At 53.5% G+C, this 57,671-nt stretch carries 60 protein-coding genes, 1 tRNA gene and 1 riboswitch (2 of these 62 running past the window's edge); of the genes, 59 read left to right on the top strand and 2 right to left on the bottom strand.

Annotated elements, in window-relative coordinates; translation table 11 throughout:
* From holB to rsmI, 5 genes are all read left to right on the top strand, one after another.
* Positions 1-457, top strand: partial view of a DNA polymerase III subunit delta' gene (gene holB / locus MYS68_RS28870; RefSeq protein WP_248929117.1) — the end only. The gene continues 521 nt to the left of window position 1, outside the view; 457 of the gene's 978 nt are visible here — the last part of the coding sequence; its start codon lies beyond the left edge, outside the window; it ends in the stop codon at positions 455-457.
* 2 nt (positions 458-459) lie between these two features.
* The gene (locus tag MYS68_RS28865; protein ID WP_248929116.1) at positions 460-1,260 is read left to right on the top strand and encodes a PSP1 domain-containing protein; all 801 of its coding nucleotides are present in this window, start codon (positions 460-462) and stop codon (positions 1,258-1,260) included.
* Positions 1,261-1,291: 31 nt separating this feature from the next.
* Positions 1,292-1,645 (top strand): DNA replication initiation control protein YabA, encoded by a 354-nt coding sequence (yabA, locus tag MYS68_RS28860; RefSeq protein WP_248929115.1) that lies wholly within the window; start codon positions 1,292-1,294, stop codon positions 1,643-1,645.
* 63 nt (positions 1,646-1,708) lie between these two features.
* Positions 1,709-2,479 carry a tRNA1(Val) (adenine(37)-N6)-methyltransferase gene (locus MYS68_RS28855; protein ID WP_248931042.1) on the top strand — a complete coding sequence of 257 codons (771 nt, stop codon included), beginning with the start codon at positions 1,709-1,711 and terminating at the stop codon, positions 2,477-2,479.
* Positions 2,480-2,490: 11 nt separating this feature from the next.
* A complete protein-coding gene (gene rsmI / locus MYS68_RS28850) occupies positions 2,491-3,363 on the top strand; it encodes a 16S rRNA (cytidine(1402)-2'-O)-methyltransferase (protein ID WP_248929114.1) in 873 nt (290 codons plus the stop codon).
* A 141-nt stretch (positions 3,364-3,504) separates the two neighbouring features.
* Here the strand turns inward: rsmI and MYS68_RS28845 are convergent, their stop codons facing one another.
* Positions 3,505-3,759: an AbrB/MazE/SpoVT family DNA-binding domain-containing protein gene (locus MYS68_RS28845; RefSeq protein ID WP_248929113.1), complete on the bottom strand. Its 255-nt coding sequence runs from the start codon at positions 3,757-3,759 to the stop codon at positions 3,505-3,507.
* 474 nt (positions 3,760-4,233) lie between these two features.
* On the opposite strand from MYS68_RS28845, the gene MYS68_RS28840 reads away from it, so the two are divergent.
* The 16 genes from MYS68_RS28840 (at position 4,234) to MYS68_RS28765 (ending at position 19,069) form a co-directional block, all read left to right on the top strand.
* A complete protein-coding gene (locus MYS68_RS28840) occupies positions 4,234-5,517 on the top strand; it encodes an HD domain-containing protein (RefSeq protein WP_248929112.1) in 1,284 nt (427 codons plus the stop codon).
* A 68-nt stretch (positions 5,518-5,585) separates the two neighbouring features.
* Positions 5,586-6,353, top strand: a complete 768-nt coding sequence (locus tag MYS68_RS28835) for a TatD family hydrolase (RefSeq protein ID WP_248929111.1) — start codon at positions 5,586-5,588, stop codon at positions 6,351-6,353.
* 230 nt (positions 6,354-6,583) lie between these two features.
* Positions 6,584-6,748: riboswitch (cyclic di-AMP (ydaO/yuaA leader) on the top strand.
* A 339-nt stretch (positions 6,749-7,087) separates the two neighbouring features.
* Positions 7,088-8,173, top strand: a complete 1,086-nt coding sequence (locus MYS68_RS28830; protein ID WP_248931041.1) for a 3D domain-containing protein — start codon at positions 7,088-7,090, stop codon at positions 8,171-8,173.
* Positions 8,174-8,278: 105 nt separating this feature from the next.
* Positions 8,279-8,824, top strand: coding sequence for a ribonuclease M5 (rnmV, locus tag MYS68_RS28825; protein ID WP_248929110.1), 546 nt, complete (start codon positions 8,279-8,281; stop codon positions 8,822-8,824).
* Between the two features lie 27 nt (positions 8,825-8,851).
* Positions 8,852-9,733, top strand: a complete 882-nt coding sequence (gene rsmA, locus MYS68_RS28820; RefSeq protein WP_338043679.1) for a 16S rRNA (adenine(1518)-N(6)/adenine(1519)-N(6))-dimethyltransferase RsmA — start codon at positions 8,852-8,854, stop codon at positions 9,731-9,733.
* A 75-nt stretch (positions 9,734-9,808) separates the two neighbouring features.
* Positions 9,809-10,669, top strand: coding sequence for a sporulation peptidase YabG (gene yabG, locus MYS68_RS28815; protein WP_248929108.1), 861 nt, complete (start codon positions 9,809-9,811; stop codon positions 10,667-10,669).
* 223 nt (positions 10,670-10,892) lie between these two features.
* Positions 10,893-11,168 (top strand): biofilm formation stimulator Veg, encoded by a 276-nt coding sequence (veg, locus tag MYS68_RS28810; protein ID WP_248929107.1) that lies wholly within the window; start codon positions 10,893-10,895, stop codon positions 11,166-11,168.
* A gap of 131 nt (positions 11,169-11,299) precedes the next feature.
* A complete protein-coding gene (locus tag MYS68_RS38670) occupies positions 11,300-11,662 on the top strand; it encodes a small, acid-soluble spore protein, alpha/beta type (RefSeq protein WP_275983540.1) in 363 nt (120 codons plus the stop codon).
* A 348-nt stretch (positions 11,663-12,010) separates the two neighbouring features.
* Positions 12,011-12,865 (top strand): 4-(cytidine 5'-diphospho)-2-C-methyl-D-erythritol kinase, encoded by an 855-nt coding sequence (gene ispE / locus MYS68_RS28800; protein ID WP_248929106.1) that lies wholly within the window; start codon positions 12,011-12,013, stop codon positions 12,863-12,865.
* A 132-nt stretch (positions 12,866-12,997) separates the two neighbouring features.
* Positions 12,998-13,825: a pur operon repressor gene (purR, locus tag MYS68_RS28795; RefSeq protein WP_248929105.1), complete on the top strand. Its 828-nt coding sequence runs from the start codon at positions 12,998-13,000 to the stop codon at positions 13,823-13,825.
* A gap of 5 nt (positions 13,826-13,830) precedes the next feature.
* On the top strand, positions 13,831-14,223 hold the full coding sequence (locus MYS68_RS28790) for a RidA family protein (protein WP_248929104.1): 393 nt from the start codon (positions 13,831-13,833) through the stop codon (positions 14,221-14,223).
* Positions 14,224-14,339: 116 nt separating this feature from the next.
* Positions 14,340-14,624 carry a septation regulator SpoVG gene (gene spoVG / locus MYS68_RS28785; RefSeq protein ID WP_127610130.1) on the top strand — a complete coding sequence of 95 codons (285 nt, stop codon included), beginning with the start codon at positions 14,340-14,342 and terminating at the stop codon, positions 14,622-14,624.
* 135 nt (positions 14,625-14,759) lie between these two features.
* The gene (gene glmU / locus MYS68_RS28780; RefSeq protein ID WP_275983539.1) at positions 14,760-16,160 is read left to right on the top strand and encodes a bifunctional UDP-N-acetylglucosamine diphosphorylase/glucosamine-1-phosphate N-acetyltransferase GlmU; all 1,401 of its coding nucleotides are present in this window, start codon (positions 14,760-14,762) and stop codon (positions 16,158-16,160) included.
* Between the two features lie 917 nt (positions 16,161-17,077).
* Positions 17,078-17,593: a hypothetical protein gene (locus MYS68_RS28775; protein WP_248929102.1), complete on the top strand. Its 516-nt coding sequence runs from the start codon at positions 17,078-17,080 to the stop codon at positions 17,591-17,593.
* 38 nt (positions 17,594-17,631) lie between these two features.
* Positions 17,632-17,907 (top strand): hypothetical protein, encoded by a 276-nt coding sequence (locus tag MYS68_RS28770; protein ID WP_248929101.1) that lies wholly within the window; start codon positions 17,632-17,634, stop codon positions 17,905-17,907.
* Between the two features lie 499 nt (positions 17,908-18,406).
* On the top strand, positions 18,407-19,069 hold the full coding sequence (locus MYS68_RS28765; RefSeq protein WP_248929100.1) for a 50S ribosomal protein L25: 663 nt from the start codon (positions 18,407-18,409) through the stop codon (positions 19,067-19,069).
* 501 nt (positions 19,070-19,570) lie between these two features.
* On the opposite strand, the gene MYS68_RS28760 is transcribed toward MYS68_RS28765, so the two are convergent.
* Positions 19,571-19,771 (bottom strand): hypothetical protein, encoded by a 201-nt coding sequence (locus MYS68_RS28760; RefSeq protein WP_248929099.1) that lies wholly within the window; start codon positions 19,769-19,771, stop codon positions 19,571-19,573.
* A gap of 258 nt (positions 19,772-20,029) precedes the next feature.
* Here MYS68_RS28760 and pth point away from each other — a divergent pair, with 258 nt between their 5' ends.
* From pth to lysS, 38 genes are all read left to right on the top strand, one after another.
* Positions 20,030-20,590: an aminoacyl-tRNA hydrolase gene (gene pth / locus MYS68_RS28755; protein WP_248929098.1), complete on the top strand. Its 561-nt coding sequence runs from the start codon at positions 20,030-20,032 to the stop codon at positions 20,588-20,590.
* Between the two features lie 109 nt (positions 20,591-20,699).
* A complete protein-coding gene (locus MYS68_RS28750) occupies positions 20,700-20,930 on the top strand; it encodes an anti-sigma-F factor Fin (protein WP_248929097.1) in 231 nt (76 codons plus the stop codon).
* 82 nt (positions 20,931-21,012) lie between these two features.
* Positions 21,013-24,534: a transcription-repair coupling factor gene (mfd, locus tag MYS68_RS28745; protein ID WP_248929096.1), complete on the top strand. Its 3,522-nt coding sequence runs from the start codon at positions 21,013-21,015 to the stop codon at positions 24,532-24,534.
* A complete protein-coding gene (locus tag MYS68_RS28740) occupies positions 24,521-25,588 on the top strand; it encodes a peptidylprolyl isomerase (RefSeq protein ID WP_248929095.1) in 1,068 nt (355 codons plus the stop codon). The genes mfd and MYS68_RS28740 overlap by 14 nt, the downstream gene beginning before the upstream one ends.
* 244 nt (positions 25,589-25,832) lie before the next feature.
* On the top strand, positions 25,833-26,375 hold the full coding sequence (gene spoVT / locus MYS68_RS28735; protein WP_248929094.1) for a stage V sporulation protein T: 543 nt from the start codon (positions 25,833-25,835) through the stop codon (positions 26,373-26,375).
* A gap of 196 nt (positions 26,376-26,571) precedes the next feature.
* The gene (locus tag MYS68_RS28730) at positions 26,572-28,377 is read left to right on the top strand and encodes a putative polysaccharide biosynthesis protein (protein WP_248929093.1); all 1,806 of its coding nucleotides are present in this window, start codon (positions 26,572-26,574) and stop codon (positions 28,375-28,377) included.
* Between the two features lie 82 nt (positions 28,378-28,459).
* Positions 28,460-29,959, top strand: coding sequence for a bifunctional methyltransferase/pyrophosphohydrolase YabN (yabN, locus tag MYS68_RS28725; RefSeq protein ID WP_248929092.1), 1,500 nt, complete (start codon positions 28,460-28,462; stop codon positions 29,957-29,959).
* 107 nt (positions 29,960-30,066) lie between these two features.
* On the top strand, positions 30,067-30,339 hold the full coding sequence (locus MYS68_RS28720) for an HU family DNA-binding protein (RefSeq protein ID WP_248929091.1): 273 nt from the start codon (positions 30,067-30,069) through the stop codon (positions 30,337-30,339).
* Positions 30,339-30,611 carry an RNA-binding S4 domain-containing protein gene (locus MYS68_RS28715; protein ID WP_248929090.1) on the top strand — a complete coding sequence of 91 codons (273 nt, stop codon included), beginning with the start codon at positions 30,339-30,341 and terminating at the stop codon, positions 30,609-30,611. Before MYS68_RS28720 ends, MYS68_RS28715 begins: the two co-directional genes overlap by 1 nt.
* A gap of 768 nt (positions 30,612-31,379) precedes the next feature.
* A complete protein-coding gene (yabP, locus tag MYS68_RS28710) occupies positions 31,380-31,664 on the top strand; it encodes a sporulation protein YabP (RefSeq protein ID WP_248929089.1) in 285 nt (94 codons plus the stop codon).
* The gene (yabQ, locus tag MYS68_RS28705; RefSeq protein WP_248929088.1) at positions 31,661-32,248 is read left to right on the top strand and encodes a spore cortex biosynthesis protein YabQ; all 588 of its coding nucleotides are present in this window, start codon (positions 31,661-31,663) and stop codon (positions 32,246-32,248) included. Before yabP ends, yabQ begins: the two co-directional genes overlap by 4 nt.
* A gap of 130 nt (positions 32,249-32,378) precedes the next feature.
* The gene (locus tag MYS68_RS28700) at positions 32,379-32,711 is read left to right on the top strand and encodes an FtsB family cell division protein (protein WP_248929087.1); all 333 of its coding nucleotides are present in this window, start codon (positions 32,379-32,381) and stop codon (positions 32,709-32,711) included.
* Between the two features lie 116 nt (positions 32,712-32,827).
* Entirely contained in the window at positions 32,828-33,298 is a 471-nt protein-coding gene (locus tag MYS68_RS28695; protein WP_248929086.1) for a S1 domain-containing RNA-binding protein, read from the top strand.
* Positions 33,299-33,483: 185 nt separating this feature from the next.
* Positions 33,484-33,557: transfer RNA gene (locus MYS68_RS28690), tRNA-Met, on the top strand.
* Positions 33,558-34,001: 444 nt separating this feature from the next.
* On the top strand, positions 34,002-36,449 hold the full coding sequence (gene spoIIE, locus MYS68_RS28685) for a stage II sporulation protein E (protein ID WP_248931040.1): 2,448 nt from the start codon (positions 34,002-34,004) through the stop codon (positions 36,447-36,449).
* Between the two features lie 211 nt (positions 36,450-36,660).
* Positions 36,661-37,419, top strand: a complete 759-nt coding sequence (locus MYS68_RS28680) for a vWA domain-containing protein (protein WP_248929085.1) — start codon at positions 36,661-36,663, stop codon at positions 37,417-37,419.
* Positions 37,403-38,317: a protein kinase domain-containing protein gene (locus MYS68_RS28675; RefSeq protein ID WP_248929084.1), complete on the top strand. Its 915-nt coding sequence runs from the start codon at positions 37,403-37,405 to the stop codon at positions 38,315-38,317. The genes MYS68_RS28680 and MYS68_RS28675 overlap by 17 nt, the downstream gene beginning before the upstream one ends.
* A gap of 28 nt (positions 38,318-38,345) precedes the next feature.
* The gene (gene tilS, locus MYS68_RS28670) at positions 38,346-39,761 is read left to right on the top strand and encodes a tRNA lysidine(34) synthetase TilS (protein ID WP_248929083.1); all 1,416 of its coding nucleotides are present in this window, start codon (positions 38,346-38,348) and stop codon (positions 39,759-39,761) included.
* Between the two features lie 18 nt (positions 39,762-39,779).
* The gene (gene hpt / locus MYS68_RS28665; protein ID WP_248929082.1) at positions 39,780-40,319 is read left to right on the top strand and encodes a hypoxanthine phosphoribosyltransferase; all 540 of its coding nucleotides are present in this window, start codon (positions 39,780-39,782) and stop codon (positions 40,317-40,319) included.
* Between the two features lie 70 nt (positions 40,320-40,389).
* Entirely contained in the window at positions 40,390-42,336 is a 1,947-nt protein-coding gene (ftsH, locus tag MYS68_RS28660) for an ATP-dependent zinc metalloprotease FtsH (RefSeq protein ID WP_248929081.1), read from the top strand.
* Positions 42,337-42,549: 213 nt separating this feature from the next.
* Positions 42,550-42,849 carry a hypothetical protein gene (locus MYS68_RS28655; RefSeq protein WP_248929080.1) on the top strand — a complete coding sequence of 100 codons (300 nt, stop codon included), beginning with the start codon at positions 42,550-42,552 and terminating at the stop codon, positions 42,847-42,849.
* 313 nt (positions 42,850-43,162) lie between these two features.
* The gene (gene nadA / locus MYS68_RS28650) at positions 43,163-44,101 is read left to right on the top strand and encodes a quinolinate synthase NadA (protein ID WP_248929079.1); all 939 of its coding nucleotides are present in this window, start codon (positions 43,163-43,165) and stop codon (positions 44,099-44,101) included.
* 35 nt (positions 44,102-44,136) lie between these two features.
* Positions 44,137-45,750 carry an L-aspartate oxidase gene (gene nadB / locus MYS68_RS28645; RefSeq protein ID WP_248929078.1) on the top strand — a complete coding sequence of 538 codons (1,614 nt, stop codon included), beginning with the start codon at positions 44,137-44,139 and terminating at the stop codon, positions 45,748-45,750.
* Positions 45,743-46,612, top strand: a complete 870-nt coding sequence (gene nadC, locus MYS68_RS28640) for a carboxylating nicotinate-nucleotide diphosphorylase (protein ID WP_248929077.1) — start codon at positions 45,743-45,745, stop codon at positions 46,610-46,612. The genes nadB and nadC overlap by 8 nt, the downstream gene beginning before the upstream one ends.
* The gene (locus MYS68_RS28635; protein ID WP_248929076.1) at positions 46,609-47,373 is read left to right on the top strand and encodes a type III pantothenate kinase; all 765 of its coding nucleotides are present in this window, start codon (positions 46,609-46,611) and stop codon (positions 47,371-47,373) included. The genes nadC and MYS68_RS28635 overlap by 4 nt, the downstream gene beginning before the upstream one ends.
* Before the next feature lie 14 nt (positions 47,374-47,387).
* A complete protein-coding gene (gene hslO, locus MYS68_RS28630) occupies positions 47,388-48,257 on the top strand; it encodes an Hsp33 family molecular chaperone HslO (protein ID WP_248929075.1) in 870 nt (289 codons plus the stop codon).
* A 45-nt stretch (positions 48,258-48,302) separates the two neighbouring features.
* Positions 48,303-49,250 carry a peptidyl-prolyl cis-trans isomerase gene (locus MYS68_RS28625; protein WP_248929074.1) on the top strand — a complete coding sequence of 316 codons (948 nt, stop codon included), beginning with the start codon at positions 48,303-48,305 and terminating at the stop codon, positions 49,248-49,250.
* A 117-nt stretch (positions 49,251-49,367) separates the two neighbouring features.
* Positions 49,368-50,306, top strand: coding sequence for a cysteine synthase A (gene cysK / locus MYS68_RS28620; RefSeq protein ID WP_248929073.1), 939 nt, complete (start codon positions 49,368-49,370; stop codon positions 50,304-50,306).
* 117 nt (positions 50,307-50,423) lie between these two features.
* Entirely contained in the window at positions 50,424-51,992 is a 1,569-nt protein-coding gene (locus MYS68_RS28615) for an anthranilate synthase component I family protein (protein WP_248929072.1), read from the top strand.
* Positions 51,967-52,548, top strand: coding sequence for an aminodeoxychorismate/anthranilate synthase component II (pabA, locus tag MYS68_RS28610; protein WP_248929071.1), 582 nt, complete (start codon positions 51,967-51,969; stop codon positions 52,546-52,548). The genes MYS68_RS28615 and pabA overlap by 26 nt, the downstream gene beginning before the upstream one ends.
* Complete coding sequence (pabC, locus tag MYS68_RS28605; protein WP_248929070.1) at positions 52,545-53,468, top strand: aminodeoxychorismate lyase; 924 nt, start codon at positions 52,545-52,547, stop codon at positions 53,466-53,468. The genes pabA and pabC overlap by 4 nt, the downstream gene beginning before the upstream one ends.
* Entirely contained in the window at positions 53,465-54,313 is an 849-nt protein-coding gene (gene folP, locus MYS68_RS28600; RefSeq protein WP_248929069.1) for a dihydropteroate synthase, read from the top strand. The genes pabC and folP overlap by 4 nt, the downstream gene beginning before the upstream one ends.
* A gap of 13 nt (positions 54,314-54,326) precedes the next feature.
* Positions 54,327-54,689: a dihydroneopterin aldolase gene (folB, locus tag MYS68_RS28595; RefSeq protein WP_248929068.1), complete on the top strand. Its 363-nt coding sequence runs from the start codon at positions 54,327-54,329 to the stop codon at positions 54,687-54,689.
* 7 nt (positions 54,690-54,696) lie between these two features.
* On the top strand, positions 54,697-55,212 hold the full coding sequence (folK, locus tag MYS68_RS28590; RefSeq protein WP_248929067.1) for a 2-amino-4-hydroxy-6-hydroxymethyldihydropteridine diphosphokinase: 516 nt from the start codon (positions 54,697-54,699) through the stop codon (positions 55,210-55,212).
* On the top strand, positions 55,194-55,403 hold the full coding sequence (locus MYS68_RS28585; protein ID WP_248929066.1) for a helix-turn-helix domain-containing protein: 210 nt from the start codon (positions 55,194-55,196) through the stop codon (positions 55,401-55,403). Before folK ends, MYS68_RS28585 begins: the two co-directional genes overlap by 19 nt.
* A gap of 15 nt (positions 55,404-55,418) precedes the next feature.
* Positions 55,419-56,438, top strand: coding sequence for a tRNA dihydrouridine synthase DusB (gene dusB / locus MYS68_RS28580; RefSeq protein ID WP_248929065.1), 1,020 nt, complete (start codon positions 55,419-55,421; stop codon positions 56,436-56,438).
* 181 nt (positions 56,439-56,619) lie between these two features.
* Positions 56,620-57,099, top strand: a complete 480-nt coding sequence (gene greA / locus MYS68_RS28575; protein WP_248929064.1) for a transcription elongation factor GreA — start codon at positions 56,620-56,622, stop codon at positions 57,097-57,099.
* A gap of 88 nt (positions 57,100-57,187) precedes the next feature.
* Positions 57,188-57,671, top strand: partial view of a lysine--tRNA ligase gene (lysS, locus tag MYS68_RS28570; RefSeq protein WP_248929063.1) — the 5' portion only. The gene runs 1,013 nt beyond the window's last position; only the first 484 of its 1,497 coding nucleotides appear in the window; its start codon is at positions 57,188-57,190; its stop codon lies beyond the right edge, outside the window.

Here is a 57,671-nt window from a genome sequence, read left to right as displayed (position 1 = left end):
GCTGCTATCCGAAGGGCATCCTGCTCCGCTAGTCCACTGCGCGGTTCATTTGGCTGCCGGACCCGATGCAGCTAGAGAACTTATCCAAGGAAATTGGTTTGCAGAAATCCGAAGCTTAGGTGTACAATTAGCAAGGGAGAGCTTGACCCGATTGCCGGCAGCAATGCTGCTTGCGCAGCAAAAGTTAGGCAAATCCGAACTTGCGGACCATCTTCCCGTGCTGCTGGATCTGCTCATTTTGTGGCTCAAGGATATGGTGCAGCTTCATTTGGGAAATAAACGGAACCTTATATATATAGACCAGGTTGATTGGATGACGGGACAAGCTTTGTCAAAAGAATTGAACCATTGGGTCAGCGGAATGGACCGGGCGCTGGAACTGCAAAAGCGGCTTCGCGCCCATGCCAACCCGCAGCTCGTTATGGAAAGCATGTTATTGCAATTGAAGGGGGTGTGAGCTTGTATTCCGTCGTAGGAGTCCGTTTTAAAAAAGCGGGGAAAATCTATTATTTCGATCCGATCGAACTGCCGGTAGAGCGCGATAACGCGGTGATCGTGGAAACCGCCCGCGGTATCGAGTACGGCAAGGTGGTCATCGGGAGAAAAACGGTCAAGGAAGACGATGTCGTCCTGCCGCTTAAGAAGGTCATTCGCATCGCCGATCAGACCGACGCCAAGCTGGTGGAAGATAATAAGGCCGCGGCGAAAGAGGCGTTTGTAACCTGTCAGAATAAAATTAAGGACCATCAGCTGAAAATGAAGCTGGTGGACGTTGAGTATACATTTGACCGCAACAAGATCATTTTTTATTTTACCGCGGAGGGCCGCGTTGATTTCCGGGAGCTCGTGAAAGATTTGGCGAGCATTTTCCGTACGCGGATCGAGCTGCGCCAAATCGGAGTCAGGGATGAAGCGAAGATGCTGGGAGGGATCGGCCCGTGCGGACGCATATTATGCTGCTCCTCGTTTTTGGGCGATTTCGAGCCGGTTTCGATCAAAATGGCCAAAGATCAAAATCTTTCGCTGAATCCGACGAAAATATCGGGACTTTGCGGCAGGTTGATGTGCTGTCTGAAATATGAGCACGATAACTACGAAAGTGCTAAAGACGACGTGCCGCGCGTAGGGCGCGAAGTTGTGACTTCGTACGGCAACGGGCGGGTTGTCGCGCTGAACATGAACGAAAGAACGGCGAAGGTGCAGCTCTTTGATCTCGGCAAGGTGATGGATTTGCCTTTCGACGATGTGGTAGAGCAGTAAACCGGCCGCGTAAATCGAGGCGGGTGGCAGAGTGGACAAGAGAGATATTTTTGTACAAATCGATGTCATGGAAGAACAGGTCGGCACCATGTTCGCCGAACTGGGCCAGCTGAAGCAAAAAATCGTCGAGCTGCTGGAGGAAAACAAACGTCTTTCCATAGAGAACGGGCAGCTTCGCAAGCTCCTTAAGAAGGAGTCCGGCGGCGGTACCGTACAGGAACAGGTTTATCCGGCCCCGCAGGAGCCCCCTGCGGCGGCGATTGGCGAAGGCTACGACAACCTGGCGAGACTGTACCACGAGGGATTCCACATTTGCAACGTGTATTACGGCCATTTGCGAACGGAAGGCGACTGCTTATTCTGCCTGTCGTTTTTTAATAAATAATAATCAAAAACCGTGGAGCGGCTTGCAAGCTCTACGGTTTTTTTGGAATGAAAGGAATTGGATATGGTTTCCGTCCCCATACATAGCTCCGAAAGAGTGGACGATTTGCTGACAAACGATTTAAAAATCATACAAAGCGACGAAGTGTTCAGCTTCTCGCTGGATGCGGTATTGCTCGCGCGTTTTTGCTCCGTGCCGGTTCGCGGCCATATCGCCGACTTATGCACCGGCAACGGAGTGATCCCGCTTTTGCTGACGACCCGTACCAAATCGGGGATCACCGGCGTGGAAATTCAGGACCGGCTGGCGGACATGGCGCTGCGAAACGTGCAGCTGAACGGGCTTGACGAGCAGATCCGGATCGTGCATGGCGATATCAAGGATGCGGTGGAGCGGCTTGGGCACGGGTCCTTTGACCTCGTCACCGTAAATCCGCCGTATTTGCCGGTGCCAAGCGGCGAACAAAACGTAAACAGCCATTTCGCCGCTGCTCGCCATGAAGTATACTGTACGCTGGAGGATGTGGTCAGGATCAGCAGCCGGCTCGTGCGAAGCGGCGGCAAAGTGGCGATGGTGCACCGGCCGCAGCGGCTTGTCGAAATTTTTTGCACGATGCGGCAGTACCGGCTGGAGCCGAAGCGCATCCGGTTAGTCCACCCGCGGCTCGGCGACGAAGCGAATATGGTGCTGATCGAGGCGCTGCGCGACGGGAAGCCGGAGGTGCGCATGCTGCCGCCGCTGATCGTCTATAATGAAGATAACGAATACTGCCGGGAATTGATGGACGTCTATTACGGCCGTCAAACGACTCTCGGCGAAAAAGAGAAAGAATGAGGAGCCGCAACGTGCATATTCAAAAAAGCTTTCGAGAATCCGAAACGGGCAAGCTTTATCTGGTCGCCACCCCGATCGGCAATCTGGAAGACATGACGTTCCGGGCGGTGCGCACGCTGAAGGAAGTCCAGTGGATCGCCGCCGAAGATACGCGGCAGACGCGCAAGCTGCTGACGCATTTCGAAATCCAGACGAGGCTGGTCAGCTATCACGAGCATAACAAGGCAAGCAGCGGGCCGGAGTTGATACGCATCCTGGAGTCCGGCGACTCCGTCGCTTTAGTCAGCGATGCCGGGATGCCGGCGATTTCCGATCCGGGATATGACCTTGTTCGGCTGGCGATAGAACATGATATCGACGTCATTCCGATTCCCGGGGCGAACGCGGCCTTATCGGCGCTGGTCATCTCCGGCATGCCGACAGACCGGTTTACGTTTGTCGGCTTTCTGCCGCGCGACCGGAAGGCGATGCGCAGCGAGCTGGAGCAGCTCGGGCCAGCCAATGGGACGCTGATGTTTTACGAGTCGCCGCACCGCGTGGACAAGACGCTCGCCGTGATGGCGGAGGTGTTCGGCGAGGACCATCCCGTATGCCTGGTGCGTGAGCTGACCAAGCGGTACGAGGAGGCGGCGCGCGGGACGATCGGGCAGTGCATTCTTCACTTGGAGGCTCACCCGCCTCAAGGGGAATACTGCATCGTCGCCCAAAAACCGCCCGTGCCCCCGGCCTCTACCGATGCCGCTTGGTGGGAGCCGCTAAGCCTGGAGGAGCACGTCGCCCGTTACGAGGAGCAGCTCGGCAATCGCAAAGAGGCTATCAAGCAAGCGGCGGCGGACCGCGGTATGCCGAAGCGGGAGCTGTACAACCGGCTTCATCAGACATAAGCACAAGGGAGTTTTATGCCGGGCAACCTGCACAAAAAAAATCCCTGATGTCGGGTTGCCCGGCATCAGGGAATAGAGGAGATATGAAAAAGGTTAGAATTACCGTAGTTGTGGTGATGTCTCTATTATAACCTATTTTTCTTATTTTGTCACAGGTATTGGCATTTCGGTCAAACAATCTTGGCAAACAATTTTTCCCTTGAAATAAGTGACATTTTCAGCGTTGCCGCAAAAAATACAAGCCGGCTCGTATTTTTTAAGCATGATGCGCTCGCCGTCAACATAAATTTCCAGGGCGTCCTTCTCGCCGATACCGAGTGTTCTGCGCAGCTCGATCGGAATAACGACCCGACCCAACTCGTCAACTTTTCTTACGATGCCTGTGGATTTCATCATATATAAATCCCCTCTCCAATAATTAAATGACTTGAAATAAAATCGTCAACATTCGACATATTTCTCATTCCTTATGATACCAACCATTCCCAAATGTGTCAACCTACTTTTCAAGCATTTCTATAAAAATTTTCAAAATCGAGGAGAAGATTGACAGCGGCGGTTCTTTGGAATATTTTCGAGAACCCTTGTCCCGCAAGGCAACTGCCAAAAGCGCCTTTGCTTTTATTCTAAAGTAGACGAACCGCAATTGCAAATGCAACTATTCTAGATATAGCACAATTGGAAGAGTAGAGCAAGATAATTCGACAAAAATATCATCGACAGACAAAGGCGAATTTGTCGAAATGCCACGATAATCCGGGATAGGGCTCGGATATGGGTTTCGTTTCCGATAAATTTAGCGTATGCTTAGTAAAAAGAGACAAGATCTGCTAATTCGCTGGCAATCCAGCTGGACGAGGTGATCGAACCGTGACTTTGCTCAAGGAAGAAAAAGTGTTTAAAGACCCTGTGCATAAATACATTTATGTGCAGGACGAAACGATCTGGGATCTCATCAATACGAAAGAGTTTCAAAGGCTTCGCCGCATCCGCCAGCTCGGCACTTGCTTTCTTACTTTCCATGGAGCGGAGCACAGCCGGTTTTCCCATTCGCTCGGCGTATATGAAGTAACGAGAAAAATCATCTCCCAGTTCGAAAGAAACCAATATGAAGACTGGCCGAAGGAAGAGCGGCTGCTCTGCTTGTGCGCGGCGCTTCTTCACGATGTCGGGCACGGTCCGTTTTCCCATTCCATTGAACGCACGTTCGGTACCCACCACGAGGAATGGTCCTGCCGGATCGTTCTCGGGGATACCGAAGTGAACGAAGTGCTCAAGCGGGTATCGCCGACGTTCCCGCAGCAGGTAGCCGGAGTGATAGCGAAAACGTACCGGCAGGAAATCGTCGTCAGCCTTGTCTCAAGCCAACTGGATGCGGACCGTATGGATTATTTGCTGAGAGATGCCTATTTTACCGGCGTCAATTACGGCACCTTTGATCTTGAGCGCATTTTGCGAGTTCTGCGCCCTTACAAGGGACACATCGTCGTCAAGGAAAGCGGCATGCATGCGGTTGAGGACTACCTGATGTCCAGATATCAAATGTACTGGCAGGTGTATTTTCATCCGGTAACGCGCAGCGCCGAAATTATATTGAACAAAATTTTCCAAAGAGCCAAACAGCTGTATGAAGAAGGGTACAGATTTCAATTTATGGTGCGGCCTCTGCTTTGCCTGTTCCAGGGTGCGCTTACCTTGCAGGATTATATTTTGCTGGATGAAGCGCTGATGCAGACTGTCCTGATGCAATGGACCCTCGAAGATGACGGCGTGCTGGCGGACCTGAGCCGGCGCTTTCTGGAGCGCGACCTGTTCAAATATGTGACGATGGACCGGGTTGACACCGGGCTGATGGAGCAGCTTCGGACAAACATGCAGGAACACGGCATAGATCCGGCGTTTTACCTGGAAATTGATTTTCCTTCCGACATGTCGTATGATGTGTACCGTCCCGGCGAAAATGACGAAAAATTGCCGATACTGCTGCTCGATCAACGCGACGTTCTGACGGAAATTTCCCGCAAGTCGGAAATTGTCCGGTCCATCAGCGGCATTCAACTGGGCAAATATCATTTGTACTATCCGGCCGAGCTGGCGGAGCGGCACACCGATCTGATTCCCCGCGAATTGCATAAGCTGTTCGATCCGGAATGAGACTTCGTTTAAGTAAAGGAGAACCAAATTAGCGCTAAACATTATAATAGAAAAAAAAGGAGAACCGCATGCTCATCGACACGCATACACATCTGAACGCCCGCCAATTCGATGAAGATCGACAAGAGGTCATCGAGCGGGCGATTCAGAACGGAATAAGTCGAATCGTTAATGTCGGATTTAATCGGGAAACGATCCCTTCCTCCATTCAGCTCGCCGAACAATACGAATTCATCTATTCGACCGTCGGGTGGCACCCGACCGATGCGGTCGATATGACGGAGGAAGATCTTGCCTGGATCGAATCGCTTTGCAGCCATCCCAAGGTGGTGGCGATCGGCGAGATCGGTCTTGATTATTATTGGGACACGTCTCCCAAAGACGTACAGCATCGGGTGTTTCGCGAACAAATTCGGCTTGCCCGCAAGGTAGGCAAGCCGATCGTCATACATAACCGGGACGCTCATCAGGACATCGTAAAAATCCTGCAGGAAGAGAAGGCCTCCGAAGTCGGAGGAGTGATGCACTGCTTCTCGGGCAGTTGGGAAACGGCCAAGCAATGCCTCGATATGAACTTCTACATTTCGTTCGGCGGGCCGATTACATACAAAAATGCCAAACAGCCAAAAGAAGTGCTCGCCCAGGTGCCGATGGACCGATTGCTCATCGAGACGGATGCCCCGTATTTGACTCCGCATCCTTTTCGAGGAAAGCGCAACGAGACCGGTTATGTGCGTTTGGTTGCCGAAGCCGCTGCCGAAATTAAGGGCATTCCGCTGGAAAATTTGGCTCACGTTACCACGGTAAACGCCATTACATTATTCGGGATTCGTTAAGTTTTTGTGTGGGTAAAGGGTGCCCTTTTTTGTTCGCAATTGAGATATACGGAGAAATAATGAGTATTTGTGGGGTTAACGCCAGAAAAAAGTGGATTATATTCGATCAATTGGCTGAAAATGATCTAATTTTCCAAAAATACGCCTTGATTTGCCGAGTTTGTATGCTTTACAGTTCCGGCGATACGGCGTAAACTACACAATAACAAAACCAAATTACCATTTACCATTTTTCCAGAACGCTGAGTTTCCAAGTGGGAAACGGGGGAACCAATCGGCGGCAAGCCGGTTCATTTTTTTGGGGTGAATCCTGAGCATTCCTCAATGCTTTGGGTAGGGCGACTCTCACGCCCGAATCCGTCAGCTAACCTCGTAAGCGTAACGAGAGAGGTAACGATTGTCGTGTCTGTTTGAATTTGCTTGCAATTTCAAAGTCACGGGAAGAGTCCTCTTTCCTGTGGCTTTTTTGTTGCCATTTTTGGCTATACGATTGAGAGGGTATTTTGTCCATGCCTTTCTAAAGGGCGGACGCCAAGGAGGTGGCGGCTGCAGTTATCCCAAGCGTACACGAGTTGCTGCGGGAAATTCAGTTAAATTATTCACAAAATGCAAAACAAATTTCCATAGTCGCGTCAGATGAAATCATGCGTTACACTCGGGTGGCGGGGCTTTGAAGGAGGACCGAACAAGTGGGCTCAATCCAAACGGAAACCCATGTAAGACGATCATCCAGCATGTCCTTCGCATTGCGATGGAAGCATGAAAACATGAGATCGATTCTCATTGTAGCGGCATTTTCGATCGCTATGACTTTCATGTTCATGATGTTGTTATACGGGACCGCAATCAAGCGGGTTACCGTGGTTGTTAACGGCCAAGAATCCGTTGTCCAGACAAGACAATGGGAACTGAGCCGGCTGCTGGATGAACAAAATATCCAGGTCGGGGAACACGACCGCATTTCCGTTCCGCTTACGGCAAGTCTCAAAAACGGAGACCGGATCGTCATCGACCATACGAAGCCCGTTCAGCTTACGGCGGATGGGGAAACGAAGACGGTATATACGACGGGGCAAACGGTAGAGAGCGCGCTGAAGGATTTGAATATTTCCGTTGGGGAGCTGGATAAAGTGATTCCTGCCGCCGACACCGCGCTTGCGGACAATGCAGCCATTCAAGTGGTGCGTGTGAAGAAAGAAACCGAGGATTTTACCGAAACGATCCCTTACGAAGTGGTTAAAAAGAATGATGCCCAACTGCTCAAGGGCAAAGAGCAGACCGTTCAGGAAGGCCAGGAAGGCGTCGTCCTGAAGACGAAAGAAAAGGTGTACGAAGACGGCAAACTTGTTTCCGAGGAAATTGTCAAAGAAGAAGTACAATCCGAAAGCGTCAATAAAGTGGTGGCCGTCGGCACGAAAAATCCGGTTATTGCCTTATCCGCTTCTTCTCCCAATATGGACGAAGTGACGAAAAGCGGGGTTACATTTGGATATAAGCAAATTGTCAAAAACATGACGTTGACCGCCTACACGGCAAGTGCAGGTGGCAAAAGTGCCAATCATCCGCAATACGGGCTCACCTCGACGGGGACCCGCGTGACGGAAGGGCGTACTATCGCCGTAGACCCGAAGGTCATTCCTCTTGGATGGTGGGTGTATATCGAAGGTCTCGGTTTCCGCAGAGCAGAAGATATCGGCAGCGCAGTAAAGGGGAACATCATCGACGTTTACTTCGATAGCGCCGATTACGCGACAAAATTTGGAACTAAACGCGGATATACCGTGTATATCATCGGTCCGAAGAAGCCGACCGCAGATTAACGGCTGCCGGATTTGGGGTATACTGATGCATATAGATAACGAGAAGTCGGGAAGAGGCTGAGCGCCTCTTCTTTTTCGCTTTGCAGGAGAGGACGAGCATGGGTTATGATCAAGGAAATCATTGTTGTGGAGGGTAAGGACGATACGGCGGCCATTCGGCGGGCCGTGGAGGCGGAAACGATCGAAACCGGCGGATCGGCGATCAATAAGGACGTCATCCAAAGGATTCGGCTGGCTCAGCAGCGCAGGGGAGTCATCGTGTTTACAGACCCGGATCATGCGGGCGAACGGATCCGCAAGATCATAACGGCCAAGGTGCCGGGATGCAAGCATGCTTTCCTGCCGCAGGAGCAGGCGGAGAAGAACGGCGACATCGGGGTGGAAAACGCCTCGCCTGAAGCGATCCGGTATGCCCTCTCGCACGTACGGACCGATTATGAAGCGGGCGGCACGGAAATCAGCTGGAGCGACCTGATCGACGCGGGGCTGATCGTTCACCCCCAGGCGGCGGCCAGAAGGCTGGAAGCCGGCAAGCTGCTCGGCATCGGGTACTGCAACGGGAAGCAGTTTTTCAAACGGTGCCGGATGTTCCAGATTACGAAAGAAGAGTTTGCGGACGCGATGCGCCGGGTATTGGACCAATTTGAGTAAAGAGGGTTACGGATGGAGACGACAAAGCTGAGCGGCGACGAGCTGATCGCTACGCCGAAACGTACGCAGGATTTGATTCGCAAGCATGGGCTTACCTTGAAGAAAAGCTTGGGGCAAAACTTTTTGATCGACCAAAACACACTGCAAAAAATTGTCGGCGCCGCGGAGCTGGACGCTTCGAAGGGAGCTCTGGAGATCGGGCCGGGTATAGGCGCGTTAACCCAGCACTTGGCGGTGAGGGCCGGAAAGGTCGTTGCCGTGGAGATTGACCAGCGGCTTATTCCCATTCTGCAGGAGACGCTGGAGCCTTACCCGAATGCGACGGTAGTTCACGGAGACGTGCTTGAGACGGACCTTGCGAAGCTGTTTGCCGAGAATTTTCAGGGGGTATCCCGGGTCAGCGTGGTTGCCAACCTTCCCTATTACGTGACGACGCCGATCATCATGAAGCTTCTGGAGGACAAGCTGCCGCTGGAGAACATCGTCGTCATGATCCAGAAGGAAGTGGCGGAACGCATGGCGGCCAGACCCGGGAAAAAGGATTACGGAAGCTTGAGCATTGCGGTTCAGTATTACTGCGAGCCGGAGCTTGTCGCCGTCGTGCCGCATACGGTGTTTATCCCGCAGCCGAATGTGGACTCGGCCGTGATTAAACTGAAGGTGCGGGACCGCCCTCCGGTGGAGGTGGCCGATGAGGCGTTTTTCTTCGAGGTCGTTCAAGCGGCTTTCACTCAGCGCCGAAAAACGATATACAATAACCTGGGCAGCCGCTTTTTCACCAAAGAGACTAAAACGGAGCTGGAGAAGCTTTTGCAGCAGCTGGACATAGATCCTTCCCGCCGGGGGGAAACGCTCAGCATCGAGGAATATGCGCGTCTGAGCGGCGCCCTCCGGCAATTTCTCGGGTAAACCCGGGATATAGGAGTAATTTCCCTCACCAAACGCCCACCCTCGCCATAAGATAGACGAGGAGGCGATATGGCCATGAAGCAAGGAGATCTTGTCATCCGAAAGTCTTACGGCGGGGATGTGCTGTTTAAAATACAGGAGTTCCGCTCTACCCATGCGATCCTGAGAGGCGTCGATTACCGGCTTCTCGCCGATTCGCCGGTTGCCGATCTGGAGGTAGCCTCGGGACAGGAGCTCATCCCTTATTATTTATCCAATCATCCGGAGATGAACAAAGCGATGCAGCGGCTTAAATCGCAAATCGCGGAGGTAAACCGGGAAGTCCCAAACCCCGGAGCGATCAGTCAAGGGAGCGTGCCGTCTTACTTCGAGCTCCCCGGGAAGGTGCTTCATTTGGACGGGGATCCGATGTATTTGCGGAAGAGCTTGAGCCTGTACGGCGAGCTCAAGGTTCCGGCGGAAGGATATTATGTGCCCGAAGCGGGTATGGCCGAGGCGCTGTACCGTCTGCTCCCGCAAACGAATCCCGATATCGTCGTCATTACAGGACATGACGGCATTCTCAAGCACCGCAGAAACGATGTGGGCAATCTGAGCAGCTACAAAAACTCCCACAACTTCGTCAATGCGGTGAAAGTGGCCCGCCAATATGAGAAAAACCGCGACACGCTGACGGTCGTCGCAGGCGCCTGCCAATCGCATTTTGAAGCGCTGCTTCAAGCGGGCGCCAACTTTGCCAGCTCTCCCGCCAGAGTGCTCATTCATGCGCTGGATCCGCTATGTATAGCCGCGAAAGTTGCGTATACGTCGGTAAAAGAAACGGTTAACATCAGGGACGTTATCAGCCTCACCAGCAGCGGCCTGGAAGGGCTGGGCGGCATCGAATCGAGAGGAAGCCACCGAATCGGCTTGCCCAAAAGTCCGTATTATGCGTAATTTTCAAACGCCGTAAAGGCGTTTTTCTTTTGTGAAAAATAAGCGATTTTGAATTTTGTGAATTTTTTGTGAACGAAAATAAGGGGTGTTGATGAAAAATAGCGCCATTATAGGCAAAAAGGGCATTGACATCCAGTTTGTCATGCTGCTATAATATTTGTCTTTGTTTGACATACTACCTCTATTGGGTTATAATTAACAAGGAAAGAGGTGGTAGTGGACAATGGCAAAAAATGCGCTGTTGGAAATCAAACGCAGTTTGGAACCTCATGTCGGACAGAAGATTATGTTGCGAGCGAATGGTGGTCGCCGAAAGACGATCGAACGTTCCGGTGTTTTGGAGGAAACCTACCCTTCGGTTTTTATTGTAAAGCTGGATCAAGAGCAAAACGCGTTCAAGCGAGTCTCTTACAGCTATGCTGACATTTTGACGGAATCCGTGGAAGTTACCGTAGTGAATGACGACGGACAACTCCGTATTACGTATATTCAACACTGATGTCAAACGGCCCCCGACCAGGCGGGCCGTTTTCTAATTTCCGGAGTAGCCTTCCCTTGCACCCGAATCGTATGCAAAAAAACGGTTTTTCACATACTAACACCAATTCGACTAAAGGAGGATTACCCACGATGGGACGCAGAAACAGACGCGGCGTAATGTCGGAAAGCTTTAAATATGAGCTGGCGAAAGACTTGGGATTTTACGATACGATTCAAAAAGACGGCTGGGGCGGCATTCGCACGAAGGACGCCGGAAACATGGTTAAGCGGGCGATTCAAATCGCCGAGCAAGCGGCGAAGCAGCAATATGGCCAGCAGACCCCTGCGGGCGGCTTTCAATCGACCCAGACCCCGTACGGCGCCGCCGCTCAGCAATCTCCGCAGCAAGGCGGCTATGTCGCCCGCCAACCTGCAGGACAGCAGGGTTATTCCCGGCAAACCGCTCTTTACAACGGTCAAACCCAACCTCAGCCCCAGTACCCGAGGATTTAACCGGACTGCACGTTTTAGGCTAAAGCATAGCGCTTTAGTCTTTTTTCCGTTCGCAGGATGCGGGCTGGCTCTAACGAAGCGAGTGCTCTGATGGATGCTGGGAAGTTGCTTTGATGGAGGAGTGGAGCGTGGCGGCATAGGATTTTATGCAAGTAAAATCCATGCCGGACAAACGCGAACTAGAAGCGAGCGGCAGCGCATATCGGGCGGGTCCAGGTCGCCCGAGCGCCTGGGGTCCCCCCGGTGGGGGGATTTAGGGGGCGGACGTACCCCAGCGAAAAGATGTATTTGCCTTTGGCATTTGGTATAGTAAAGAAAGTAAGTTTTTGCTGGAAAGAAGGTCGCAGAATGAAAATATACGAAAAAGCGCCGGCCAAAATCAACTTGTCGCTCGACGTGCTGTACAAGAGGGACGACGGCTACCACGAGGTGGAGATGGTGATGACCATGGTCGACCTGGCGGATCGGATCGAGATGCAGGAGCTGCCGCGGGATACGATCATCATCTCCAGCCAGGCCGGATACATACCTTTGGACGAGAAAAATTTGGCGTTTCAAGCTGCGAAGCTGATCAAAGACCGGTACGAGGTGAAGCAGGGGGTTTACATTCATCTTGATAAAAAGATACCGGTCGCCGCCGGGCTGGCGGGCGGAAGCAGCGATGCCGCAGCCACGCTGCGCGGTCTGAATAAGCTGTGGCGGCTGAATATATCAAACGAGGAGCTGAAGAAGCTGGGGGAAGAACTCGGCTCGGACGTACCTTTTTGCGTGACAGGAGGGACGGCCGTGGCCCGCGGGCGCGGGGAAAAGCTGGAGGCGATCGATTCTCCGCCGCAATGCTGGGTCATTCTGGCGAAACCGGCCATCAATGTGTCGACTTCCGAAATATACGGCAAGCTTGTAGCGCGGGACATCCAAAACCATCCCAATACGGCGCTGCTGCTTCAGGCCATTCGTGAAAAAAACTTCGAGCTGCTTTGCGAAAACCTGGGCAATGTGCTCGAAGAAGTGACGATAAAGCTGTATCCCGAGGTGAGGCAGCTAAAGGACGTTATGCAGCGGCTGGGGGCCGACGGCGTGCTGATGTCGGGCAGCGGGCCGACCGTATTCGGGCTTGTTTCCAAGGAGTCGAAGGTGGCGCGAATTTTCAACGGACTTCGCGGATTTTGCAAGGATGTGTATGCGGTGAGGCTGCTCACATAATGTTCACGTTTCGGGCGAATGTGTCAGGTTGATGTTAGAATAATTTTCATGAATATCTTGAATAAATACGGATAAAAATGATATATTTTCATTATAATATTCGGATTTTTTTGGGATCAGGGGGTGCTGACATTGAAAAAATTGAAACGAAGTGCCAGGTTGGTGGAAATGACACAGTATTTGCTGTTTCGCCCCCACACGCTCATTCCGCTCACAACGTTCGCTGACCGATACAATTCCGCGAAATCCTCGATCAGCGAGGATCTGGCGATTATTAAAGAGGTATTCGAAGCCGAGGGTCTCGGCGAGCTGCAAACATTGGCGGGCGCGGCAGGCGGCGTAAAATTCATTCCCCGCATGCCCAAGAGGGCTTCTCTGCAGTTTATCGAGGGTATTTGCCGTCAGCTTGAGCTTCCCGAACGGGTTCTACCCGGCGGGTATTTGTATATGTCGGATATCATGGGGCAGCCGCTTGTTTTGAATGAAATAGGCAAGACGTTTGCGTCGGCGTTCGCCGGACGCGACATCGATGTCGTCATGACGGTGGAAACGAAAGGAATTCCGATCGCTTATGCGACGGCATCGTATTTGAACCTGCCCGTCGTCATTGTCCGCAGAGACAACAAAGTGACGGAAGGCTCCGCGGTCAGCATCAACTACGTGTCCGGCTCGAACAAGCGGATCCAGACGATGTCGCTTGCCCGGAGAGCGTTGAAGGAAGAATCGAAGGTGCTGATCATCGACGACTTTATGCGGGTCGGCGGCACGATCCACGGCATGATGGATCTGCTCGGCGAATTCAAGGCAACCGTGAAAGGCGTCGGCGTTTTTGTGGAGTCGGGAGAAGTCGAGGAACACTTGGTCGAGGAGTATGTTTCTCTGGCCAGGCTGTCCGGAGTCGATTCCAAAACGAGACAAATTACCGTCGTACCCGGAAATTATTTTGACGAAGGAGAATGAACGGCATGAAATTGGAAACGATCGCATCGAATGAGGCGCCGGCGGCAATCGGTCCCTATTCGCAAGCAATGAAAGTCGGCAATTTGATTTTTACCTCCGGACAAATTCCGCTCGGTTTGGATGGACAAGTCGTGCAGGGAGGCATCGTAGAGCAAACGCATCAGGTGTTCCGGAATTTGCAGGCGGTGCTCGAAGCGGCCGGAGCCACATTGGGCCAGGTGGTAAAAGCGACGGTTTTTATCAAGGACATGAACCAGTTCGCAGCGCTTAACGAAGTATATGCTTCCTATTTCGGAGACCATAAACCGGCCCGCTCCACTGTCGAAGTGGCGCGGCTTCCGAAGGATGTTCTTGTCGAAATCGAGCTTATTGCAGCGATAAATGTCGAAACATTTTAAATTAAGCAACTATTTATAATTTTTTAGAAATTTCTTTTTATAAAAGAAGGATTTTGCCCTAAAATGTGGAATTATACACCAAGTCTTCTCATATGGGAAAAGGTGGTGAACTAATAGTGCAAATTACAGACGTGAGACTCCGCCGGGTTAACTCGGAAGGGAGAATGAAAGCCATTGCTTCCATAACCATCGATAACGAGTTCGTCGTTCACGATATTCGCGTTATTGACGGGAACAACGGCATGTTTGTGGCCATGCCCAGCAAGCGAACTCCGGACGGAGAGTTTCGGGATATTGCTCATCCCATATCTTCCTCTACCCGCGAGAAAATTCAGGCGGCCGTTCTGGCTGAATATGACCGCGCAGCCACGGAGGAAGAGGTTATCGAAGAAGGTGCATAATGTAAGCGCTACTGGGGAGCCGCTGACGGCTCTCTTTTCTTTTTGGGCCAATTGCGATATATTTGAGGCGGGGAAGGGGTACAGATTTTATCTTCTCAAAACGCTCATGTTATGTGGCAGGAGGTTGAAATCATTTTGAATATTATAGGCATAGTTTTGGCGGCAGGACAGGGAAAAAGGATGAAATCGAAGCTGTATAAAGTGCTGCACCCGGTTTGCGGAAAACCGATGGTAGGGCATGTCGTCGGCGTACTGGAGCAGCTTCAAACACATAGAACGGTTGTTGTCGTAGGGCACGGGGCGGAAGCGGTGAGAGGATATTTGGGCGATCGTGCGGAGTTTGTTCTTCAGGAACAGCAGCTCGGCACCGGACACGCCGTCATGCAGGCCGAGGCGCTTGTCGGAAGCGAAGACGGACTTACGGTGCTGCTGTATGGCGATACCCCTCTTGTTACCGTCGAATCGCTGCAGCAGATGATCTCGTTCCATCAGGAAAAAGGCGCGGCGGCCACCGTGATGACGGCGATGATGGATAATCCGCACGGCCTCGGCCGGATTATTCGCGACGAGCAGGGGCGCTGCGTGCGCATCGTGGAAGAGAAGGACTGCACGCCGGAGCAGCGGGCGATTCGCGAGATTAATTCGGGAATGTATATTTTCTCGAACCGAAAGCTGTTTGAGGCGCTCAGCCAAGTAACGAACAATAACGCGCAAAACGAATATTATTTGACGGATGTCATCGGTATTCTGGTCGGAAAAGGCGAAATCGTCGAAGCATATTGCACTCCGGATTGGACGGAGACGCTGGGTGTTAACGATCGCGTCGCTTTGTCCGAGGCGGAGGAAATTATGCGCAGGCGCATTAACCGCAAGCATATGCTAAATGGGGTCAGCCTCATAGACCCGGCCAGCACGTACATCGGCGCGGACGTTCAGATCGGCGCGGACACGGTGATTTTGCCCGGTACGGTGCTACGGGGCCGCACGGTGATCGGAGAGGACTGCGAGATCGGACCGCAATCGGATATCACCGACAGTGTCATCGGCGATGGCGTCACGGTGAATCGCTCGGTGCTTCAGGAAGCGGAAGTGGGCAAAGGCACGTCGATCGGTCCTTTTGCTTATTTGCGCCCGGGAGCGAAGCTGGGGGAAAACGTAAAGATCGGCGATTTCGTGGAAATCAAAAACGCGACTTTGGGCGACGAAGTTAAAGTTTCTCACCTCTCGTATGTAGGCGACGCCAAGATCGGACGCAACGTCAACTTCGGCTGCGGCGCGATCACCGTCAACTACGACGGCTTTAACAAGCAGCTGACTGAGGTGGAGGAAGACGCATTTGTCGGCAGCAACGTCAACTTGATCGCACCGGTTAAGGTCGGCAAAGGGGCTTACGTGGTAGCGGGTTCCACCATCACGCACGACGTGCCGTCGAACGATCTGGCTATCGCCCGCGAGCGGCAAACGAACAAGCCGGGTTACGCCGAGAAAATCCGCAGCAAGTTTTTGGCGAAAAAGCAGGCAAAGCAGGAGAAATAAGAGAAGTAATCTCATTAAGCAGCTCTGTTTCCGACAAGGAGGCAGGGTTTTTTGTTTATAGAGTAGTCTGTAGAGGGGACGGCAGTGAACTTCCGTGGCAACAAGATGGATCAGGGGAGTCATGTATTTCTTCCACGGCGCCTGCACCAGCGTATAGCGTGCCCGGCACTACTTCGGCGTGAGACGAAAAGTGCCGGGCAACCGCGGCCAGAGGCACGCACCTGCTTCCGGCCTCTTTGTTCCAAAGTACATTTTCCAACGCGCGCGAATCCCAGGCGCGCGTTTCGGCGCTGCGCGGCGGTCGGTCGAACCCCACGCGCGTCGGGCATACGATTCGGGCGAGCAGCCCCAAATTCATGCCTGTCAAACGCGAACTGGAAGCGAGCACTTGCGTGTTGCGGGCGGGGTCCGGGGCCCGAGCGCATGTTGTCAGGTTAAGCGGGAACATAGCGGAACTATGGTTCGCTAAGTGGGGCGATTTCGGACATTTTTGGAAATTAGCGGAACTCAGGTGATCTATTTGTCGATTTTCCCAATCCACAAGCCATTTTCTACCGATTTAGCGCATCTCATTTCCTCTATTTTTTCGCTGAGCCTATTTTTTTAAGAATAGCGAACATGCGTTCCTCTATTTTCATAAACTTTGCGAGGAATAACAAACAGTTCCAAGTGTCATTTGGTCTTCTATGATTCAACCCTCGATTTCGTCCATACCAGTTAAGCTGACAACATTGCGCTTGGGGCGCCTTAAGGGCTTTGAGGAGCAAAGGCGGTTTAGGAAGCCTCGGGTCCCCCTCAGGAGGATTTAGGGGTTGACTTTTTAATATTAAATCAGTCTGAAGAATGAGGACGAAGACCGGTTCGCGATGTATAATGGAGCAGCAAGTCAGATTGTGGTAAAGGTGGTTTTCGTTCTTATGAATCAGAGAGCGTTATTCGGTATCGTGTTGGCAGCCCTCGGCATCCTGCTCTTTACCGCAAAAGATCATACGCTGCAAACGGGCTCGCTGTTCGCTTATTTTTGGCCCAGCTTGTTCATGCTGCCTTTGGGCGTGTTTTTCCATTGGTTATATTTCAGCTTAACCGGTCGGCGGGGGGCAGGACTTCTTATTCCCGGTGGCATCCTGCTTGTTGCCGGTGTTGTCTGCCAGCTTGCGATGCTGTTTGATTTATGGCATGTGCTTTGGCCAGGCTTTATGTTTGCGGTATCGGTGGGGCTGTTCGAGTTTTACTGGTTCGGCGGACGCAACCGCTGGCTGCTCATACCGATCAATATTTTACTCGTGATGTCGCTGATGTTTTTCACCCTGCTGTCGATCGGTGCTTTGTGGAACGAATTTCTCGGCAGTCGCTCGATTATCGCGATCGTTCTCGTAGTCGTAGGTATATTGGTGGCATTTTCGGGCAAGCGCAGCCGTAGCGGCGAGTTTTAACCGTTAAGCTGTCGTAGCTGAAATGGGAAGTGCGGGATTTGCACAATCGCTATCGTTACCTCGATCTTGCCTATACGCCGGCAGGAGTGACAGGGTGCATAGAAATTCACGGCTATAGCACCCATGCCAGAGATATCGAAACATGGCGGTTTAAAGATTTATGCATGAAGCAGGCCATGTTGGTTCTTGACGATTGGTCGTTTCTTCCCAACGCTTATTTATCGATCAAGGAAGATCCTTCGGTCTGCAAACAACTTGTTCTCCCTTTCGTCGGGAAGTTTATCTCATGGCCCATTTCACACTCATTGGATTGAAGCGGAGACCATACGTTTTGCCAGACGAATGCTGCGACCGTTATCCTGCAGAGAAACTCGCCTCCCATCTTCAGTGCTCTGATTTGACTGGCGGACAGTCGCTAACGGACATAAGGGAACGCCAGAATCGGATTCTAGATGCCGAGCTTGCCTGACGGACATTTTATCCTCGTAGAATGCCCTATCGGCTGCTTTCTACTTAACTATGCCCGCTATGGGGACAATATGTCCGTAAGAGATACTGAAGTTCAAAAACAGATTGCTACGGTGATGATTTGTCCGTTAAATAAAGCTGCGCGGCACGCCCCCCTGCGTTCGTTTTGAGTGACCGCAGTCGCCCCCGCCTGTAAAGCTTGCTCGAATACTACGTTGCCATCTTCTGCATAAAGTCGAAGGAGGCCCGGAGTTTTGATGACAGTAGCCGGCCGGAGAACTCATAGGAGTTGGACTTTCTGGGCAAATTAGCAATAATCCCAGTTTCAAGGAGGTCCAACATCCAATGGCAGTAACCGTACGAGCGCAAAGCCGCGAGAACAAAACCAAGGGCGAAATCAATGAGATGCGTAAGCAAGGCATGGTGCCCGCCGTCGTTTACGGAAAAAAAGTAGGCGTTACTCCGATCGCCATCGATCAAAAGGAGTTTATGGCGCTGCTCCGCGGGCATCGCCATGCGATTATAGAAATGGAAATCCCCCAGGTCGGCAAACAGCCGGTCATGATCAACGAGGTACAACGTGATAAACTTACACGCGAGCTGTTACATATCGATTTTCACCAAATCAATATGGACGAGCCTGTCAAAACGGTCGTCGCACTAGATTTCGAAGGGGAAGCGGTTGGGGTAAAAGAAGGCGGAATCCTGCAGATTCAAAGGCATGACATCGAGATCCGCTGTTTGCCGCAAAACATTCCGACCTCGGTCAAGGTCGATGTCAGCAGGCTTGGAATCGGCGACAATATGCTGGTCGGCGACTTGACGCTGCCCGAGGAAATCGAGCTGAAGAGCGATCCTAGCGAGCTTCTCGTAACGATACTCATGCCTCAGAAGGAAGAGCCCGCAGCTGAGGTTGTCGCTGAGGAAACCGAAGGCAAAACCGTCGCTTCCGAAGGTGCGGTTAAAGCCGCTCTCGACGAAGCGGGAGAGAAATCGACCGTTAGTTAACATGGGAAATCCAGCGTTGGACAGCCTGGCCGGCTGTCCTTTTTGGCGTGGGCAGAGCGATGGCTGCTAAGAGGTTGGGAAAACGGTTTATAACGGTGGGTTAGTAAAGCGTGTCCGCCAATGGTTTGCGCGAGCAAACCGAGGCAGACAAACGCGAGCCCGAGGCACTTACTGGCTCCAAGCATGTTAGCACCAAAGTGCGGCGTGTCCGGCATAGGAATTTTTCCCGAAGGCAATAATTCCATGCCGGACAAACGCGACCCTAGCAGCGAGCAGTCTCGCATACCGGGCGGGTCCAGGGCGCCCGAGCGCCTTAAGGGCTTTGCGCAGCAAAGCCGGCTTCGGAAGCCTGGGGTCCCCCATTTGGGGGGGGGGGATGGGAAAATAGACGATGGCGCCCATTTTCATTCCCCTTTGTGACGCTCGGTCATCTTGTTTAGGGGGGCGCAACGGAGGAGCAGCCTGGGGTCCCCCTGGTGGGGGACTTAGGGTGGGTGCAGATTAATACCCCGGCCTCGAAATAAACGTATGCAGCCGGCGGTTGTACAAAACCGAGTTGATTTTGATAAAATGCTCTGTAAAATCGTCGATAAAGCCAATATCCCGGTGCAAAGCCTGCTCGTACACCTGGATCGGAATTCCATGTTCCAAATGCTCGCGGAAATGATCGTCTTCGGTCAGCTGCTGTCCGTTCACATACATAATAGCCCCTCCTGACGACGGTATGTAACTGCACAAACATAGGCGCAGAAGCGGGGTCGGCGATAGACGGCCAAGGAATAGCCGGCTCGCCGTCTGCGGAATTTCCGCCCGAAACGGTCTGACATCCGGGCCATTTTTCTTATCGAGGTTGATGCTGGTATAATGTGGAGTGTGCGTTGAAACGCAAGTTGCAAAATGGGGAAATTTTCCCTCTATCCGAATTGTATCGGATGCGGCGGAAGGGAGACAAGAACGAAATTGAAATGGTTTGTCGGTCTGGGGAATCCGGGCGTTCAATATGAAACGACGCGGCACAATATCGGCTGGCTGGCGCTGGATCGGTTTGCCGATAAGTACGGGATTAAGATCACGCAAAGCAAATGCAAGGGGCTCGTCGGGGAAGGCAACGTCAACGGCGAGAAGGTTGTTCTGCTGAAGCCGATGACGTTCATGAATTTATCGGGCGAATCGATGCGCGCGTATATGGATTTTTACAAAGTGCCGATTGAGGATCTGGTCGTCGTTTACGACGATCTGGACACGCCGTTCGGGCAAATCCGCTTAAGGTATCAAGGCAGCGCAGGTGGGCACAACGGCATTAAATCGGCGATCCAGCACCTCGGCACGCAGACGTTCAACCGAATCCGGATGGGCATTTCCCGGCCGGCGCCGGGCTTCGATATCGCGGACTACGTGCTGTCGCGGTTCACCAAGGAGGAGTTTGCCAAGATGCCGCAAATATTGGATCGTACGGTGGAAGCGATGGAGCATATGCTGAAGGAACCTTTTGAGAAAACAATGGCCCGATTTAACGGGTAATGGGCATAATGTTTATGCATCTCCTGTCAGACGCTGAAATTTTCGGCTAAAATCGGTTGTTTCCGTCCATAATAGATAGTAATAACCGCTCTACAGGAGGCATAACCTTATGTCAGTTAAATATATTTGCCGGCATTGCCAGACCCTCATCGGGCAGCTCGAAGACAAACATGTCAACGAATCGCTGCTGGGCTTTCATTTCTTGACCCCCGAAGAGCGGCGAGATATAATATCGTATGACCTGAATGGGGATACCACAGTTAAAGTCGTATGCGATTATTGCAAAGAAGCGCTGGAGGCCAACCCGGAGCTCTCTCTCCTCGGCAGTCTGCTGCAATAACCATAAGCGTTAATCGACATAATTCAGCCTAGGCAGCGATTCGCCGTAGGCTTCTTTTCAATTGGTGAGAGGGGTGTGCTGTTTGCAGGCGTTAATCCAAGCGTTTACCGAGGATGCCGATTTTCAGTCCGTCGTGTCGGGCGTCCGTTCGGGACTCAAGGAGCAATTGATTTCGGGGCTGACCGGATCTTCCCGGCAAGTCATGATCGCTTCTCTCGCGACAGAGCTGAAGCTCCCGATATTCGTTGTGACCCATAATATGTTTTCGGCGCAAAAAATCGTCGAAGATTTGATAGAGTGCCTGCCAAGCGATCAGGTACTGCTTTTCCCTGCCCATGAACTGATGGCGGCGGAATCGGCGACGGCGAGCCCCGAGATGCTGGCGCAGCGCATCGATGCGCTGACACGGCTGGCCGGCGGCTTCCGCGGCGTCGTTGTCGCCCCGTATGCAGGCGTGCGCCGGCTGCTGCCGAACCATGAGATGCTGGCGGCGGCGCAGCTCCGCGTGGAGGTCGGCCAGACGCTGGAGCTGGAGCCTTTTATCGCAAAAATGATAGATTTGGGCTATGAGAGGGTCGAGCGCGTCGAAGGCAAGGGAGAAATGAGCGTGCGCGGCGGCATTATCGATTTTTATCCGCTGTCGTCGGCGGTGCCGTTTCGCATCGAGCTGTTCGATGTGGAGGTCGATTCGATCCGCTCGTTCGACATTGCGGACCAGCGTTCGATCGATAAGTTGAAAGCTATAGACATTACGCCGTGCACCGAAATCATCGCCGACGGTAAGCGTTTCCAAAGTGCGGCTCAGCACGCCTATGAGCTGCTTCAGGCACAGCTGGACAAGATGACCGACCGGCAGGCGAAGGAAAAGCTGCTGGAAGGCATCGGCCATGATATCGAGCGGCTGCGGCAGGAGCAGGTATTCCCGGGCCTGTACAAATATATTTCCCTGCTGTACCCGGAGCGCCAGACGTTAATGGATTATGTGCCGAAGGATTCCGTGATGATCATTGACGAACCGCTGCGGCTGCTCGAAACCGTCAAACAGCTCGAACGCGACGAAGGGGAATGGATGACGCTGTCGCTGGCGGGCGGAGAGTCGCTTCCGGCGTTCGTATTGTCCAAGTCGTACGAAACGCTGATGGCGCGAAAGCCGTTTCCGACGCTGTACATGTCGCTGTTTTTGCGCCAGGTTCCCGGAACGCTTCCGCAAAACATCGTCAACTTTATGAGCCGCGCGATGCAAAGCTTCCACGGGCAAATGAACCTGCTCAAATCGGAGATGGAGCGGTGGAAGAAGACCGGCAGCAAGGTTATCATGCTGGCGGGCGGCGAAGAGCGCATGGAGAGGATGCGCCGGGTGCTGAGCGACTACCAGATCGAAGAGCCGACGATTATCAGCGGCAACCTGCAAACCGGCTTCGAGCTGCCGTCGATTCACCTGGTCGTCGTCACCGAAGGCGAAATGTTCACGCAGAAGCAGCGCAAAGCCCGGAAAATCGACCGGAAGCTGGAAAATGCCGAGCGGATCAAGAGCTACCAGGAGCTGAAGGTCGGCGATTACGTGGTTCATGTGAATCACGGGATCGGCAAATTCGTAGGTATCGGTACGCTGGAAATCAATGGCATTCATAAAGATTATTTGCACATCATGTACGCGGGCGGGGACAAGCTTTCCGTACCGATCGACCAAATCGATCTCATTCAAAAATACGTCGGCTCCGAGGATAAGGAACCGAAGGTGTATAAGCTGGGTGGAGCCGACTGGAACCGCGTCAAGAGCAAGGTGCGCAGTTCCGTTCAGGATATCGCCGACGATTTGATCAAGCTGTACGCCGACCGACAGGCGACGAAAGGCTACGCCTTCAGCAAAGATACGAGCTACCAGCACGAGTTCGAAGGCATGTTTCCGTACGAGGAGACGGCCGATCAGCTGCGGGCTATTGAAGAGATCAAGAAGGACATGGAGAAACCTCGTCCGATGGACCGGCTGCTTTGCGGCGACGTCGGTTACGGCAAGACCGAGGTGGCGATCCGTGCCGCCTTCAAGGCGGCGATTGACGGCAAGCAGGTTGCGGTGCTCGTGCCGACGACAATTCTCGCGCAGCAGCATTACGAAACGTTCCGCGAGCGTTTTTCCGGTTACCCGTTCAACATCCAGGTGCTCAGCCGGTTCCGCTCGAAAAAGGAACAGAACGAGACGACCAAAGGCGTCAAAAACGGTACGGTCGATATCGTCATCGGCACGCACCGCCTGCTGTCGGCGGATATGCAGTTCAAGGACCTCGGCCTCCTGATCGTGGATGAGGAGCAGCGGTTCGGCGTATCGCACAAGGAGAAGCTGAAGCGGCTGAAAACAAACGTCGACGTGCTGACGCTCACCGCCACGCCGATTCCGCGGACTCTGCATATGTCGATGCTCGGGGTCCGCGATTTGTCGGTCATCGAGACGCCGCCGGAAAACCGCTTTCCGGTGCAAACGTACGTGGTCGAATACAGCAATGCGCTCGTGCGGGAGGCCATCGAAAGGGAGCTCGCGCGCGAAGGCCAGGTGTACTACCTGTACAACCGGGTGCAAAACATCCAGCAAATCGCCGATCAGATCGCCGCGCTTGTTCCTGAAGCCCGCGTAACGGTTGCGCACGGGCAATTGTCGGAGCAGGAGCTGGAGAAGACGATTCTCGACTTCCTCGACGGCGAATTCGACGTGCTTGTCAGCACGAGCATTATCGAAACCGGCGTCGACATTCCGAACGTAAACACGCTGATCGTCCACGATGCCGATAAAATGGGGCTTTCCCAGCTGTATCAGCTGAGGGGGCGCGTGGGCCGTTCGAACCGGATCGCCTACGCCTATTTCACCTATCAGCGGGACAAGGTGCTGACTGAAGTTGCGGAAAAGCGTCTGCAGGCGATTAAAGAATTTACGGAGCTCGGCTCCGGATTCAAAATCGCGATGCGCGACTTGTCGATCCGCGGTGCGGGCAATCTGCTCGGCGCCGAGCAGCACGGCTTTATCGCATCGGTCGGCTTCGATCTGTACTCGCAGATGTTGGCCGAAGAGATCGCCAGGCGGAAGAAGGAAATGGACGGCGAGGAGGCCGCACCGGCCAAAGAATGGAGCACGCAGCTGGACATCCAGCTGGACGCGTATTTGCCCGGCGATTATATTTACGACAGCGTGCAAAAGATCGAAATCTACAAGAAAGTGGCGGCGATCAAAACGCTCGAAGAAGCCTCCGACCTGCAGGACGAGCTGACCGACCGGTTCGGCGATCCGCCGCAAGCGGTGCTGAACCTGCTCACGGCGGCGCGGTTGAAAGTGTACGGCGCATCCTATATGATAGAATCGATCAGCCAAAAGGGCGATAATTATCTGATCACGATCCATTCGGACCAAAACGGCAATTTGGATGGGCAGAAGCTGTTTGCTATGTCCAGTCAATTTGAGGGTCGAATCAAGCTCATTGCCGGACCGCAAATCATGATTGAGGTAAGATGCAAGGGGCTCTCGCCAGAGCAATCCATCGCACTGCTGGAACGGTTTCTGGTAGAATACAAAGGTGCGCTCAAATTGAAGGGAGAATTGCAAAATGCAGCGAAATAACAAACGATTTAGGGGGCTTGCTGCCCTTATCGCACTCATGCTCGTTTTTACCGTGGCATCCGGGTGCGCGAAGAAGACGGATACCGCGAAAACGGACGAGGCCGCATCCGCCGGCAAGCCGACCGATGTGATCGTGACTTATAAGGATGGCGGGAAAATTACGCGCGGAGAATTTGACACGTTTTTAAATATCAACAAGTTTTTCAACCCGCAATTTGCGCAGTTCGCCACAGACCCGGCGTTCCAGCAGGACATGATGAAGCAGCTCGTTACGTTCAGGGTGCTCGCTTCCCGCGCCGACGACAAGGCGAAGGCGGAAGGGGACAAAAAAGCGAAGGAACAAATGGATACGATCAACATGTACTTCGGGGCCCAGCAAGGGGGACTGGAGGAGAAGCTGAAAGCGGCGAATATCACAACCCAGGATGTGGAAAGCTTCGTCAAACAAAGCATGTATGCTGTCTCCTCGGCAGAAAGCAAAGTGACGGACCTGCAGGTGAAGGACGCCTATGATAAAAAGCTGGCCGCAAACAGCCATCTTTACGACATCGCCACCGTTCGCCATATTCTGGTCGTTACGAATGACCCTGCAACGGGCAAAGAAACCCGCAGCAAGGAGGAGGCGCTTGCCCGGGCCAAGGAAGTGCAGGACAAGCTGAATAAAGGCGGGGATTTCGACGCGCTCGCCAAGGAATATTCCGACGATCCCGGCTCCAGGGACAAAGGCGGCAAGTACGAAAATGAGGAAATTTCCCAATGGGACCCCGCTTTCGGCAAGGCGGCGGCGGAGCTTCCGCTGAACACAATCAGCGATCCGGTCGAAAGCTCGTTCGGGTACCACATCATGAAAGTGGAAGCGAGATCGAGCAAATCGTTCGACGATGTGAAGGGCAGCATCCGGTCGGAGCTGGCGGAAACGCAAATTTACGACTTTTTCGAGAAGGAGCTTCCGGGCCTTATCGAGACGAACAAACTTCCGAAGCCGGAAGAGAAGAAACCGGACGCCGCTCCTGGCGGCAGTGCGCCGGCATCTCCGGCGCCAGCCGGCAAATAAGCTTTTTTACCAGGGTATCCCAGCGGATGCCCTGTTTTTTTTCATGTTATTGGACATAATGTAAACAGCAGCGAAAGGAACCTATATATCCTTAAAGCCCGCCGGAAGCGCTGCTCCAGATGCATAACAAGCTGGGAATGGAAGAATACTATGGTTAGTTACTCCAAGCTCCTTACCATTCATGAATACAACCCGCAGTCTGGCCCGAAACCAACTCTTCAAGGAAAGCGAGGCATCTAGAATTATGAAAGCAACTGGAATCGTTCGCCGTATCGACGATTTGGGCAGAGTCGTTATTCCGAAGGAGATTCGCCGCACCTTGCGCATCCGTGAGGGCGATCCGCTGGAAATTTTCGTAGACCGTGACGGAGAAGTTATTTTGAAAAAATATTCTCCCATCGGCGAGCTCGGCGACTTCGCCAAAGAATACGCCGAATCGTTGTACGAGAGCACTGGCCATATTACGATGATTTCCGACCGGGATACCATCATTGCCGTCGCCGGAGGGGCGAAAAAGGATTATTTGGACAAGCAAATCGGCGCTTTGGTGGAGACGTGTATGGACAACCGCAAGGCTTCCATAGAAAGCGGCTCCGGGCAGTTCGATATCGTCAAGGATACTTCCGAAACCTACAGCTCTTACGTCATCGCTCCTATTGTCGCGGGCGGGGACCCGATCGGTTCGGTTATTTTGATCAGCAAGGAAGAAGGCGTTAAGATGGGGCAAATGGAGCAAAAAATGGCGGAAACCGCAGCCGGCTTCCTGGCCAAGCAGATGGAGCAATAACCTTTGAGTTGCCAATGTAAAAAAGCTTCCAGACGAACAGAAGTTCGATGGGAGCTTTTTGTGCTCGTACAGGGAAATATGCGCAGATGAATTTTGCGGATAAACGGGACTATGTTCTTTTGGGAGGCAAATCGAGTATAATAGGGTCCAAGGTTTGTCAGAAAAGCAGAACGTTGGCACGAAGGGATTATTGCAGATGGCAAAAAAAGCGGATCCCCGCGGCGGGCGGGGAGCGGGAGGCGGCACGCTGCTGAAGGGGGCGGCGGTGCTCGGAGCGGCGGCGATCGTCTCCAAGCTGATCGGCACGATGCAAAAAATACCGCTGCAAAACATGGCCGGCGATGCGGTATTCGGGATATACAACGCCGTTTACCCGCTGTACATCATGATTTTATTTTTGGCGACGGCGGGTTTCCCGCTGGTTGTTTCGAAATTCGTCTCCGAGCAGGTCGCGGCGCGGCGGTACGGAGAAGCGAGGCGCGTCTTGTTTGTAGCGACGGGCGTGCTGATGTGTACGGGCGTTATGTTTTTTCTTTTCTTGTATTTCGGCTCGGGGTGGCTGGCCCGGCTGATCGGTGCTGAACAGACGGAAACGGCGATCCGCAGCGTCTCCTTCGCGCTTCTGATTGTGCCGGTCATGTCGGCGCTGCGCGGATATTACCAAGGCTATCAGAACATGCTGCCGACGGCTGCATCTCAGGTGGCGGAGCAGTTTGTCCGGGTCGCTGCGATGTTCAGCCTGCTGATTGTGCTGACGCACGCCGGATACGGGCCGACATGGATCGCCGCGGGGGCCACTTTCGGCTCGGTGCCCGGGGCGGCGGCAGGCCTCGCGGTGATGCTGTGGTTTTGGCGCAAGGAGAAGCGGCCGCGAGCGAAATCCGCAGCGATGCGTCGTGATGATCCGGGCGGCGGCCCCGGGGCGATGAAGCCGGGGCGCGAAGACGCAGCGCCTTCGCCGGCAGAGGCGATTGTACCGCCTGGAACGGCAATCGGCGCGGATGCGCTTCTGCCGGGAGCTTCGCCGGAACCGGCGGGCGATGCGACGCTCGTCGGCGTTTCCGCTCCGCCCGTCGAAAGCACGTGGAAGCTCGTCCGCCGCTTGACGGCTTATGCGCTTCCGATCTGCCTCGGGACGATCGCCATGCCGATCCTGACGCTGGTCGACTCGCTTACGATGCCGCGGCTGCTGAAAGCGGCATCCGGGGACGAAGCCGCTGCGCTGTATCAGTTCGGCCTATACAACCACGGCCTGCCGCTCGTGCAGCTCGTCGGGATGATCGCATCGTCGATGTCGGCGGCGCTTGTGCCGGCGATTGCCGATGCCAAATGGCGCGGCGAGGCCGAGGCGATTCGCCGGCGGACGGAAGTCGCGGTACGCCTCACCTGGTTCATCGGCCTCGGCGCCGCGTTCGGGATCGCGGCGCTGGCGGTGCCGCTGAACGTGATGTTTTACAAAACGGCGGAAGGCTCGACGGCGATGGCCATTCTCGGCTTCACCGCGCTGCTCGCCACGCTGAACATCGTGGCGGGCAGCGTGCTGCAGGGCTGCGGGGCGGTCGTCGCGCCGGCCTTGTACCTGCTCGTTGCCGCCGCCCTTAAGGTGGCGGGCAACGTGCTTCTCATGCCGCGCTGGGGCATCGACGGCGCGGCCGTGTCCGCCGTCGCCGCGTACCTCGCGGCGGGCGGGCTTGCCCTGGCGCACGTGCTGCGCGTCACGGGCGTCGCGTTTTCGCTCGCGGCGTACGTGTACCGCCCGCTCGTCGCCGTCGCCGCGATGGCCGCGGCGCTCATCGCGCTGCAAGCCGCAGCCGGCGGCTTTTTCGCGCCCGGCCGCGGGGCGGCGACGGCGGTATCGCTCGCCGGCGTGCTCGTCGGCGCGCTGCTGTACGGCCTCGCGCTGCTGCGCACCGGCGCGATCCGCGAGAACGAGCTGCTGCTCGTTCCGGGGCTTAAGCCGAAACATATGGAGCTTTTGCGAAAATTTCGTCTTAGCCCCTGAAAATAAAGTGGTGCTCTAAAGCTTATTCCTGTACTTATGGGGGAGCCCTCATTATCTGTAAAATAAAGGAGGCACGAGTAACATGGGTTCGAAGCAAATTACCGTCATCGGCCTTGGTTCGGGAGATGCGGAGCAGTTAACCCTCGGCATTTGGAGGCGGCTGCAGGCAGCAAGACACCTTTTTCTGCGAACGGACAAACATCCTGTCGTAGATTGGCTGAACGAGCAAGGCATAAGTTACACCTCTTTCGACAATGTGTATGAGCGGCATTCGACATTTGAGGCGGTTTATGAAGCGATTGCGGACGAGCTTGTAAGGCAGGCTGCGGAGTTGGACGGGGAATTGCTTTATGCGGTGCCGGGCCATCCGATGGTTGCGGAACGGACGGTGCAGCTGCTGAAGGAAATGTGTCCGCAGGAAGGCATCGGGCTCACGATTCTGGGTGGGGAAAGCTTTCTGGAGCAAGCGTTTTTGCGGTTTGGCTTCGATCCGGTAGAAGGTTTTCAACTGCTTGACGGCAGTATGCTCGACAGGCAGTCGCTGAATCCGAGACTGCATACGGTCATTACCCAGGTGTACGATACCTTTACCGCTTCCGATGTGAAGCTGACACTGATGGACCTGTATCCGGACGATTTCGAGGTTGTGGTCGGGCATCAGTTGGGGGTAACCGGAGAAGAGCGAATAGAGCGTGTTCCGTTGTATGAAGTGGACCGGATTCAAGGCTATGGCAATTTGTCGCTCGTCTGGGTTCCGAAGACGGACCGGGAGGACGTGACCAACCGGACGTTTGCGCGGCTGCACGAAATCGTGCAAATTTTGCGCAGCCCTGAAGGCTGCCCGTGGGACCGCGAGCAGACGCACGCGTCGCTTCGCAAAAATTTGATCGAGGAAGCGTACGAGGTGATCGAAACGATCGAAGAGGACGACCCGGACCATATGCGCGAGGAGCTCGGTGACCTGCTGCTGCAGGTGATGCTGCACGCGCAGATCGAAGACGACGAAGGCGGCTTCAACGTGTTTGACGTGATCGCCGAGCTGAACGAGAAGCTTCTTCGCCGGCATCCGCACGTTTTCGGGGAAAAATCTGCGGAAAACGCCGATGAGGCGCTCGAAAATTGGCAGGAAATCAAGCAGGAGGAGAAGCGGAAGAAAGGCATCGACCTCGAGGAACAGTCCGTGCTGGATGGCATCCCCCGGGAGCTGCCCGGCCTGATGAGAGCGTGGAAGCTGCAAAAGAAAGCGGCCTCTGTCGGATTCGACTGGAACAAGGCGGACGAAGTGTGGGCGACCGTGGAGCAGGAGCTGGCGGAGCTTAAAGAAGCGATGGCCGCGGGCGATGCCGAGAATCAGAAGGAAGAGCTGGGCGACGTGCTGTTTTCCATGGTGAACCTGGCCCGGTTTCTAAAGGCCGACCCGGAAGAAGCCCTTTCGCTGACCAACCGAAAATTTTTGCAAAGATTTCAATATATTGAGAGACAGCTGCGTTTAAAAGGAAAACAAATTGCACAAACTGATCTATTAGAGATGGAGTCTTTGTGGCAGGAAGCAAAAAAAGTTTTGAAAAACGACATAAGCTAGCAGGAATTTCCTGAGAAACAAAGAATACATACTGCGTACATCGTTTGCGCGAGCTAGCTGATGTCACATCGGCTCAACTTTTAGCGAAATTTAGGAGGTAATTTGCAATGAACAAAACAGATCTGATCAACAACATTGCTACAAAAAGCGGTTTGACGAAGAAAGATGTCGAAGCGGTACTTAACAGCTTCCTCGGAGAAATTACCGACGCGCTCTCTACCGGCGACAAAGTTCAGCTGATTGGCTTCGGCACTTTCGAAACTCGCAAGCGTTCCGGACGCACGGGCCGCAACCCGCAAACGGGCAAAGCGATCACGATCCCGGAATCCAAAGTTCCGGCTTTCAAAGCAGGCAACAAACTTAAAGAAGCTGTGAAGTAATGCGGCTTGACAAGTTTCTGAAGGTGTCCCGTCTCATCAAGCGCCGTACGGTGGCGAAAGATGTATCCGATCAGGGAAGAGTTCTCGTGAACGGACGGGAAGCCAAACCGAGCAGCACGATCAAGGTTGGCGACGAGCTGACGATCCAGTTCGGGCAGAAGAGCATTACGGTCCGGGTCGAGCAGCTTACGGAGTCGACCCGCAAGGAAGACGCCGCTAACATGTACACTGTGCTTAAAGAAGAATCGCACAAAAACGAATCTTGGATATAACAGCTCCATAGAGCAGCCTGGGACGACTTCGTCGTCCCAGGCTGCTTTTTTGTGACGGGCACGAGTTGAAGTAAAGAGGTTCACATTTCATCCGTTTTGAAACGTTAAGGTGTCCGGCACAAATTCGGCGCCGGCCGAAAAGAGCCGGGCAAACGCGGCAAGAGGCACGAGGTACTACTACCGGCATCGCTCCGAAAGTACAGCGTTGCCGAAATAGGATTTTTCCCTTAAGGCCAAAATCCATGCCGGACAGACCGAACCAGAAGCAAGCACTCTCTCCTACGGGCAGGTCCAGGGCCGCCTGAGCGCAATGTCGTCAGGTTAAGCGGGAACATAGCGGAACTATGGTTCGCAAAGAGAGTCGATTTCGGATATTTTTGGAAATTAGCGGAACTCAGGTGATCTATTTGTCTGTTTCTCCACTCTTCAAGCCGTTTTCCACCGATTTAACGCATCTCGGTTCCTCTATTTTTTCGATAAGCTCATTTTTTCGGGAATAGCGAACATGCGTTCCTTTATTTTTACAAACTACTCATTTTCGAGGAATAACAAACAGTTCCTAGTATCGTTCGGTCTTCTATGGTTCAACCCTCGGTTTACCTGTTAACCCGATAGCATTGTGCCCGAGCGCCTGGGGTCCTCCCGGCGGGGGATTTAGGGGGGCTTCAGAGGCTTTAAGGGGGCTCCCCCGATTTATGGTTCTATTATGGGACATCCCTCCATATGCTTATGGTAAATAACCAAGCTTCGGAAAGGGGAACGCGTATCATGATGGATCCGAACAAAGCTGCCAAGCGCCAGGAGATCAAGATGCTCAATCGCAAGCTGCTGGAAATTTCCGGTGTCCGGAATGTGGAAAGCTTCGACAGCGAGGAGTTTTTGCTGGAAACGGATCTTGGCTTCCTGATGATCAAAGGCACCAATTTGCATATCAAAAATTTGAACCTGGAGCAGGGGCTCGTTGCCATTGAGGGGATGGTTAATGAGTTGGCTTACGTGGATGCAAACTCCCAGGGAAAAACCAAGGGATTTTTCGGTAAGCTGTTTAAGTGAGTCTGGAGGTTCAATTCGTCACGCTAGGCATGATGTTTTTGGGTGGACTGGCCCTGGGGGTGCTTTACGATCTTTACCGGGTGCTGTCGGACCGGCTGAACGTACCGAACTGGGTGCTGGCCATCCTGGACATCGTGTATTGGCTTGTCGGGACAGTCCTTGTGTTCCGCCTGCTTTATGCCAGCAATCACGGCCAGGTCCGCATTTTTATTTTTATCGGACTGGTCATAGGCATATTGTTTTATTTTTCGTTCTTAAGCAGGATGACAATCCGCTTCATCTGCTTTATGATAAAAGTGGTGCAGGCTGCCATTCGGATCGGCAAACGCACCATTGACATTTTCATCGTAACCCCGATATTATTTTTATACAGATGTGTAATCATCCTGTTCGGATTTTTAATGGCGCTGGCTATTTTCTTGTACAAGTTTGTGCTACAATTGCTGTATCCGTTTTGGCGATTGTTCGCATGGCTCGCCAAACCGCTCATTCGCTGGGTTAAGTCGTGGCGTTGGCTCCAAGCTGTCATTCGAACTCTCGGTGCGTGGTGGCGCCGCTGGTTCGGCCCGAAAGAACCGGGTTAACGATGTCGGGCAAGCCGCCCATTGCAGATTGCCAGCTTATCTTACGAAGTAAACTTTCCTACGGAAAGTTCAGCTAATCCTTACGAAGCAAGTTTCGCTAACGCGAAACTCTCAGGAGGTTCAAACGCTCATGCCCGCTTCTCCGGCCAGATCCACAAAAACCGCAAAGCAGCAGCCCGCCAAAGGCAGACGTTTGATGAAGCTCCCTACGCTGATCATGGTTTGCGCGGTTACTTGGGGGGCTATCAACTTCTGGAACCAAATCGGCAAGCTGAACGATCGGCATCAGCAGGTAAGCGCACTCGAGCATAAACTTGACGAAGTCAGGCAAATGAACGACGAGACGAAACGGGAAGTGGCCCGTCTGAACGATAACGAATACATAGAGCAAATACTTCGCAAAAATTACGGTTTCGTCAAGCCGGGAGAGACGTTATTTTATAGGCCGAAAACGACAAAATAACGCTCCGTCAAAAATGGGCCTTTGACAAACAATCCTTATGTTGACCGTATTTTCTCCATAAGTTATAATCTCCATAGTTGGCTTTTGAACTAATTAAGGGAGGAACATTTTACTTTATGGCAATTGAAGTGGGCAGCAAGCTGGAGGGAAAGGTGACAGGCATTACGCACTTCGGAGCGTTTGTCGAGCTATCCGAAGGTGTCACCGGCCTTGTTCACATCTCGGAGATCGCGGACAACTATGTCAAGGATGTTAACGATCATTTGAAGCTGAACGACAAGGTTATCGTAAAAGTGATCAATGTGGACAAGGATGGCAAGATCGGGTTATCGATCAAGCAAGCTGTTGACAAACCCGTGGAGGCCAAGCCCGCTCGGCCAGAAAGATTCGGCGGTGGTGGAAGGGAAGGCGGCGATCGCGGAGGTTTCCGTGGGGACCGCGGAGGCAGACCTTTCAAACCGCAAGCAAACAAAATGTCGTTCGAAGACAAGATGTCCCGGTTTCTTAAGGACAGCGAAGAACGGATTTCCTCTCTCAAGAAAAATACCGAAGGCAAACGCGGCGGCAGAGGCGCCAGACGCGATTAAGTCACATATCGGCCACAACCGTTTTAGACGGTCTGTGGCTTTTTAGTTGTTTTGGAATGTTTGACAAACAACGATTCAATGTATTCGTTAAACCGACAACATTACCCAAACCATGCGGGGTCCCGTTTGAGGGTTCAAGAGGCTTGACACCATAGTCCCGCATATATTATACTCATGCTTGTTGTGGCGGCGTAGCTCAGCTGGCTAGAGCGTACGGTTCATACCCGTGAGGTCGGGGGTTCGATCCCCTCCGCCGCTATTTTTCGCATAAGGATATCTTTCGAGGGTGCCGCCTCGAGGGGTATCCTTTTTCATTTGTAAGACCCCCCCTTGCCAGCGTTAGACACCGGAACGCGCGAAATGGCGCATTCCACTTCTTTTGTCGTATATTCCGGCGGTATCTTGCAAATCGACAACGTTTTACGGATTTCCTGCCTGCGTTTTTGAACCACGATAAGATGCTCATGCGGACGTATGTTTGGGCAATGAAGAAAATAAAGCGCTTACATTAGTGCCGTTCACGGAATCGGGGCTTCTCGCATACCGGGCCAAATTTGTCGGAAAAAACTTTGGCTCTATCAACCGAATATGACAAACTTTCTGCTAGATTTCTTTTATGCTAGAGAAACCTTAAACGACTGGTAAGGAGTGAATATAGGCAATGGACAATTGGCAAAGATTCGTAAACGGTGGCGAAGCGGGAATGATGAAGAAGATAACGGAACGCATATCCGGCCTATTTGCAGAGAATCGTTTGGTACAAGCCGTCGTCGCCAAAAAATGGTCGATGCTGCTGCTCGTCATGGGATTTCTGCTTGGCCGGGCGATGATTCTTGAGCAGCTTTCCCCGTTCGCTATCGCTTACTTCGGAGTAATGTATTTTCTGCGCAGGGAGCTTCTTCTATGGATAGGCTTGTTTCTTGCAGCCGGCAGCCTTTTTTCCATCGCCCCGAGCCATACGGGGTACATCGTGACGGAGATGGCAGTATTTTTCCTTATTCAAAAAGGGCTGGAAAAATTCGAACGCTCCGACATTTCATATGCGCCGATGATCGTGTTTTTCTCGGCTTTCACCGTGCAGCTGTTTTCCTACGCAGTGGCTGCAGAGCTGACGTGGTATACGCTGATGCTTGCCGGAGTGGAATCCGCACTCAGCTTTATCCTGACGCTGATTTTCGTGCAAGCCATTCCCGTTTTTACGCTTACCCGCAAAAACTACCACTTGAAAAACGAAGAAGTCATCTGTTTGATCATCTTGCTCGCCTCGGTCATGACCGGTACGGTCGGGTGGATGATCGGCAGCGTTACGCTCGAGCACGTGCTCTCCAGATATTTGATTTTGCTGTTCGCCCTGGTCGGCGGGGCGCCTTTAGGAGCATCGGTGGGCGTTATTACCGGGCTTATTTTGAGCCTGGCCAATGCGAATGCGATCTACCAGATGAGTTTGCTCGCCTTTGCGGGCATGCTGGCGGGACTGCTGAAGGAAGGCAATCGCTGGGCGGTGGCGATCGGGATGATGCTTGGCTCCTCCATCCTGTCAGTCTATATCGGCAGCCAGGCCGACATCATGCAGTCGATGTGGGAGTCGGGCTTCGCCGTGCTGATGTTTTTGCTGACGCCCCGCAGCATGATCCAGATGCTGGCCAAATACGTGCCGGGAACGCAGGAAAACTTGAAGTCTCAACATGATTATGCCAAACGGGTGCGGGATATTACCGCCAGCCGTGTGCAGCAGTTTTCCGAAGTGTTCCGTCAGCTGTCGCGCAGCTTCAAACAAATTACCGCAGATACCCAGCCTGTGCAAAAGGAAGAGGAAGTCGGCCATTTCATGAACTCCGTCGCCGAACGTTCCTGCGCCGGCTGCCGCAAGCGCGGAACGTGCTGGGATCAGCGTTTTTACCATACATACAAGCTGATGACCGATATGATGACCGAGGTGGAGCTGAACCCGGCACTAACCGTACGAGAGCTCAATCCCGATTGGAAAAAAGCATGCATCAAACCCGATCAAGTGCTGAATGTGATGAAGCAGCAGTACGATTTGTACAAGAACGACCAGCACTGGAAAAAACAAATCATCGACAGCCGGCAGCTCGTGGCGGACCAGTTGTCCGGCGTGTCGCAGGTCATGGAAGATCTCGCGAAGGAGATTCAGCGGGAAGGCCAGGAGCTCTTCCTGCAGGAAGAGCAGATCCGCCACTCTTTGGAGGAGCTCGGCCTCTCCATCCACAGCATCGACATCATCAGCCTCGACGAAGGCAACGTCGAAATCGAGATCGTCCATCAATATACGCGGGGATTTGATGAATGTCGCAAAATCATCGCACCGCTGCTTTCCGAAATTCTCGGCGAGCATATTGCCGTCAAGGACGAGCAGCCGCTCGCCAAGCGGCAGGGCTACAGCACGGTCGTCTTCGGCTCCGCCAAGGAATACGAGATCGAGACGGGCGTTGCCGGGGCGGCCAAAGGCGGCGAGCTGCTGTCCGGCGACAGCTTCAGCACCGTCGAGCTCGGCAACGGCAAATTCGCCGTCGCATTATCCGACGGGATGGGCAACGGCGAACGCGCCCGCGCGGAAAGCAGCACGGCGCTCACGATCCTGCAGCAGCTGCTGCAGTCCGGTATGGACGAGAAGCTCGCGATCAAATCGGTCAACTCGGTGCTGATGCTGCGTTCGTCCGATGAGGTTTATGCGACGGTGGATGTGGCGCTGATCGACCAATACAATGCACATACGACGTTTTTGAAAATCGGCTCGACGCCGAGCTTCATCAAACGCGGCAGCGAGGTGCTGCCGATCACCGCGAACAACCTGCCGGTGGGCATCGTCGACGATATCGACGTCGATCTGGTCAGCTTGCCGCTGCAATCCGGCGATATGCTGATCATGATGACTGACGGCATTTACGATGCACCGGGACATGCCGTCAACAAGGAGATGTGGATGAAGAGGGTGATTCAGGAGATCGATGCGGAGTCCCCGCAGGATTTTGCCGACGTGCTGCTTGAGCGGGTCGTACGCCAGCATCACGGGGAAATTGTCGACGATATGACGGTGATCGTAGCGAAGGTAGAGAAGTATAAGCCGGAATGGGCGACGTTCCGCTGGCCGGGAATGACGAAAATCGAGCGGCCGAAAACCGTCAGCTAATCTATGATTCGAATCGATAGGCATGGAAGCGGCTTGTCCGGACTGAAGCGCATCAGCCGGGGCTGCATTCCGGCCTATTTTTGTGTATAACGGGATTTATTATGCAGCGGTTTGAGATTCTCCCAAAGTGGCAAAGCTGGTAGAGAACGCATTAACTCGTAGGACATACGATAACATTTCGGCCAAGCCGAACTAATGGGGGAATTATACGATGCAGCAAATTATTCTTATTACCGACGGTTGTTCGAACGTGGGGGTGAGCCCGGTAATCGGGGCGGCTCATGCCAAAGCGGAGGGGATTGTCGTCAATGTCATCGGCGTTATCGATCAAGGCGAACTGGGCGAGCTCGGCGCTTCGGAGATTCGCGAGATTGCCCAGGCGGGCGGCGGGATGAGCCGCATCGTCACTTCCCGGCAGCTGTCGCAGACGGTGCAGATGATGACGCGCAAGACGGTGATGAATACGATCCAGCAAGCCGTAGGGCAGGAGCTGAAGCAGATTTTAGGCCATTCCCGCATCGAGGAGTTGTCCCCTGATCAGCGGTCGCAGGTCGTTCAGGTGATCGATGAGCTGGGCGAAACGACTTCGCTCCGTGTTGCTCTTCTGATCGATACGAGCGCCAGCATGAAGCCGAAGCTGGCTGCGGTGAAAGAAGCGATTTACGATTTGCAGCTGAGTCTGCAGGCGCGCAGCGGCATCAGCGAAATGGCCGTGTTTCATTTTCCCGGCTCTCCGGACGGCAGGGAAGAACTGGAAATGGACTTCGGCTGGACAAAAGACCTTGCAAACTTGAACAAGTTGTTTTATAAAATAAACATGAAGGGTACGACCCCGACAGGACCGGCTTTGCTTAAAGTCGTGCAGTTTATGACAGGCCATACCGCACAGTCCGGCTCTGCCGGAGACGATGACTGGACCGATACCGCGCATAATGGCAAGGATGGGATGCTGAGTGATTACGTCGTATGAGCCTGTTTTTCAAACGGGGAAACTCATCACCGGAAAATGGAATAAGGGCCAATACGTCATCGAGCGGCTGCTTGGCGAGGGCGCTAACGGGAAGGTATACCTGGTCCGCAAGGGGAAAGCCCTCTACGCGCTTAAAATGGGCTTCGATTCGGTAGACCATCAATCGGAAGTCAATGCGCTCAAAGCGCTGTCCAAATCGTCTTCCAGCTTTCAAAAATATTTGCATGACGTCGACGATTATCACTACGCGGGAGCGGATTATCCGTTCTGCGTCATCCGATACATAAAGGGGCAGCCGCTTGGAGAGTTTTTGCAGGAGCACGGCTACGATTGGATCTATATGGTAGGTCTTAATTTACTGTACAAGCTGTCCGAGCTTCATGCTCAAGGTTTTGTGTTCGGCGATTTGAAAACGGAAAATATGCTCGTCTCCGCTTACGGCGAAGTGAATTTGGTCGATTTTGGCGGCGTGACGGCCAAGGGCCGCTCGATCAAACAGTTTACCGAAGTGTTCGACCGCGGTTTCTGGGGAGCCGGATCGCGGGTGGCGGACGAGCAGTACGACCTGTTTTCCTTTGCGGTGCTGCTGATCAGCGCGACGGATAAAGAACGGAAGCTGAAGAAATTCAGCTACATTTTGCCGCAGCATCGGACGATCGATTATTTGCTGGAGATGCTGCAGGGAAATACGCGGCTTGCGAAAGCCGCTCCTTTCATCAAAAAAGCGCTCAGGGGAGAGTACGTCAGCACGAAGGAAGCTTTGGCCGATTGGCGCAAGCATATATTGCGAAAATCCGCTCCCGGACCGGGCGGACACATCCAAACGCCATGGCTGAAAATTTGCTTCGCCGCATCCCTCATCTTATTTGCATCGACGCTGTATTTTTATTGGCAATAGTGACCGAGCCGGGAAGGATTTCAAAATCATGAGCCTTGTGGACAAGGTAGAAAATTTCATTCGGACGGAAAAACTGTTCGAGCGAAAGGATGGCATCGTCGTCGCCGTATCGGGGGGGCCCGACTCGGTGGCGCTGCTGCATTTCCTTTTTTTGCTTTCCGCCAAGTGGGAGTGGGCGCTTGCCGTAGCCCATGTCAATCATCGGTTTCGCGGCGAGGAATCGGACAGGGAAGCGGATTTTGTGGAGGCATTGTGTTCCCGCATGGGGGTTCCCTGTGAAATCGCAAGCATCGACCTGCCGCAATATATAGAAGAAACAGGGAAAAATTCGCAGCTGGCGGCAAGAGAAAAACGGTACGAATTTCTGCATGAAGTTGCGGGTAAATATGGAGCAAGCCGCATTGCGCTGGCCCATCACGCCGACGATCAGGCCGAAACGGTGCTGATGCGGGTGCTGCGGGGAACCGGGTTATCCGGGCTGTCCGGAATGCCTCTTCGCCGCCGCGAAAAAAACGTGGAACTTGTTCGTCCTTTCTTACGTATATACAAATCAGAAGTTCTCGACTACTGTGCGCAGCACGGGATCGAATACTGCGAGGACAGCAGCAACCGGGAGACCAAATACTTTCGCAACCGGATTCGGCTGGAATTGATGCCGCTCCTGGCGCGTTATTGCGACGGGCTGCCGGAGTCGCTCAACCGGCTTGCCGACATCACGGCGGCTGAAGACGGTTTCATGGATGAACAGGCGCAGGCGCTTCTGGATCGCCATGTCGAACGTACGGAAGGGATGTTTTCATTCTCCCGGCGGTGGTTTGGGACACTTCACCTGGCTTTACAAAGGCGATTGATTAAACTAATATTAAGTTGTCTTGCGTGCGAACCGGATGAGTTGCAATTTTCCAAGGTAGAGCAGGTCAGAGAGACTGTCGTGTCCGCAGATCGCCCGAATGTGCGGTTTACGGTAATCGGCACTATTTTTTTGACGACGGAATATGATTCCGCGCAGCTTCATACTATGGTGTTACCGTCGGACCCGTATTCGTACCTAATCGATCCCGGCACAGCTTCCGTCTACATTCCGGAGGCGGATGCAACCGTTCAGTACGAGTGGCTGGAGTCAACGATGGCGCTCCATGGGCAGAAGACGACGGGCCGGCGAAACGAGCTGTTTCTCGACGCTGACGAAGTGGACTTTCCTTTGGTTTTGCGAAGCCGCCGGCAAGGCGACAGGATAGAGCTTCTCGGTTTAAACGGGTCTAAAAAAGTGAAAGATATTTTCATCGACGATAAAGTGCGCCCGAGTCTTAGGGAGAAAATCCCGATTCTGGCCGATGCCGGAGGACGGATATTGTGGATCGCCGGTTTGCGGAGATCCGCGCATGCACTTGTCACGGAGAAGACCCGGCGTATTTTATATATGAAGCTAACGCAAGCTAAGTAAAGCTAGGAGGATTTTCTTTTGTACAACGACATTCAGGAAATACTGATCACCGAGCAGCAAATTCAAGACAAGGTCAAAGAGATGGGGGAAATCATAAGCCGCGATTTTGCCGGGCGTAACCCGCTTGTCATCTGTGTGCTGAAGGGCGCTTTCGTGTTTATGGCCGATCTGGTCAAAAATATTACGGTGCCTCTGGAGATCGATTTTATGGCTGTATCCAGCTACGGCGCTTCGACCAAATCGTCCGGGGTCGTTAAAATCATTAAGGATCTCGACGTATCGGTGGAAGGCCGGGATATTTTGATTGTGGAGGATATCATCGACAGCGGGCTGACGCTCAGCTATCTGATCGATGTGCTCGAGCGCCGCAACGCGTTGTCCGTCACGGTCGCCGCTTTATTCGATAAACCGGCGCGCCGGATGGCCGATTTGGATGCCGATTACAAAGGGTTCGTGATTCCGGACGCCTTCGTCGTCGGATACGGGCTGGACTATGCCGAGAAATACCGGAACCTGCCGTTCATCGGCGTGCTTAAGCCGGAAATTTACTCGAAGTAGGGCGATTTGTGATGCCGCGCAGCGCTATGTTACAATGGAGCAAGTTGTCGTTTTCGAGAGGAGGTAGGGGATGAACCGCATTATACGAAACACCGGATTTTATCTGCTTATATTTTTGGTTACCGTCGGAATCGTACATTTCATCAGCACCCAGAACGATCAGAAAGACACGATCAGCTACGATAAATTCCGGCAGGCGTTGATTGAAAAAAATGTGGAACAGGTTAGCGTCAAATTTGACGGCTATACATACCTTGTCAGGGGGAAATACAAGACACCGCCGATTGCGGACAAGAAAAATTTCGAGTCGAGAGCCCCTTATGACCCACGCATTTTTACGATGATTGAAAGCGCCGATATACCGACAGGCAACTTCAGCATCGAAAAAATGGAAGGTGACAACGTATGGATCAGCTTCCTGACGTCCATCATTCCGTTTGTGATCATCTTTATCCTGTTCTTCTTCCTGCTCAATCAGGCGCAGGGCGGCGGTGGCAAGGTGATGAACTTCGGCAAAAGCCGGGCGCGCTTGTATAATGAAGAGAAAAAACGCGTTACGTTCGAGGATGTTGCCGGTGCCGACGAAGAGAAGCAGGAGCTTGTGGAAGTCGTCGAGTTTTTGAAGGATCCGCGGAAGTTTGCGGCACTCGGTGCGCGAATTCCGAAGGGCGTGCTGCTCGTTGGTCCTCCGGGTACCGGTAAAACGCTGCTGGCCAGGGCCGTAGCGGGCGAAGCGGGCGTGCCGTTCTTCAGCATAAGCGGCTCCGACTTCGTTGAAATGTTTGTTGGTGTCGGTGCATCCCGTGTACGCGACCTATTTGAAAATGCGAAGAAAAATTCGCCTTGTATCATATTTATCGACGAGATCGACGCAGTTGGCCGCCAGCGCGGCGCAGGTCTTGGCGGTGGCCATGACGAGCGCGAGCAGACGCTCAACCAGCTCCTCGTCGAAATGGACGGCTTCGGCGCGAACGAAGGCATCATCATCGTCGCCGCGACGAACCGGCCGGACATTCTCGACCCGGCGCTGCTCCGCCCGGGACGTTTCGACCGTCAGATTACGGTTGACCGTCCGGACGTGAAAGGCCGCGAGGCGGTGCTGAAGGTACACGCCCGCAACAAGCCGTTGTCGAAGGAAGTCAAGCTCGACGCGCTGGCGCGGTTTACGACCGGCTTTACAGGCGCGGATCTAGAGAACCTGTTGAACGAAGCGGCTCTGATCGCAGCGCGCCGCAACCGCAAGGATATTTCGCCCAGCGAGCTCGACGAAGCGTTTGACCGCGTTATCGTAGGTACGCAGAAGAAAAGCCGCGTTATCAGCGAGCGCGAAAAGAAAATGGTCGCTTACCACGAGGCTGGCCATACCATCGTCGGTTATTACTGCGAGAACGCCGAGATGGTGCATAAAGTGACGATCGTCCCGAGAGGTCGCGCCGGCGGCTACGTTATGATGCTGCCTAAAGAAGGCGAAGACCGGATGATGAATACGAAAAACGAGCTGCTGGACAAAGTCACCGGCCTGCTTGCCGGACGTGTATCCGAGGAAATGTTTATCGGTGAAATCGGTACAGGCGCTTACAGCGACTTCCAGCGTGCGACGACGATCATCCGTAAGATGATCACCGAATACGGCATGAGCGACAAGCTCGGGCCGATGCAATTCGGTCAGTCGCAGGGCCAAGTTTTCCTCGGCCGCGATATTGGGCATGAGCAAAACTACAGCGATGCGATCGCGTATGAAATTGACCAGGAAATGCAGAGAATGACCCGCGAATGCTACGAGCGCGCGAAAGATATTTTGCAAAAGCATGCCGATCAGGTTCACCTGATCGCCAATACGCTGCTCGAGAAAGAAACTCTCGAGAAGGAAGAAATCAAGCAGCTGCTTGAAGAAGGCAAGCTCGGAGACGGCGAAGGCGATGTGAAGGTCAACATCCAAGGCCAAAGCCAGCAGGCCGACAACAACAAGCTCGATTTCGACAAACCGTCATCTCCGGATGACGAAAACAAGCAATAACCCACACGGCAGCCGGTTCATCCGGCTGCCGTTATTTTTTTGCTAATATAAATGGCAAAGAGGTTCGAATGACACTACTCCCCGATGAATTCGGTCCAGTGAATGATGTTATGGCCGAAATTGAAGAGGACCCAGAACTTCAACAAATGCTCCTTAAGTCGGAGGAAGATCTAGCGGAGGGAAAAGTTTATTCGCCTGAAGAGGCATTTCAATATGTCCGTAATTATCACTCTAAACAATGAACAAGGTTATCTTTTCCCAAACCGTTTTGAAGAAAATCACCAATATACGAAGCGTTCATTTTTCCCAGGAAGAGACAATTCAGTTTCAAATTCATTGATAACAGCTATTCAAACGCGATTGACCGGCATTGGTCTTTATGAAGGATATAAGGAATACAAAAAAGGCCCATGGGCGGATACACGTCGTATCTTGGTTCACGGCTATAGGGTATACTTCAGCTATAACGTTAAGGATAATACGATTTTCGTAAAACACTACCCTTCGCCGTAGCGTAATCAACCCTTTTTGAACACACTAAGTCGTATCTCTGCTTCCAACGTGCCAATGGAATTTACAACTTTTTCACTCCGCCGCCCCGTCTAATCCCCCTCATTTTGACCAAAACTATACCCAAACCAAGCAGCATTACTGTACAGTCCGAGCGAGCCCGAAATTCTGCGCTTTTTAACCATATTTGCCCGTTGACACTGGGTATTAAAGTTGTGTAAATTAATACTAAATCTTAAATATTTGTGAACAATTTCACTAACTGTCCTTGCTAACGGGGGGCATTAGTTATTGTCTAAAAGGACGGTGTAACCTGATGGAAGCTCTGGCGCTCGAGCGCAAGGCCGAACAGAACCGGGAACTCAAGGAACGTCTGGCCCAGCTGAAGAAAGAAAGAAATGCGATCATTTTGGCGCATTATTACCAGCGGGATGAAATCCAGGAAGTGGCCGATTTCAGGGGCGATTCGTTTTTGCTTGCCCAGAAGGCTGCGTCAACCGACGCGGATGTCATCGTATTTTGTGGAGTTCATTTTATGGGGGAAAGCGCCAAAATATTAGCTCCGAACAAAACCGTGCTGATCCCCGACGAACGTGCGGGTTGCCCGATGGCCGATATGGTGAATGTCGACGGACTCCGAGCGCTGAAGAAAAAACATCCGAACGCCACCGTCGTTACTTATATCAATTCATCGGCGGACGTTAAATCGGAAACCGACATATGCTGCACATCGGCCAATGCCGTGAAGGTCGTCAACTCAGTGCCCGGCGACGAAGTGATCTGGGTCCCTGATAAAAATTTGGGCGATTACGTCTCCAAGCACACGAACAAAAAGATGATCATTTGGGAAGGCTATTGCAATACGCACGATATGTTGACGGTCAAAGACGTCGAGGAAATGAAGGCGCAATACCCGAATGCCCAGTTTGTCGTTCATCCCGAATGCCGTCCGGAAGTGGTCAAGATGGGTGACTTTGTCGGCAGCACGACGGCGATCATCAAGTATTGCAAAGAATCGGATTGCCAGGAATTTATCGTCGGCACCGAAGACGGCACCGGATACCAGCTCAGACTGGACAGCCCTCATAAAAAATTCCATTTTGCCACCAAATATTTGGTTTGCCCGAACATGAAAGTGAACAACCTGAAAAAAGTTGTGCGCTGCTTGGAAACGATGCAGCCGCAAATTCACGTCCCTCAAGATGTGGCAGAGAAAGCCAAATTATCGCTGGAGCGCATGCTACAGGTGAAGTAGCATGCGCTACTTCCTTGTATAGAACAGGTGACGGTATGATACCCCGATATTTGATAGATTTCGATCTGAACTCCATCCCTCATGTACATACGGACGTTATTGTGATCGGCGCGGGCATCGCCGGTCTTTTTACCGCGATTAAAGCGAGCGAATCCAACAAAGTGATGATGATTACGAAAAAATCTCTGCTCGACAGCAATACCCGCTATGCGCAGGGAGGAATTGCAGCGGTCATCTCCGACGAGGACTCGCCGGAATACCATATACAGGATACGCTTATGGCCGGAGCGGGCTTATGCGATCCGAAAGCGGTGGACGTGCTCGTTCACGAAGGCCCTGCCGGCGTGAAGGATCTGATCCGCATGGGAACGCAATTCGACCTGGAAGACGGCGAATTCGCCTTGACGAAGGAAGGGGCGCACAGCCAAAGACGAATATTGCATGCCCATGGGGACGCTACCGGAGCGGAAATTGTCAGGGCGCTTTCCGAAAAGACGAAAATGGACCCGAACATCGTGCTGTGGGACGACCATTTTGTCATCGATTTGATTACGGAAGACGGAGAATGCACCGGCGCGCTTGTACAGAAGCCGGACGGGTCGCGCGTTTACGTGCAGGGCAAAGCGACGATTCTTTGCAGCGGCGGAACCGGACAGCTGTACCGGTATACGACGAATCCGGACATTGCCACGGGCGACGGCATCGCCATCGCTTACCGGGCCGGAGCGCTCATACGGGACATGGAGTTCATTCAGTTTCACCCGACCGCTTTATGTTATCCGGGAGCGCCGCGGTTTCTGATCTCCGAAGCGGTGCGCGGCGAGGGAGCGGTTTTGCGGAACATCAACGGCGAACGGTTTATGGAAAACTATCATCCGCAGCTTGAGCTGGCGCCGCGCGACATCGTGGCAAGGGCGATCGTAAGCGAAATGGAACGGACCAAATCGACGTTTGTCTACATCGACTTTACGCACGAATCGGAAGAAACGGTCAAGCACCGCTTCCCAACCATTTATGAAGTATGCCTGAAATACGGTTTGGACCTCGCCTCGGACTGGATACCCGTGGCACCGGCGGCGCACTATATGATGGGAGGCGTCGAAACGGACCTGTACGGCGAAACGGCCGTAAAGCGGCTTTTTGCATGCGGGGAAGTATCGTCGACGGGGGTGCACGGGGCGAACCGGCTCGCCAGCAATTCGCTCTCCGAGGCTATCGTGTTCGGGCGAAGAATCGTGGAGCGCATTAACAAGCTGGATCTCGTGACGAAAACGCCGCAAATAAAGGAAACCGGTCACCGCAAGGAAAGCGCGATCCAGCCGATCGTCGAGAAGCGGCTCAAGCTGCAGAAGGTGATGCTCCGTTATGTCGGGCTCAAACGGGATGCGAAAGGGCTGGAAAAAGGCTACGAGGAGCTGAGGCGTCATTTATCCATATTTGATGTCAGCCTGAGCAAGCGGGAGGAATACGAATTTGCGAATTTGCTGACCTGCGCGCTGCTCACGACGCAAGCGGCGCTCATTCGCGAAGAAAGCCGCGGCGGCCATTACCGCGAGGATTTTCCGGAGCGCAATGACGATATGTGGCGCAAGCATACCGTATTCAATCGGGAGCTGGGCCTGACGGAGGAGAAGATGGAGCATGCTTGAACTTCGCATCGATACGGTACGCAGCCAAATCCGGCAGTGGCTTGATGAAGATATCGGGATGGGCGACGTGACGACGTTGTCGACGATTCCTGCCGAGCAACTGTCCAAAGGGATTATTCATGTCAAAGAAGACGGTATCATCGCCGGTTTACCTGTCGCGGAAGCGGTATTTGCCGAAGTGGACGCCGGGCTTCTTTTCAAACCGCAGGTTAACGAAGGAGCGCGGGTGTCCAGAGGAACCGTGCTTGCCGAAGTGACGGGGAGCACCCGCAGCATTTTGCTCGGGGAACGTCTTGCCCTCAACCTGATGCAGCGCATGTCCGGTATTGCAACCCGCACGGCGCAGTTTGTCGCGGCGCTGGACGGACTGCCAACTAGGCTGGTCGATACGCGAAAAACGACACCGGGACACCGGATGCTGGAGAAATACGCCGTGCGTGTCGGAGGAGGTCATAACCACCGTTACGGCTTGTTTGATGCGGTGATGATCAAGGATAATCATATTAAGGGGGCCGGAGGCGTGGCCAAAGCGATTGAGGCGGCCCGCGGACAAATTCCCCATACGATGAAGATCGAGGTCGAGGTGGAGAACGACGCGCAGCTGGAGGAAGCGCTTGCCGCAGCCCCGGACGTGATCATGCTGGACAATATGAGTGTTGAAGCGATGGTCCGGGCGGTAAAACGCATTAAAAGCCATTCGCCGCATATGATTGTAGAGGCTTCCGGCTCCGTCAATTTGCAGACTGTAAGGGCGATTGCCGCCACAGGGGTAGACGTCATCTCGGTCGGCCGGTTAACCTATTCCGTGGAGGCGCTCGACATCAGCCTGGATCTGAACGAACGGAAGGAGTCAAAGGCATGATTTTGGTCGTGGATGTAGGCAATACGAACATTGTCCTGGGTATCTACGAGGGGAAAAACCTGCTGCATCATTGGCGGCTCAGCACGAACCGATCGGCAACGACCGACGAGTACGGCATGACGATCTACAATCTGTTTCACCATGCCGGCATCAAACTCGAGCAGGTGCAGGGCGTCATCATCTCGTCCGTGGTTCCGCCGCTGATGTTTGTGCTTGAAAGTTTATGTGCAACCTATTTAAAAAGAACGCCGCTCATCGTCGGACCGGGGATAAAAACGGGCCTCAACATCCGCTATGAAAATCCGAAGGAAGTCGGCGCGGACCGAATCGTCAATGCGGTTGCCGCCATCGAGCTGTACGGCCCTCCGTGCATCGTTGTCGATTTCGGCACGGCCACAACCTTTGATTACATAGACGAAGCGGGACAATATTTGGGCGGTGCGGTCGCTCCGGGCATCGGCATCTCCACCGAGGCGCTGTATCAGCGGGCAGCGAAGCTGCCGCGCATTGAGCTCGTGAAGCCGAAAAGCGTCGTCGGCCGTAACACCGTGGCATCGATGCAGGCGGGGATTATTTACGGCTTTGCCGGGCAAGTGGACGGTATCGTGAAACGGATGCGGGAAAGCTATAACGCATCCGCCAAGGTCGTCGCCACCGGGGGACTGGCGGAGCTGATCTCGGCCGAGTCGAAAACGATTCAAACCGTCAATCCCTTGCTTACGCTGCAGGGACTGCAGTTGATTTATGAAAGAAACACCTGAAGTGGGGTAGCAGAATGCAGGATTATTTAATTAGAGCAACCGCTCTGCAAGGGCAGGTGCGCGCCTTCGCGGTCAGATCGACGGAGGTGGTGGGCGAACTCACCCGCCGTCATCAAATGACGCCGACGGCTGCGGCCGCGCTCGGAAGAACCGCCTCGGCAGCGCTTATGATGGGAGCTATGCTGAAAGGCGAAGAAAAGCTGACTGTACAGGTCAAAGGCGGCGGTCCGATCGGGCAAATCGTCGTTGATGCGAACGCCGCAGGCGAGGTCCGCGGATATGCGGATAACCCGCAGGTGGATCTTCCGCTCAATGCTGTGGGCAAACTGGATGTAGCCGGAGCAGTGGGGACGGACGGCTTTTTGTACATCGTGAAAGATCTCGGGCTGAAAGAGCCTTACCGCGGCAGCGTGCCGATCGTTTCCGGGGAGCTTGCCGAAGATTTTACGTATTATTTTGCCAAATCGGAGCAGACCCCCTCGGTTGTAGCTCTCGGCGTGCTGGTCGATATCGATTACAGCATCAAGGCGTCGGGAGGTTTCATCATCCAACTGCTGCCGGGCTGCACGGACGAACAGATTGCGGAAATCGAGCGGCAGCTTTCGCAAATCCAGTCGGTCACTTCGATGATCGACCGCGGCGATACGCCGGAGGAAATTCTTCGCCGCATTTTACCTGACGTTCAAGTGATGGACCGGATGGACGTGGCGTTCCGCTGCAAATGCTCGCGGGAGCGGGTGGAGCAAACTTTGATCAGCCTGGGGCGCGAGGAACTCGAATCGATATTGACGGATGAAGGGCAGGCGGAGGTGCACTGTCATTTCTGCAACGAGCGCTATAGATTCAACTCCTCCGAACTGGAAGAGTTGATCGGCAAAATATAGGCGGCCCTCCCATAGAGAGAAGCCATAGTGTACGAGGGGACCAGGATGAGGAATGTAAAGTGGTTGTGGGGAATCATCGGTCTGCTTGCTGCGGCCGTTGCCGTTCTTTCCTTCTTGGCAGTGAAAAATGCCTTCCCCCCTGCGGGAAGCACGCCCCCAAACAATCCGCCGCCTAAGCCCGGGCCGGAACGGATTGTCGCCACTGTAGGGAATCGGCCGATTAGCGAAGCGGAGCTTCAGCAGCATTTGTATTCCAAGTACGGCAAGGAAATGCTGAATTTGATGCTCGACCGCGAAGCGATCCGTATGGAAGGAGACAAACAGGGCATCAAGGTAGACCGCGGCGAGATCGACAAGGAACTGAAGCGCATGCAGCAAGGTTACGAGAGCGAGGCCGATTTTTATAAAGCGATGAGGGATCAGCTTGGGATGACCCAGGATGAGCTGAGGGAAGACGTGTATTACAAGCTTCTTCTGGAAAAGCTGGTCACGAAAGATATCAAAATCCCGGACGAATGGGTCGACGATTATATCCGTCTTCATCCGGAAGAGTTCCAGAAGCCGGCGAAGCTTCGCATTCAGCAAATCGTGGTAAGCAACAAAGATCAAGCCGCCAAAGTCGTGGATGAAGTGAAAAAGGGGGCGGACTTCGCGCAGCTGGCCAAAGACCGGTCGCTGGACGATGCGACGCGGAGCAGCGGAGGGGACTTGGGCTGGATAGAAGAAACCGATCCTTTCGTGGAACCCTCCGTGCTTAAGGCGGCGAAGGCACTGAAAAAAGGCGAGATCAGCGCTCCTTTTGAACTGAACGGCAAATACGTCATCGTCAGGCTGCAGGACCGGAAGGAGCAAAGCAAGGAGCAGGCGGATGCCGTTCGGGAACGGGTCCGCAAAGAACTCGCCTTGCACGAAGCGACCCCGCTGCCGGAGTTTACGAAAAAGCTCAGGGAGCGATGGAATGTGAAGATTGTCGATCCTGAGCTGGCACAGTAAGGCTTTTCTCGAAAAAATGAATTGACAACCTATGACGGCAGTTGTTAATATGAATATAGAATAATACCTAGCATTTTACTCGGAAATATTACAATATCGTTCATAGGAGGAGTATTCATGGCTAAGTTAGTGCAAAGCATCACCCAGTTGATCGGCGACACGCCGCTCGTGCGTTTGAACCGGGTCGTACCGGAAGGCAGCGCGGAAATTTATGTCAAGCTGGAGTATCAAAACCCGGGCGCCAGCGTTAAAGACCGGATCGCCATCAGCATGATCGAAGTCGCCGAGCAGGAAGGCAAGCTGAAGCCGGGCGATACGATTATTGAGCCGACGAGCGGCAACACGGGGATCGGTCTCGCAATGGTGGCGGCCGCGAAAGGCTACAAGGCGATTCTGGTTATGCCGGAAACGATGAGTATGGAACGCCGCAACCTGCTTCGCGCTTACGGTGCCCAACTGGTGCTCACTCCGGGAGCGGAAGGCATGAAAGGCGCCATCAAACGTGCGGAAGAGCTTCAGGCGGAAAATCCGAACTACTTCATGCCGCAGCAGTTCAAAAACCAGGCAAACGTGAAAATCCACCGCGAAACGACCGGACCGGAGATCGTCGAAGCGATCAAGTCGCATGACGGCAAGCTGGACGCGTTTATTGCCGGCATCGGCACGGGCGGTACGATCACAGGCGCCGGCAGCGTTTTGAAAGAAAACTTCCCGAACGTCAAAATATATGCAGTGGAACCTGCCGCTTCCCCGGTATTGTCCGGCGGCAAGCCAGGTCCGCATAAAATCCAAGGTATCGGCGCAGGTTTCGTGCCGGACATCCTGAACACGAACATCTATGACGGCGTTATTCCGGTTGAGAACGATGACGCGTTCGAAACGTCCCGCCGCGTGGCGAAAGAAGAAGGCATTCTCGGCGGCATTTCCTCCGGTGCGGCTATCTTCGCAGCACTAAAGGTTGCCAAGGAGCTTGGCGCCGGCAAGCGCGTCGTAGCGGTAGTGCCAAGCAACGGCGAAAGATACCTCAGCACGCCGCTGTACCAATTCGAAGACTGATCGGTTCGTTGCGAGAAACGTTCAAGTCCCCAGCGAAAGCTGGGGGCTTTTTTTCATTCGGCAGATTGGGTATACTTAGGTTCAATTAACAGGTAACGGACGGAAGGGGGATCGGGCGTGCGGTTAACAACGGCGGACGATTGGCTGAAGTGGGCGGCGGAAGGCTGCTCCGTGCTGCCGCAGGTGGAGCGGTATGATCTGCCGCAAGATCGCCTCCCTACTTGGCGCAAGGCATGGGAGCAAGCGGGAGCCGAAGCTTTTGTGCTGGAAAGCGGGAAGGGAGGGCGGTATACCTTTCTTGCGCTGAAGCCCGAAGAAATCATCCGCGGCAAAGGGGATGCTGCTGTGATTGTACGTGACGGCATCGCCTGCGAAAAGCTGGAGGGTCCGCCGCTGCAGGTGGTCAAGCGGTGGATGGGAGACAGCCGATCGCCGAAGGTGCCGGGCGCTCCGAAATGGATCGGCGGCTGCGCCGGTTTCTGGGGATACGATGTCGCCCGCTCGATCGAACGTCTTCCGGTTTATGCGGCGGACGATCTCGGGCTGCCCGACTATGCTTTTATGAGAGTCCACGAGCTTTGGATTATCGACCATGAGGAGAAGGCGCTTTACTGCGCCGCCCATACGGTGCTGCCGTCGGCTGCGGAGGAACAGAGCATTCGGGAAGCTTACGGACAGGCGGCAGAGCGGATCGAACGGATGAAACGGACGTGGGACCGCATCGCTTCCGTAAAGGAAGATGCCGGGCTGCTGCGGGATATCGAAGAGCGGCGACGGATTGCTTACGAGGATAAGCTGCGAATCGATGTCGAATCAATCCCGGGCATTCACGCCGCATTCCGACGTGAAGATTTTATCCGGGCCGTGGAGCGGATACAGGAATATATCGGGCAAGGAGACGTTTTCCAGGTCAACCTTTCCGTAAGGCAAAGCAAGAGGCTCGCGGAAACGCCGGAGCGCATCTATGAGTGTTTGCGTCTCGTCAATCCTTCGCCATACATGGGGCTGCTGCGTTTCGGCGACTTCCAGCTCGTCTCCGGCTCGCCGGAGCTGCTCGTGCAGCTCGAAGGCGGCATCGTGCGGACCCGCCCGATCGCCGGCACCCGGCCTCGCGGGCATAACGCCGAGGAAGACCGGCGGCTGGCGGACGAACTGATCGGGCATGAAAAGGAACGCGCCGAGCACATCATGCTCGTCGATTTGCTGCGCAACGATATCGGGCGCATTTCCGCATACGGTACCGTGAAAGTGACCGATCTGATGGTGATTGAATATTACTCCCATGTGATGCATATCGTATCCCAGGTGGAAGGTCGGCTTGCCGACGGCAAAGACCTGTATGACGTCATCGCCGCTTGTTTCCCTGGAGGCACCATCACCGGCGCTCCCAAAGTGCGCACGATGGAAATCATCGAGGAGCTCGAGCCGGTGCGGCGCGGGCCGTACACCGGTTCGGTCGGCTGGATTGACTACAACGGCAATATGGAATTTAATATTATTATACGAACGATGGTTGTGAAAGACGGAGTCGGTTATGTGCAGGCCGGTGCGGGAATCGTGATCGATTCGGTGCCGGAGAAGGAATACACCGAGTCGCTGAACAAGGCGAAAGCGCTTTGGAAAGCGATCCAATACAGCGAGCTTTGGAGGAGGGAACCCTATGATATTGGTCATCGACAATTATGATTCGTTTACGTATAACCTTGTACAGTATTTGGGAGAACTGGGGGAAACCGTTGCCGTTCACCGCAACGACCAAATCGATTTGGCGGGTATCGAGGCACTGAAGCCGGATCACATCTTGATCTCGCCGGGACCCTGCACACCTAATGAAGCGGGGATCAGCCTTGCTCTGATCGATCATTTTAAAGGCAAAATCCCGATTCTCGGCGTCTGCCTCGGACACCAGGCAATCGGACAAGCGTTCGGCGGAGACGTCATTCGCGCTCCTAGGCTGATGCACGGCAAGACGTCGGAAATTTACCACGACGGCAAAACGATTTTCAAAGACATCCCTTCCCCTTATACGGCGACCCGTTACCACTCGCTGATCGTGAAGTCGGAGACGCTGCCGGATTGTCTCGAAGTCAGCGCGCGTACGGCGGAAGGCGAGATCATGGGACTGCGGCACAAGGAATATGCGATTGAGGGCGTTCAGTTCCATCCCGAATCGATCATTACCGATTACGGCCACAAGCTGCTTCGCAATTTCTTGAGCGAAACGGTTGTGAGCAAAGCGTGATTTTATATTGGAACGATAAGTTTATCGATGAGAAGAAGGCCGTGGTCTCGGTGTACGATCACGGTTTTCTTTACGGCATAGGGCTGTTCGAGACGTTCCGCACCTACGGCGGTCAGCCTTTTTTGCTGGAACGGCACGCGGAGCGGCTCACCGGCGGCTGCAGGGAGCTTGGCATTGCCTACGAGCCGCAGATCCCGGCCATCAGCGGCATCGTGAGCGAGCTGCTGCGCGCCAATGGACTGGACGACGCCTACTTTCGCTGGACCGTCAGCGCCGGAGAGGGGATTCTCGGCTTGCCGAACGGCGATTACGAGAATCCTACGGTCATCCTGTACGTTAAACCGCTGCCGCCGCGTCCTACGGAGCTGGATCAGGCCGGGAAGCCGTTGCAGAGGCTCGCTCTTCGCAGGAACAGTCCGGAAGGCGCGGTGCGCCTGAAATCTTTTCATTATATGAACAGCATCCTGGGGAAAAGAGAGCTGGGCTGCTATCCATGGGCCTCCAGCCGCGCCGCAGAAGGATTGTTTCTCGATGCGGACGGGCATATCGCCGAAGGGATCGTGAGCAACCTCTTTTTTGCCCGGGACGGCGTCGTTTACACTCCTTCTCTGGAAACGGGCATCCTGCCCGGAATAACGCGCGGGTTCGTGATGGAGCTGGCGAAGCAAGCAGGATATCGCTTGAAAGAAGGGCTTTATACATGGGAAGAACTGACCGAAGCGGATGAAATATGGATGACGAACTCCATCCAGGAGATCGTGCCGGTTACGACCTTATTTGATATAGACGGAAAATCCGTGGCGATCGGCGGCGGACAAGCGGGACCGGTAACCGCCGATCTGCTGCGGATATATCGCGAGCACGCAGCGGGTTGTGAGGGATTTTCGCCGAACAAGGATGAAAGGAGCGTGGACCGATGAACAGCCAAGGGCCTTTGTCCGTCCAACCGATTCTTAATTTCGGAGAAGTCTCATTGCCGATCGGCGAACGGACGCTGATCATGGGCATCCTCAACGTGACTCCCGATTCGTTTTCCGACGGAGGGAAATACAATACCTTGGAAGCGGCCGTAGAGCGGGCTGAGCAGCTGATTCGGGAGGGGGCCGATATCATCGATATCGGCGGAGAATCGACCCGGCCCGGCGCAGAAACGGTCACGCTTGATCAGGAGCTGCAGCGGGTCATTCCCGTGATCGAGGCGCTGAAGAAGCGCGGGCTGCGGGCGCCGATTTCAGTCGATACGTACAAGGCCGAAGTTGCGCGGCAGGCGCTGGAGGCCGGGGCACATATCGTCAACGACATTTGGGGGCTGAAAAAAGATGGCCGCATGGCCCGGGTTGCCGCAGATTTCGGCTGCCCGATCATTTTGATGCATAACCGTGTGGAGGCCGTATATAACGACTTCGTTCCGGATGTAATAACGGATCTGCAGGAAAGCATTCGGCTTGCCCACGAGGCCGGTATCCGGAACGAGCAGATCGTGCTTGATCCGGGCATCGGTTTTGCGAAAAGCTATGAACAAAACTTAAAGCTCATGAACTATCTGGACCGGATCGTCGCGCTCGGTTATCCGGTTCTGCTCGGTACCTCCCGTAAAAGTATGATTTATAAGACGCTGCAGCTTCCGCCGACCGACGTGCTGGAAGGCACAGCAGCGACTGTCGCCTATGGCATCAGCCAAGGCTGTCACATTGTGCGCGTACATGACGTCGCGGCGATCAAACGTGTCGCCGTCATGACGGACGCGATGATTCGTGCCAAATAAAGGAGTTTCCCATATGGATAAAATTATAATGTCCGGCATGCAATTTTACGGCTACCATGGCGTTTATCCCGAAGAGAACCGGCTGGGGCAGCGCTACACGCTCGATGTGGAGATGCATCTGCCCTTGACCAAGCCGGGGAAATCCGACAATGTCGAAGATACGGTCAATTATGCCGAAGCTTACGAAGTGATTCAAAACATCGTCGAGCGGAAGGTTTTCAAGCTCATTGAGGCGCTGGCCGAAGAGGTTGCATCGGTACTGCTCTCCACTTATACTGTTATCAACGAAGTGACCGTACGCGTGCGGAAACCCCATCCACCGGTGCCCATTCATTTTGAAGGAGTTGCCGTAGAAATTACGAGAAAGCGGGTTTAAATCAAGCATGAGTACAAGTTCAGCCGAACCATCCGTTTATGCCTACATCGGCCTCGGCTCCAACATGGGCGACCGCGAGCAGTATTTGCGGCGTTCGCTTGAGCTTTTGGCCGAACGTCCAGGAGTCCGCATTACGCGCCAATCCGGTATTTATGAAACCGAGCCTGTCGGCTTTGTCGATCAAGACCCCTTTCTGAACATGTCGGCCGAAGTAGAGACGACTTTGCCGCCGGAGGGACTGCTTGATGCGATGCTGGATGTCGAGAGGCAGTTGGGCCGCATCCGGGAAATACGCTGGGGTCCACGCACGATCGACTTGGACCTTCTTCTTTACGGTCAAGCCGAGCGAAGCAGCGATTTTCTTCAGCTTCCTCATCCGAGGATGCTGGAGCGGGCGTTTGTGCTCGTTCCGCTGATCGAGATTGCAGCGGCAAGAGATCCGGCTTTAGCCGAATGGTTGCATGAACATCTGGAGAAACTGGACAGAAAGGAAGGCGTTTGCCTATGGAAAAAAGCTCAATAGCCCACCGCATACGCGCGTTTCGCAAATTGAAAGGTTATACGCAAACCGAGCTCGCGGAGCGGCTCGAAGTATCTATCGCGGTGTTGGGATCTATCGAACGGGGCACACGTAAACCTGAACCCAAGATCATTCGTAAAATTTCCGAAGTGTTAGGCATCGACCCGGAAGAGTTATCCTCTGCCGCGCGATGAAAGGAGTGCATCCTAATGTTGAAAATCGGCAACGTTGTTGCTCCCAATAAAGTGGTTTTAGCCCCAATGGCGGGGGTGTGCAATCCGGCGTTCCGCCTTATTGCCAAAGAGTTCGGCTGCGGCCTTGTCTGCGCGGAAATGGTTAGCGACAAGGCGATTTTGCACGGCAACGAGCGGACGATGGAAATGCTGTTCGTCGATGACCGGGAGAAGCCGCTCAGCCTGCAAATTTTCGGTGGGGATACGGAGACGCTCGTAGAGGCCGCCAAATACGTAGACCGGCATACGAATGCGGATATCATCGATATCAACATGGGCTGTCCGGTTCCGAAAATCACCAAATGCGACGCAGGGGCCCGTTGGCTGCTTGATCCGGGCAAGATCGAACAAATGATCACCGAAGTCGTCAAATCCGTCAGCAAGCCGGTTACAGTAAAAATGCGTATCGGCTGGGACGAAGACCACATTTATGCGGTGCAAAATGCCAAAGCCGTTGAGAATGGCGGCGGCGCCGCCGTATCCGTCCATGGCAGAACCCGGGTGCAAATGTATACCGGGACCGCGAATTGGGACATTATTAAAGAAGTTAAGCAGGCCGTCGGCATTCCGGTTATCGGCAACGGCGACATTTTCACTCCGGAAGATGCGCGGCGAATGCTCGATCATACCGGTGTGGACGGCGTGATGATCGGCCGCGGCGCGCTCGGCAACCCGTGGATGCTGTACCGTACCGTTTTGTATCTGACCAAGGGCGAACTTCCGCCGGACCCGACGCCGGAGGAGAAAATCCGCATTGCTATTTTGCACATGGACCGGCTTGTCGCACTGAAAGGCGAGCACGTAGCCGTCAAAGAAATGCGCAAGCATTTGGCATGGTATTTGAAAGGGCTGCCCGGCGCGGCACGCGTGAAGGATGTTATTATGGAGCAGACGAAACGGGATGCGATGGCCGCTATTTTGCACGATTTCGTAGCAAGGTTGTCAGACTCGGACGCCCTGCCGGAAGACGCTCATGAGCAGCCGGTATACCATTAAATATACGGATTTTCCAGTGTATTGCCTTACATTGACAATTGAGGAACCATGCAATATAATCAGTCAATATATATGGCAGGACCTGCACCAGAGTCATCTTGACGGCAAACCGTAATATATTAAGGTATGTGGCGCAAATCATAGATGTTGAAAATCTTCACATGACGGGAGATCGGTAGCAATGGCGAATGATAAAGAAGTCATTCTTACTCAGGACGGGCTGAAGAAGCTGGAAGAAGAGCTTGAACAGCTGAAGTCGGTGAAACGCCGCGAGGTCGCGGAAAGAATTAAAATAGCCATCGGCTATGGCGATATCAGCGAAAACTCGGAATATGAAGATGCGAAGAACGAGCAGGCTTTTGTCGAAGGCCGAATTATTACACTGGAAAAAATGCTCCGCAACGCGCGCATCATCAACAATGATGAAGTCGATGTAAATACGGTCGGAGTCGGTTCCATCGTCACGCTCAAAGATCTGGAGTTCGGCGATATCGTCGAATATTCGATTGTGGGCACAGCGGAATCGGATCCTTTCCAAAATAAGATTTCCAACGAGAGCCCCGTCGGCAAAGCCATCATCGGCAAAAGCAAGGGAGCCATCGTTGATGTCAACGTTCCCGCGGGCGTCATCCAATACGAAATCATCGACATTAAGAAATAATCGCTCTTTGTCATCATTGGAAGCTTCCTCCGGAAGCTTCTTTACCTATTTCAGGGAAGCAGGATAAATAAGGTTAGGAGCTGTAATTATGACGGTTGATCTGGAATTAAACGAGCTGCTGCAAATTCGCAGAGGAAAACTGGACGAGCTGCGCGGAATGGGAATCGATCCGTTCGGTCAGAAGTTCGAAAGAACGCATCACGCCAAGGATATTTTCGCCGCCTATGAGGACAAGTCCAAAGAAGAACTGGACGAGCTGGGAGCAGCGGTCAGCATTGCCGGCCGCATCATGCAAAAACGCGGCATGGGTAAAGCCGGCTTCGCCCATATTCAGGACATTACGGGTAAAATTCAAATTTACGTGCGTGAAGACGCGGTCGGTACGACCAAATACAATGCGTTCGATATTTTGGATATCGGCGATATTGTCGGCGTGAAGGGGACTGTATTTAAAACGAAAACCGGAGAGCTTTCCGTCAAAGCGGCGGAAGTCGAGGTGCTTTCGAAATCTTTGCAGCCTCTGCCGGAAAAATATCACGGGCTGAAGGACGTGGAGCTGCGTTATCGTCAGC

This window comes from Paenibacillus hamazuiensis, assembly GCF_023276405.1.
GTDB classification, from domain to species: domain Bacteria; phylum Bacillota; class Bacilli; order Paenibacillales; family NBRC-103111; genus Paenibacillus_AF; species Paenibacillus_AF hamazuiensis.
Note: the sequence above shows the minus strand (reverse complement) of the source record. Positions and strands in the feature narration are given on the sequence as shown.

Bases quoted from the DNA above. Each gene is read 5' to 3' on its own strand.
- MYS68_RS28855 (WP_248931042.1), top strand. From the start codon at position 1,709: ATGGTTTCCGTCCCCATACATAGCTCCGAAAGAGTGGACGATTTGCTG.
- MYS68_RS28845 (WP_248929113.1), bottom strand. From the start codon at position 3,759: ATGATGAAATCCACAGGCATCGTAAGAAAAGTTGACGAGTTGGGTCGG.
- MYS68_RS28835 (WP_248929111.1), top strand. From the start codon at position 5,586: ATGCTCATCGACACGCATACACATCTGAACGCCCGCCAATTCGATGAA.
- MYS68_RS28830 (WP_248931041.1), top strand. From the start codon at position 7,088: ATGTCCTTCGCATTGCGATGGAAGCATGAAAACATGAGATCGATTCTC.
- rnmV (WP_248929110.1), top strand. From the start codon at position 8,279: ATGATCAAGGAAATCATTGTTGTGGAGGGTAAGGACGATACGGCGGCC.
- yabG (WP_248929108.1), top strand. From the start codon at position 9,809: ATGAAGCAAGGAGATCTTGTCATCCGAAAGTCTTACGGCGGGGATGTG.
- veg (WP_248929107.1), top strand. From the start codon at position 10,893: ATGGCAAAAAATGCGCTGTTGGAAATCAAACGCAGTTTGGAACCTCAT.
- MYS68_RS38670 (WP_275983540.1), top strand. From the start codon at position 11,300: ATGGGACGCAGAAACAGACGCGGCGTAATGTCGGAAAGCTTTAAATAT.
- ispE (WP_248929106.1), top strand. From the start codon at position 12,011: ATGAAAATATACGAAAAAGCGCCGGCCAAAATCAACTTGTCGCTCGAC.
- MYS68_RS28790 (WP_248929104.1), top strand. From the start codon at position 13,831: ATGAAATTGGAAACGATCGCATCGAATGAGGCGCCGGCGGCAATCGGT.
- MYS68_RS28775 (WP_248929102.1), top strand. From the start codon at position 17,078: ATGAATCAGAGAGCGTTATTCGGTATCGTGTTGGCAGCCCTCGGCATC.
- MYS68_RS28765 (WP_248929100.1), top strand. From the start codon at position 18,407: ATGGCAGTAACCGTACGAGCGCAAAGCCGCGAGAACAAAACCAAGGGC.
- MYS68_RS28760 (WP_248929099.1), bottom strand. From the start codon at position 19,771: ATGTATGTGAACGGACAGCAGCTGACCGAAGACGATCATTTCCGCGAG.
- MYS68_RS28750 (WP_248929097.1), top strand. From the start codon at position 20,700: ATGTCAGTTAAATATATTTGCCGGCATTGCCAGACCCTCATCGGGCAG.
- MYS68_RS28740 (WP_248929095.1), top strand. From the start codon at position 24,521: ATGCAGCGAAATAACAAACGATTTAGGGGGCTTGCTGCCCTTATCGCA.
- spoVT (WP_248929094.1), top strand. From the start codon at position 25,833: ATGAAAGCAACTGGAATCGTTCGCCGTATCGACGATTTGGGCAGAGTC.
- MYS68_RS28730 (WP_248929093.1), top strand. From the start codon at position 26,572: ATGGCAAAAAAAGCGGATCCCCGCGGCGGGCGGGGAGCGGGAGGCGGC.
- yabN (WP_248929092.1), top strand. From the start codon at position 28,460: ATGGGTTCGAAGCAAATTACCGTCATCGGCCTTGGTTCGGGAGATGCG.
- MYS68_RS28720 (WP_248929091.1), top strand. From the start codon at position 30,067: ATGAACAAAACAGATCTGATCAACAACATTGCTACAAAAAGCGGTTTG.
- MYS68_RS28715 (WP_248929090.1), top strand. From the start codon at position 30,339: ATGCGGCTTGACAAGTTTCTGAAGGTGTCCCGTCTCATCAAGCGCCGT.
- yabP (WP_248929089.1), top strand. From the start codon at position 31,380: ATGATGGATCCGAACAAAGCTGCCAAGCGCCAGGAGATCAAGATGCTC.
- MYS68_RS28700 (WP_248929087.1), top strand. From the start codon at position 32,379: ATGCCCGCTTCTCCGGCCAGATCCACAAAAACCGCAAAGCAGCAGCCC.
- MYS68_RS28695 (WP_248929086.1), top strand. From the start codon at position 32,828: ATGGCAATTGAAGTGGGCAGCAAGCTGGAGGGAAAGGTGACAGGCATT.
- spoIIE (WP_248931040.1), top strand. From the start codon at position 34,002: ATGATGAAGAAGATAACGGAACGCATATCCGGCCTATTTGCAGAGAAT.
- MYS68_RS28680 (WP_248929085.1), top strand. From the start codon at position 36,661: ATGCAGCAAATTATTCTTATTACCGACGGTTGTTCGAACGTGGGGGTG.
- tilS (WP_248929083.1), top strand. From the start codon at position 38,346: ATGAGCCTTGTGGACAAGGTAGAAAATTTCATTCGGACGGAAAAACTG.
- ftsH (WP_248929081.1), top strand. From the start codon at position 40,390: ATGAACCGCATTATACGAAACACCGGATTTTATCTGCTTATATTTTTG.
- MYS68_RS28655 (WP_248929080.1), top strand. From the start codon at position 42,550: ATGTCCGTAATTATCACTCTAAACAATGAACAAGGTTATCTTTTCCCA.
- nadA (WP_248929079.1), top strand. From the start codon at position 43,163: ATGGAAGCTCTGGCGCTCGAGCGCAAGGCCGAACAGAACCGGGAACTC.
- nadB (WP_248929078.1), top strand. From the start codon at position 44,137: ATGATACCCCGATATTTGATAGATTTCGATCTGAACTCCATCCCTCAT.
- nadC (WP_248929077.1), top strand. From the start codon at position 45,743: ATGCTTGAACTTCGCATCGATACGGTACGCAGCCAAATCCGGCAGTGG.
- MYS68_RS28635 (WP_248929076.1), top strand. From the start codon at position 46,609: ATGATTTTGGTCGTGGATGTAGGCAATACGAACATTGTCCTGGGTATC.
- hslO (WP_248929075.1), top strand. From the start codon at position 47,388: ATGCAGGATTATTTAATTAGAGCAACCGCTCTGCAAGGGCAGGTGCGC.
- MYS68_RS28625 (WP_248929074.1), top strand. From the start codon at position 48,303: ATGAGGAATGTAAAGTGGTTGTGGGGAATCATCGGTCTGCTTGCTGCG.
- cysK (WP_248929073.1), top strand. From the start codon at position 49,368: ATGGCTAAGTTAGTGCAAAGCATCACCCAGTTGATCGGCGACACGCCG.
- pabA (WP_248929071.1), top strand. From the start codon at position 51,967: ATGATATTGGTCATCGACAATTATGATTCGTTTACGTATAACCTTGTA.
- folP (WP_248929069.1), top strand. From the start codon at position 53,465: ATGAACAGCCAAGGGCCTTTGTCCGTCCAACCGATTCTTAATTTCGGA.
- folB (WP_248929068.1), top strand. From the start codon at position 54,327: ATGGATAAAATTATAATGTCCGGCATGCAATTTTACGGCTACCATGGC.
- folK (WP_248929067.1), top strand. From the start codon at position 54,697: ATGAGTACAAGTTCAGCCGAACCATCCGTTTATGCCTACATCGGCCTC.
- MYS68_RS28585 (WP_248929066.1), top strand. From the start codon at position 55,194: ATGGAAAAAAGCTCAATAGCCCACCGCATACGCGCGTTTCGCAAATTG.
- dusB (WP_248929065.1), top strand. From the start codon at position 55,419: ATGTTGAAAATCGGCAACGTTGTTGCTCCCAATAAAGTGGTTTTAGCC.
- greA (WP_248929064.1), top strand. From the start codon at position 56,620: ATGGCGAATGATAAAGAAGTCATTCTTACTCAGGACGGGCTGAAGAAG.